The 56,035-nt window shown below is 62.5% G+C and carries 54 protein-coding genes (2 of these 54 cut by a window edge); 28 read left to right on the top strand and 26 right to left on the bottom strand.

The features are described from left to right. On the bottom strand, positions 1–361 hold the 5' portion of the coding sequence (locus NKJ64_RS05840) for a L,D-transpeptidase (RefSeq protein ID WP_023682764.1). 299 nt of this gene lie to the left of the window's left edge; 361 of the gene's 660 nt are visible here — the first part of the coding sequence; it begins with the start codon at positions 359–361; the stop codon falls past the left edge of the window. 1,010 nt (positions 362–1,371) lie between these two features. Between NKJ64_RS05840 and NKJ64_RS05835 the strand changes: the two genes are divergently transcribed. After that, positions 1,372–1,536 (top strand): hypothetical protein, encoded by a 165-nt coding sequence (locus tag NKJ64_RS05835; RefSeq protein ID WP_023667766.1) that lies wholly within the window; start codon positions 1,372–1,374, stop codon positions 1,534–1,536. A gap of 199 nt (positions 1,537–1,735) precedes the next feature. Here the strand turns inward: NKJ64_RS05835 and NKJ64_RS05830 are convergent, their stop codons facing one another. Beyond that, entirely contained in the window at positions 1,736–2,335 is a 600-nt protein-coding gene (locus tag NKJ64_RS05830) for an EF-hand domain-containing protein (RefSeq protein WP_031196712.1), read from the bottom strand. A 412-nt stretch (positions 2,336–2,747) separates the two neighbouring features. Between NKJ64_RS05830 and NKJ64_RS05825 the strand changes: the two genes are divergently transcribed. Next, the gene (locus NKJ64_RS05825; protein WP_023667769.1) at positions 2,748–3,215 is read left to right on the top strand and encodes a hypothetical protein; all 468 of its coding nucleotides are present in this window, start codon (positions 2,748–2,750) and stop codon (positions 3,213–3,215) included. A gap of 282 nt (positions 3,216–3,497) precedes the next feature. Here NKJ64_RS05825 and NKJ64_RS05820 read toward each other — a convergent pair whose 3' ends face one another. Continuing rightward, complete coding sequence (locus NKJ64_RS05820; protein WP_245260390.1) at positions 3,498–3,755, bottom strand: hypothetical protein; 258 nt, start codon at positions 3,753–3,755, stop codon at positions 3,498–3,500. Positions 3,756–4,879: 1,124 nt separating this feature from the next. Here NKJ64_RS05820 and NKJ64_RS05815 point away from each other — a divergent pair. Further along, on the top strand, positions 4,880–5,104 hold the full coding sequence (locus tag NKJ64_RS05815; protein ID WP_155922421.1) for a hypothetical protein: 225 nt from the start codon (positions 4,880–4,882) through the stop codon (positions 5,102–5,104). Positions 5,105–5,360: 256 nt separating this feature from the next. Here NKJ64_RS05815 and NKJ64_RS05810 read toward each other — a convergent pair whose 3' ends face one another. From NKJ64_RS05810 to NKJ64_RS05800, 3 genes are all read right to left on the bottom strand, one after another. After that, positions 5,361–5,909, bottom strand: coding sequence for a hypothetical protein (locus NKJ64_RS05810; RefSeq protein ID WP_023667774.1), 549 nt, complete (start codon positions 5,907–5,909; stop codon positions 5,361–5,363). Positions 5,910–5,919: 10 nt separating this feature from the next. After that, positions 5,920–7,095 carry a zinc-dependent alcohol dehydrogenase gene (locus tag NKJ64_RS05805; protein ID WP_023667775.1) on the bottom strand — a complete coding sequence of 392 codons (1,176 nt, stop codon included), beginning with the start codon at positions 7,093–7,095 and terminating at the stop codon, positions 5,920–5,922. A gap of 527 nt (positions 7,096–7,622) precedes the next feature. Next, on the bottom strand, positions 7,623–8,252 hold the full coding sequence (locus NKJ64_RS05800) for a TetR/AcrR family transcriptional regulator (protein ID WP_352462133.1): 630 nt from the start codon (positions 8,250–8,252) through the stop codon (positions 7,623–7,625). A gap of 129 nt (positions 8,253–8,381) precedes the next feature. Between NKJ64_RS05800 and NKJ64_RS05795 the strand changes: the two genes are divergently transcribed. Continuing rightward, positions 8,382–9,278 (top strand): NAD(P)/FAD-dependent oxidoreductase, encoded by an 897-nt coding sequence (locus tag NKJ64_RS05795; protein WP_352462132.1) that lies wholly within the window; start codon positions 8,382–8,384, stop codon positions 9,276–9,278. A 333-nt stretch (positions 9,279–9,611) separates the two neighbouring features. Here NKJ64_RS05795 and NKJ64_RS05790 read toward each other — a convergent pair whose 3' ends face one another. From NKJ64_RS05790 to NKJ64_RS05780, 3 genes are read right to left on the bottom strand one after another with little or no spacing between them, the layout of a single operon-like run. After that, positions 9,612–10,439, bottom strand: coding sequence for an alpha/beta hydrolase (locus NKJ64_RS05790; protein ID WP_023753941.1), 828 nt, complete (start codon positions 10,437–10,439; stop codon positions 9,612–9,614). Continuing rightward, positions 10,436–11,884, bottom strand: coding sequence for an NAD-dependent succinate-semialdehyde dehydrogenase (locus tag NKJ64_RS05785; protein WP_245261330.1), 1,449 nt, complete (start codon positions 11,882–11,884; stop codon positions 10,436–10,438). Before NKJ64_RS05785 ends, NKJ64_RS05790 begins: the two co-directional genes overlap by 4 nt. Before the next feature lie 58 nt (positions 11,885–11,942). After that, the gene (locus tag NKJ64_RS05780) at positions 11,943–13,169 is read right to left on the bottom strand and encodes an iron-containing alcohol dehydrogenase (protein ID WP_023745680.1); all 1,227 of its coding nucleotides are present in this window, start codon (positions 13,167–13,169) and stop codon (positions 11,943–11,945) included. Positions 13,170–13,343: 174 nt separating this feature from the next. Here NKJ64_RS05780 and NKJ64_RS05775 point away from each other — a divergent pair, with 174 nt between their 5' ends. Further along, complete coding sequence (locus NKJ64_RS05775; RefSeq protein ID WP_023753943.1) at positions 13,344–14,042, top strand: GntR family transcriptional regulator; 699 nt, start codon at positions 13,344–13,346, stop codon at positions 14,040–14,042. A gap of 159 nt (positions 14,043–14,201) precedes the next feature. After that, entirely contained in the window at positions 14,202–14,795 is a 594-nt protein-coding gene (locus tag NKJ64_RS05770) for a DJ-1/PfpI family protein (protein ID WP_023686902.1), read from the top strand. A 269-nt stretch (positions 14,796–15,064) separates the two neighbouring features. On the opposite strand, the gene NKJ64_RS05765 is transcribed toward NKJ64_RS05770, so the two are convergent. From NKJ64_RS05765 to NKJ64_RS05750, 4 genes are all read right to left on the bottom strand, one after another. Beyond that, the gene (locus NKJ64_RS05765) at positions 15,065–15,697 is read right to left on the bottom strand and encodes a class I SAM-dependent methyltransferase (protein ID WP_023753944.1); all 633 of its coding nucleotides are present in this window, start codon (positions 15,695–15,697) and stop codon (positions 15,065–15,067) included. A 136-nt stretch (positions 15,698–15,833) separates the two neighbouring features. Beyond that, entirely contained in the window at positions 15,834–16,433 is a 600-nt protein-coding gene (locus tag NKJ64_RS05760) for an NADPH-dependent F420 reductase (protein ID WP_023753945.1), read from the bottom strand. 32 nt (positions 16,434–16,465) lie between these two features. Then, complete coding sequence (locus NKJ64_RS05755; protein WP_023753946.1) at positions 16,466–17,218, bottom strand: SDR family NAD(P)-dependent oxidoreductase; 753 nt, start codon at positions 17,216–17,218, stop codon at positions 16,466–16,468. Between the two features lie 50 nt (positions 17,219–17,268). Next, the gene (locus NKJ64_RS05750) at positions 17,269–18,003 is read right to left on the bottom strand and encodes an SDR family NAD(P)-dependent oxidoreductase (RefSeq protein WP_023667787.1); all 735 of its coding nucleotides are present in this window, start codon (positions 18,001–18,003) and stop codon (positions 17,269–17,271) included. A gap of 228 nt (positions 18,004–18,231) precedes the next feature. Here NKJ64_RS05750 and NKJ64_RS05745 point away from each other — a divergent pair, with 228 nt between their 5' ends. Further along, positions 18,232–19,128 (top strand): LysR family transcriptional regulator, encoded by an 897-nt coding sequence (locus tag NKJ64_RS05745; RefSeq protein WP_023667788.1) that lies wholly within the window; start codon positions 18,232–18,234, stop codon positions 19,126–19,128. Positions 19,129–19,288: 160 nt separating this feature from the next. Here the strand turns inward: NKJ64_RS05745 and NKJ64_RS05740 are convergent, their stop codons facing one another. Genes NKJ64_RS05740 through NKJ64_RS05720 form a run of 5 tightly spaced genes read right to left on the bottom strand, consistent with a single transcriptional unit; the run spans position 19,289 to position 25,903 of the window. Further along, positions 19,289–20,851, bottom strand: coding sequence for an indolepyruvate oxidoreductase subunit beta family protein (locus tag NKJ64_RS05740; RefSeq protein ID WP_023704701.1), 1,563 nt, complete (start codon positions 20,849–20,851; stop codon positions 19,289–19,291). Then, positions 20,844–22,997, bottom strand: coding sequence for a thiamine pyrophosphate-dependent enzyme (locus NKJ64_RS05735; RefSeq protein WP_023667790.1), 2,154 nt, complete (start codon positions 22,995–22,997; stop codon positions 20,844–20,846). The genes NKJ64_RS05740 and NKJ64_RS05735 overlap by 8 nt, the downstream gene beginning before the upstream one ends. 44 nt (positions 22,998–23,041) lie before the next feature. After that, on the bottom strand, positions 23,042–23,524 hold the full coding sequence (locus NKJ64_RS05730) for a MarR family winged helix-turn-helix transcriptional regulator (protein ID WP_023825918.1): 483 nt from the start codon (positions 23,522–23,524) through the stop codon (positions 23,042–23,044). Continuing rightward, a complete protein-coding gene (locus NKJ64_RS05725; protein WP_023825919.1) occupies positions 23,524–25,095 on the bottom strand; it encodes a phytoene desaturase family protein in 1,572 nt (523 codons plus the stop codon). Before NKJ64_RS05725 ends, NKJ64_RS05730 begins: the two co-directional genes overlap by 1 nt. Before the next feature lie 16 nt (positions 25,096–25,111). Beyond that, a complete protein-coding gene (locus tag NKJ64_RS05720; RefSeq protein ID WP_023708108.1) occupies positions 25,112–25,903 on the bottom strand; it encodes a cyclase family protein in 792 nt (263 codons plus the stop codon). A 119-nt stretch (positions 25,904–26,022) separates the two neighbouring features. Between NKJ64_RS05720 and NKJ64_RS05715 the strand changes: the two genes are divergently transcribed. The 13 genes from NKJ64_RS05715 to NKJ64_RS05655 all read left to right on the top strand — a co-directional run bounded on the left by NKJ64_RS05715 (position 26,023) and on the right by NKJ64_RS05655 (position 39,727). Next, positions 26,023–27,597 carry a phytoene desaturase family protein gene (locus tag NKJ64_RS05715; protein ID WP_023825920.1) on the top strand — a complete coding sequence of 525 codons (1,575 nt, stop codon included), beginning with the start codon at positions 26,023–26,025 and terminating at the stop codon, positions 27,595–27,597. A gap of 112 nt (positions 27,598–27,709) precedes the next feature. After that, the gene (locus NKJ64_RS05710) at positions 27,710–29,239 is read left to right on the top strand and encodes an ABC transporter substrate-binding protein (RefSeq protein ID WP_023825921.1); all 1,530 of its coding nucleotides are present in this window, start codon (positions 27,710–27,712) and stop codon (positions 29,237–29,239) included. Between the two features lie 187 nt (positions 29,240–29,426). Beyond that, on the top strand, positions 29,427–30,434 hold the full coding sequence (locus tag NKJ64_RS05705) for an ABC transporter permease (RefSeq protein ID WP_023825922.1): 1,008 nt from the start codon (positions 29,427–29,429) through the stop codon (positions 30,432–30,434). Continuing rightward, positions 30,427–31,275, top strand: a complete 849-nt coding sequence (locus NKJ64_RS05700; RefSeq protein WP_023825923.1) for an ABC transporter permease — start codon at positions 30,427–30,429, stop codon at positions 31,273–31,275. The genes NKJ64_RS05705 and NKJ64_RS05700 overlap by 8 nt, the downstream gene beginning before the upstream one ends. Continuing rightward, a complete protein-coding gene (locus tag NKJ64_RS05695; RefSeq protein ID WP_023686914.1) occupies positions 31,272–32,150 on the top strand; it encodes an ABC transporter ATP-binding protein in 879 nt (292 codons plus the stop codon). The genes NKJ64_RS05700 and NKJ64_RS05695 overlap by 4 nt, the downstream gene beginning before the upstream one ends. Next, the gene (locus NKJ64_RS05690; RefSeq protein ID WP_352462129.1) at positions 32,143–32,973 is read left to right on the top strand and encodes an ATP-binding cassette domain-containing protein; all 831 of its coding nucleotides are present in this window, start codon (positions 32,143–32,145) and stop codon (positions 32,971–32,973) included. Before NKJ64_RS05695 ends, NKJ64_RS05690 begins: the two co-directional genes overlap by 8 nt. A gap of 77 nt (positions 32,974–33,050) precedes the next feature. Then, positions 33,051–33,650 carry a VOC family protein gene (locus NKJ64_RS05685; RefSeq protein WP_023699864.1) on the top strand — a complete coding sequence of 200 codons (600 nt, stop codon included), beginning with the start codon at positions 33,051–33,053 and terminating at the stop codon, positions 33,648–33,650. Between the two features lie 141 nt (positions 33,651–33,791). Continuing rightward, the gene (locus tag NKJ64_RS05680) at positions 33,792–36,086 is read left to right on the top strand and encodes a bifunctional salicylyl-CoA 5-hydroxylase/oxidoreductase (protein ID WP_023753957.1); all 2,295 of its coding nucleotides are present in this window, start codon (positions 33,792–33,794) and stop codon (positions 36,084–36,086) included. Next, positions 36,083–36,856 carry an SDR family NAD(P)-dependent oxidoreductase gene (locus NKJ64_RS05675; RefSeq protein WP_023753958.1) on the top strand — a complete coding sequence of 258 codons (774 nt, stop codon included), beginning with the start codon at positions 36,083–36,085 and terminating at the stop codon, positions 36,854–36,856. Before NKJ64_RS05680 ends, NKJ64_RS05675 begins: the two co-directional genes overlap by 4 nt. Continuing rightward, positions 36,850–37,320, top strand: coding sequence for a MarR family winged helix-turn-helix transcriptional regulator (locus NKJ64_RS05670; protein WP_023667803.1), 471 nt, complete (start codon positions 36,850–36,852; stop codon positions 37,318–37,320). The genes NKJ64_RS05675 and NKJ64_RS05670 overlap by 7 nt, the downstream gene beginning before the upstream one ends. Next, positions 37,317–38,129: an enoyl-CoA hydratase family protein gene (locus tag NKJ64_RS05665; protein ID WP_023753959.1), complete on the top strand. Its 813-nt coding sequence runs from the start codon at positions 37,317–37,319 to the stop codon at positions 38,127–38,129. Before NKJ64_RS05670 ends, NKJ64_RS05665 begins: the two co-directional genes overlap by 4 nt. Next, positions 38,129–39,277: an acyl-CoA dehydrogenase family protein gene (locus NKJ64_RS05660; protein WP_023753960.1), complete on the top strand. Its 1,149-nt coding sequence runs from the start codon at positions 38,129–38,131 to the stop codon at positions 39,275–39,277. The genes NKJ64_RS05665 and NKJ64_RS05660 overlap by 1 nt, the downstream gene beginning before the upstream one ends. A 54-nt stretch (positions 39,278–39,331) precedes the next feature. Next, on the top strand, positions 39,332–39,727 hold the full coding sequence (locus tag NKJ64_RS05655) for a RidA family protein (protein WP_023753961.1): 396 nt from the start codon (positions 39,332–39,334) through the stop codon (positions 39,725–39,727). Positions 39,728–39,750: 23 nt separating this feature from the next. Here NKJ64_RS05655 and NKJ64_RS05650 read toward each other — a convergent pair whose 3' ends face one another. Then, the gene (locus tag NKJ64_RS05650) at positions 39,751–40,842 is read right to left on the bottom strand and encodes an LLM class flavin-dependent oxidoreductase (protein WP_286489270.1); all 1,092 of its coding nucleotides are present in this window, start codon (positions 40,840–40,842) and stop codon (positions 39,751–39,753) included. Positions 40,843–40,963: 121 nt separating this feature from the next. Here NKJ64_RS05650 and NKJ64_RS05645 point away from each other — a divergent pair, with 121 nt between their 5' ends. The 5 genes from NKJ64_RS05645 (at position 40,964) to NKJ64_RS05625 (ending at position 46,097) form a co-directional block, all read left to right on the top strand. Beyond that, complete coding sequence (locus tag NKJ64_RS05645) at positions 40,964–41,725, top strand: HpcH/HpaI aldolase family protein (protein ID WP_352462127.1); 762 nt, start codon at positions 40,964–40,966, stop codon at positions 41,723–41,725. A 156-nt stretch (positions 41,726–41,881) separates the two neighbouring features. Then, positions 41,882–43,081, top strand: a complete 1,200-nt coding sequence (locus NKJ64_RS05640) for a pyridoxal phosphate-dependent aminotransferase (protein ID WP_023667810.1) — start codon at positions 41,882–41,884, stop codon at positions 43,079–43,081. 76 nt (positions 43,082–43,157) lie between these two features. Beyond that, entirely contained in the window at positions 43,158–43,955 is a 798-nt protein-coding gene (locus NKJ64_RS05635; protein WP_023682726.1) for an ABC transporter substrate-binding protein, read from the top strand. Between the two features lie 150 nt (positions 43,956–44,105). Continuing rightward, entirely contained in the window at positions 44,106–44,780 is a 675-nt protein-coding gene (locus tag NKJ64_RS05630; RefSeq protein WP_023667812.1) for an amino acid ABC transporter permease, read from the top strand. Positions 44,781–44,825: 45 nt separating this feature from the next. Beyond that, positions 44,826–46,097, top strand: a complete 1,272-nt coding sequence (locus tag NKJ64_RS05625) for a cysteine desulfurase-like protein (protein ID WP_023825926.1) — start codon at positions 44,826–44,828, stop codon at positions 46,095–46,097. A gap of 7 nt (positions 46,098–46,104) precedes the next feature. Here the strand turns inward: NKJ64_RS05625 and NKJ64_RS05620 are convergent, their stop codons facing one another. From NKJ64_RS05620 to NKJ64_RS05610, 3 genes are all read right to left on the bottom strand, one after another. Next, positions 46,105–48,066 carry a 3-hydroxyacyl-CoA dehydrogenase NAD-binding domain-containing protein gene (locus NKJ64_RS05620; RefSeq protein WP_023699851.1) on the bottom strand — a complete coding sequence of 654 codons (1,962 nt, stop codon included), beginning with the start codon at positions 48,064–48,066 and terminating at the stop codon, positions 46,105–46,107. 224 nt (positions 48,067–48,290) lie between these two features. Beyond that, positions 48,291–49,268: a UDP-glucuronic acid decarboxylase family protein gene (locus NKJ64_RS05615; RefSeq protein ID WP_023667815.1), complete on the bottom strand. Its 978-nt coding sequence runs from the start codon at positions 49,266–49,268 to the stop codon at positions 48,291–48,293. Between the two features lie 179 nt (positions 49,269–49,447). Further along, a complete protein-coding gene (locus tag NKJ64_RS05610; protein ID WP_023827963.1) occupies positions 49,448–49,630 on the bottom strand; it encodes a hypothetical protein in 183 nt (60 codons plus the stop codon). Between the two features lie 102 nt (positions 49,631–49,732). Between NKJ64_RS05610 and NKJ64_RS05605 the strand changes: the two genes are divergently transcribed. Together NKJ64_RS05605 and NKJ64_RS05600 are read left to right on the top strand one after the other, a co-directional pair. Further along, on the top strand, positions 49,733–51,013 hold the full coding sequence (locus NKJ64_RS05605; protein ID WP_023686926.1) for a nucleotide sugar dehydrogenase: 1,281 nt from the start codon (positions 49,733–49,735) through the stop codon (positions 51,011–51,013). A gap of 34 nt (positions 51,014–51,047) precedes the next feature. Further along, positions 51,048–52,064, top strand: a complete 1,017-nt coding sequence (locus NKJ64_RS05600) for an NAD-dependent epimerase (RefSeq protein ID WP_032899966.1) — start codon at positions 51,048–51,050, stop codon at positions 52,062–52,064. 70 nt (positions 52,065–52,134) lie between these two features. On the opposite strand, the gene NKJ64_RS05595 is transcribed toward NKJ64_RS05600, so the two are convergent. Continuing rightward, the gene (locus NKJ64_RS05595) at positions 52,135–53,031 is read right to left on the bottom strand and encodes an AraC family transcriptional regulator (protein ID WP_023827964.1); all 897 of its coding nucleotides are present in this window, start codon (positions 53,029–53,031) and stop codon (positions 52,135–52,137) included. A 147-nt stretch (positions 53,032–53,178) separates the two neighbouring features. On the opposite strand from NKJ64_RS05595, the gene NKJ64_RS05590 reads away from it, so the two are divergent. Further along, complete coding sequence (locus NKJ64_RS05590; protein ID WP_352462126.1) at positions 53,179–53,904, top strand: SDR family oxidoreductase; 726 nt, start codon at positions 53,179–53,181, stop codon at positions 53,902–53,904. A gap of 84 nt (positions 53,905–53,988) precedes the next feature. Here NKJ64_RS05590 and NKJ64_RS05585 read toward each other — a convergent pair whose 3' ends face one another. The 3 genes from NKJ64_RS05585 to NKJ64_RS05575 all read right to left on the bottom strand — a co-directional run. After that, positions 53,989–54,219: a helix-turn-helix domain-containing protein gene (locus NKJ64_RS05585; RefSeq protein WP_352462124.1), complete on the bottom strand. Its 231-nt coding sequence runs from the start codon at positions 54,217–54,219 to the stop codon at positions 53,989–53,991. 22 nt (positions 54,220–54,241) lie between these two features. Further along, positions 54,242–54,988, bottom strand: coding sequence for an IclR family transcriptional regulator (locus NKJ64_RS05580; RefSeq protein ID WP_352462122.1), 747 nt, complete (start codon positions 54,986–54,988; stop codon positions 54,242–54,244). A 268-nt stretch (positions 54,989–55,256) separates the two neighbouring features. After that, a protein-coding gene (locus NKJ64_RS05575) for a helix-turn-helix domain-containing protein (protein ID WP_352462121.1) crosses the window boundary here: on the bottom strand, positions 55,257–56,035 show its 3' portion. Its footprint extends 91 nt past the window's final position; only the last 779 of its 870 coding nucleotides appear in the window; the start codon falls outside the window, past its right edge; its stop codon occupies positions 55,257–55,259.

The raw sequence follows: 56,035 nt of genomic DNA, 5'->3' as shown, positions 1-56,035 counted from the left end.
CCCATTGCGGCCACAGCGCGCGGCGATCGATCGTCGCGCGGCCGTACCATTTGAAGCCTTCCTTGCCGACGCCGACGCCGTAGCGGATGGCAGTCTTGTTTTCCATGATGAGGTAGAGGAAGTGGTGGCGGGTATCGACCACGACGGTGCCGACCGGCTCGCTGCTGAAATACTTGACGATCTGGCGATGCCATCTCTTGTCGATCTTGGCGAAGTTGGTCTTGCGATAGACGAAATCGTTATCGCTGGCGGTACCGGCGAAAAAGGATTTTGCCCCCGCGGCTTGAACAATATTGCTGGTTCCACCGACCGCGACCAGCGCCAGACCGCCGAGCACGACACCCCTGCGTGATAAAACCATCGGCAATCCCCCATGCCTTAAGCCTGGCGAACCATAGTTGAGAATGATTCCGGCTCAAAGTGGAAAATGCTGCAGTGGGTGGGCCGCAAGCGGTCTGTCCGCTTGACGGCAAAATAGCGGCTGCCCGCCGGCTCACGCCGGCGGGCTTTTTTGTGCGGACGGGAACATTCTCGCTCCAAGGGTGTTTTGTCACACCCGGCTCGTTCTTCATCGGTCGTGCCGGTGACCAAGATGTCCCCTCATTCATCATGGTCGGCCCGCGCAGCCTTGACCGCACGCGCGGGCCATCCCATCACAAGGCCCGCTGGCTCACGCTGGCGGGTTTTTCCGCGTCCATGCGCCGACACTCATCTTCGCATGCCTGTCACAACGAGCCAGGCGGATTCCAGTATCCGCACGCGGCGAGGAGGACTTGCGACATGCCTCGCTGCGGGATTTTCGCGATGAGTCTACCTGGCTCCCGCTGAACGCCATGGCCTGACCACCGGGCGCGTTGGACGACCTTCAAGTCGAAAAAGCCCGCGGCAATCGCACCTTAGGCGAAGAGGCTTTGCTTTGTTGATGCAGTTGTCATCGCATCAATCGTGGGTAGCAACGCGGTTGTTGCGTGTTGTTGGAGAGATGGGGTTTCCCGAAAAGAATGAACATGCGCAGACAAAAGAAGCGAGCAGGATGGCCGTGAGTACATCTGCCAAATATCTATTACCTCATATGCGCTCGCTCCTCGGAAGGCGATCCCGCCACCCTCTCGACAGTGAAGATGGCGGGATCTCAACCGGCGACAAGGGACTTCGATCGACGGTGGGTTTCCAATTCGGCGTCCGGCTGCGTGTTCCGCCGTTCGGGCTTCTTCCAACCGCAATCAGACGCAAGTCCTATCCCATAAGACTGATGGCCAAATTCGGAACATCCGCTGAAGCATTGCGTTCGGCAGCGTGAAACCCCAAGGCAAAGGATGACTAATCATGTCGAATTGCGAGACTGCAAAATCACATTCGTTAGGAAATCGCGTGGCTGATCTCACAGCCAAGATGCGTGAAGCGCAGATTGACGCGGGTGAAATGATGGCCTTCCACAAGGTTGCAACTATGTTGGAGGACAGCCAAGGACGTATCAATGGCGACGACTTGATCGCCGCATCCTTCGTTCTGCTGGAAGACCGAGCGCCCGAGTGACCTTGCGTTGGTCGGCTTCGATCGTTCCTCGATCAGCAATGCGAAGCCTTTTTTGTCACGGCTGGCGTCTCGCGGGACTGCGGGAATAGCTCAAGCCTAAAGGGTGCTGGCCGGGCGCCTAACAGCCAAGAGACACCGCTTCGGAATCGGCCGCCACGCGCCCGCTTTGTCCGAGGGAGGGCATTCCCTTTGAAGACAGCTACGGCGTGTCCTCGCTATCAGTGCCATGCATGCTGGAGCCATGCATGAAGGACTGGATCTCGTTCACATCGATCTTGCCATCACCATTCTCGTCAACGCTACTGAACATCCTGCCCACCGCGCGTTGAACCTCGTCCTCGGACACCGATCCGTCGCCATCGGTGTCCAACAGCCCGAACATCAGTCGCATGCCGGCACCGCGCATCATCTGATGATGCCAGCGTCCAGCCATTCTGTGTCCACGATCGCGGTCACCGTGGTTCTGCCAACGGTCGCCATCTTCATCGTGGCGGTCAGCATCCTCGTTGCGATCGCCTTGATAGTTGCGACTATCTTCCTCGCGGAAACCCTCTTCGGAACCGCGATCCTGCTGCAGTCGGTCACGGACAGCTTGCTCAACCATCTGGCGGATCATTTCGCGTGTTGGTCCATCCGCTTGTCCGGTCGCATCCGGCAACTGTCCGGCGGTCGGCGGTTCGGTTGCCGGAGCGGGTGCAGGTGTCGAGGGTGATGGTGTTCCGCTTGTCTGGGCGAGTGCGGGGGAGGTCAGGGCAATGAAAACGGCGGCCGCGGCCGTCGTGCTGTGTGGAAATCTCATGGCATGCTCCATCAGTGCTTTCGCTTGAAGGCCAAACTGGAGCTCGATGTGATTGTTCCCCGAAGGGATCAGGTCACGGCGAAGTTACTGAGGCATGCCCCCGTCTGAGGTAGATCAGGGTCTTCGCCAGGGAATAATTCGGCTCCTCTTCCCTAGGCACAAGAGGAACCGGCGCCCATTTTTGCGGGCAATGAACGTTGGACATTCGGCCTCGCCAATTTTCTGCCAGTCGATCATACCGACGCACCAATTCCCTCTGCGTCCTCTCCTTTCGTGGGACGGAAGCCGTTTCGACCGCACGCCGTCAATCGCGAATCCCGCGTCCATATGCTGCGCGGCCATGATGCATATTTTTTATGTCACGGACCTCTGTCCGTCTCGACACCATGTTAGCCAGCGCTAAATCAGAGCAATGCGACGCCTCCTGCTGGGACTTACAGTTTTTCTCTTTTGGACCACGTTGCTTCAGGCCGAGGCGTGGCAGCCCTTCGGCGTCCGACAGCTTGGCTTTAGTTTCGATATTCCTCCGAATTTCGTCCTGACCCAGAATTCGGAGCAGGGCGCGGCTTTTCAGGGCCCAAGAGACGCGTTTCTGGTCGTTTGGGGCGCGCGACTGGGCAAAGCAAGTTTTCGCGCCGAGATCGAACATCGCATGATCGAGGACGAAAAGGCCGGTTGGCGACTGACCTATCGGCGCCTAGCCCCGAAATGGGCCAGCTACTCCGGGGTCAAGAATGGCGAGATTCGCTACGTCCGTGCAATTATGGTCTGCAACCAGCGTGCCGCGCTTTTCACAATGAATTATCGGAAATCCGAAAAGAAACCGTATGACCCTGTTGTTGTGCGCATGGTCCGGTCCCTGAGAGCGGAAGGATGTTAGCCAGCAAAGAGCGAGGTTGCCGTACTGTGCTTCCCTCGGCTAAGGGCCAGTGGTCAACCCGGCTCCCCAATAGCCTCGCCCAGTCACATGAAAGCAGGCACCGGCAGATATGCAGCCGAACGTTCTCACGCTGGCTCAGCCGCTCAAAGCCCATCACCGAAAAGCTGCTTAGTGCGGTCGCCAGCTAGAGCTACCACTGAGCCATTCCCGCTGCGGCTGGGTAGCGCCTCAGTTCCGTACGCGTTCATACCAAGAACGGGCGGGGCGAACGTTCTGATAGAGCTACGGCTGTAGAAGCGCGCCGCCAAACTGCGCCCACAAGCGCTCGCACTCTCTCGCCCTTAGGCTCGGGGTACCGGGCGCGCCATAGAAGACCATGGCGCCGCGAATGTCGTATCCAAGCACCGAGGCGTTGGCCACGAACTGGATGGCTCTTCCCAAGCTGGTGATGCCGATGTCGACCTCAGCTTTGTTGGTGAGGTCGACCACGCCTACTATTTCCGCATTGGCGCTCCTGCCCGCCAAAACGGCCGTCGACATCGCATCATGCACGGCAAGAAGCATTTCGGTGAGTTGCCCGGTGGAAGGGCTCTACAAACGCTTAAACGTCAGGTTTGTTCCCAACTGGCCCTGGCGGCTTTCCGACGACCAAGAATGCGACTGCGATTACGCGTATCAATAGAATCACTGCGAACAGGATTGCCATGATTTCCGCACTGTGTCGGATCACTCCGCGGCGAAGAAAACCCCGCAACATATCTCAGATAGCGGCGGGTGTTCGGCTGTAAGAACCAAACTGGGTCCCGCGGCCTCTCATGTGCGCGTAGGTGACATCGTCTGCTGGACCGAACGGTCAAGCCGAAGAGCCCAGTTCCTCTCGGCATCGAGCAGTTCATTCTGCTCAATCAAGCCGTTCATAAACAGCCTGAGTATATGCGCAGCTATGCGCTCTCCGTTCTGCGAAGCAAGAGGTAGGGCGCGCTCTTTGCAGACCGTGTGACAAACCTGGGCGAGCATCTCAATCTCGCTTGGCCCCAAAAACCGACCCGGATACAACATACCGTTTTCCTGTTGGAGAGTTGGAATGGCTATCCATTACGCAGGGTCACCGGCAGCCACAATCAACTATGATAGTGAGATGTCGAGTCCCGGTGGAAAAAACAGTGAAGTCCCAAAAGTGGTCGCGCTTGTCTCCGATTGACAGATGCCTCGACGCTACACCGACCAGCGCTACCGCACCCGCTTCATCGACGCGGCTTTGCAAAGGCCTATGACCAGTTCGCTACCAGCTGCCGGACCGCCCAGGCGAGCATGCCGCCGGCCCTCCCGAAGCGCGATGTGGATGAGGCAGCCTTTTCCGTATACATCCAGTTGTTACGTTGCGCATCTGCTTCGGTTCGAAAACTCGCCGCGGGCCTGGCGTGCTCGCGTGTCCGGGCCGAAACAGCCCACATGTTGATAACGACATCGATGAGGCTGCCGCCGACCTCGTTGGCATAGGATGCTTCCCGGCATGGGCATCGACCAATGCCCCGGGCCGACCAGCACGAACCTGCGGGGGCTTTCCCGGAACAAAGCGTCGACGATCCGGTTCGGCAGGAAGCGGCCAAAATTCATGCCATCGGAGATGCCGAGGCAGATGACAGATGAAAGGGAAGCTGAAGATGACGAAGTCTCGCGACCGCACCGTTCCCGGCGACGGCAAGATCGAAACCGGCCCGAACACATCTCCGCAACAGGATCCGGCAGAGGGGTCGCGCGAGACAATCGATCGCGAACTCGAGCGGACAGACGACGATAATAATTCCGACGAAGCGGAACGCTTGCGCCGAGACCTGCGGAAAGGGGTGGCGGAAGAGACCGAGCTTCCCGAACGCGGCTCGGCCTGAGGATCGCCGGAACCTTGCCAAGGCAAGAGACATGGAAGGCTCGACGCCGGTCGGATCGCTGCTTGCTTCGTGCCTTTAACGCACCGGCCACACAACCCATGCGCGGCGGTGACCCAGGAGACGGCGAGAACGGCCGCGCGACGGTCCACTCTGTTCCAGCAAACTCGGCTCGCCGAGAGCTACCACCTCTGGCGTTAGGGCCTGACGAGATGCCACCTGTCCAGGTCGCATGGCGCCAGGGGTTCGGCAATCTCTATCAGGCTGCGCCGGCCTCCTGGCTGCGCTGCGAGCGGGCACGGTCGCGGGCTGCGGCAGTGCCTCCGGGAAAGCCGCTTCGATCGCTGTAGTCGCGTGGCTTGGTCCCGCTCCGAGAGTGGCGCGCGGTCACGCTTTTCGCAGCGATGATGTCGAGCAATGTGATGCCGGCGACCATGGCAAGCGCAAGGCCTACATTATCGCGCTTTGGGTTGCCAGGCCGATACGCTGTCAGCAATGTCGCGATATCCAGGCCGTCGCCGGCCACCCGGCTCCACAGCCCAGCTTGCTTGTCCACTGAAAGCGAGAGTATGCCGCTGCTTATTTCCCGCGCCCCATAAGCGCGGATCAGATCTTCCTTGCCGCGCATGCCGAGCGCGCCGGCAATCCGCTCGGCGCCAACCAGCTCGGCGACGCCAAGCGCGATGCTGAACCAGCCGAGCTTGCGGGCAAGGCCATCGGATGCCCCGACCGCACTCTGCCCAGTCTTCAGCACTTTGGGATCGCCAGGCGATCGGGTGATGTTGGTAAGTTTGGCAATCACGTTCATGACGATTTCCCTACGGTTTCAATACAACCTTGATGCAGCTGTCCTGCTTGTCGCGAAACACCTTGTACATCTCGGGTCCCTGCTCGAGCCCCACGGTATGGGTGATGACGAAGGATGGGTCGATCTGGCCATCTTCGATGCGGCGCAACAGATCCTCGGTCCAACGGTTGACATGGGTCTGCCCCATTCGGAAGGTGAGCCCCTTGTTCATTGCCTGTCCCATCGGAATCTTGTCGACCAGCCCGCTGTAGACGCCGGGGATCGAGATCACGCCGGCCGGCCGGCAGACATAGATCATCTCACGCAGAACGTGCGGTCGATCATTTTCCATCAGCATCAACTGCTTTGCGCGATCGTAGACGGTATCGGGCTGGGCCAGCGAGACGTGGCTTTCCATGCCGACGCAATCGATGCACTTCTCCGGGCCCTTTCCGCCGGTGAGTTCCCGCAGTCGTTCGACGACACTTTCCTCGGCGAAATTGATGGCGATGGCGCCGCCGGCCGCGGCCATGGAAAGCCGTTCCGGCAGGCAATCGATCGCCACCACCTGTTTCGCGCCGAGCAGCAGGGCGCTGCGTATGGCCATCTGCCCGACTGGGCCGCAGCCCCACACCGCAACCGTATCGTTGGGCTCAATGTCGCACTGTGCCGCCGCCTGCCATCCGGTAGGAAAAATATCGCCGAGGAAGAGAACCTGCTCGTCGGTAAGGCTGTCAGGCACCTTTACGTGCGTGGCATCGGCGAACGGCACACGCATGTATTCCGCCTGTCCCCCGGGATAGCCGCCGGTCAAATGAGTGTAGCCGAACAGACCCGCGGTGGTGTGCCCGAACACCTTGTCACCGAGATTCTTCTTGCGGTTTGTGCGTTCGCAAACCGAAAAGTTCTGTCGCTTGCACTGGTCGCACTCACCGCAGATTATGGTGAACGGCACGACGATGCGGTCTCCCTCCTTCAGAGCGCCGTTGACGCCCTTGCCGACCTCGACGACCTCTCCCATCATCTCGTGGCCCATGATGTCGCCGGGCAGCATGGCTGGCACATAGTTGTGGTAGAGGTGAAGGTCGGAGCCGCATATCGCACAACTCGTCACCTTGATGATCGCGTCACGTTCATCCTCAATTCCCGGGTCCGAAACCTGATCGCAGCGTATGTCTTCCTTGCCGTGCCAGACCAACGCTCGCATAGCTTGCTCCTATTTTCGCAAGATCTGTGGGTAGGGACCTCGCGCCTGTCCTAAGCGGGCCGATGCCTGGTTGGATCGACTGTGCCGCTGCTTGTCGAACCACAGGGGCGGACCGATGTTCCGGGAGCTCGAGAGAATTTTTGGGCCATTCCAGACCTGCACCTTGGAAGGATCTGTCGCGGGCACCAGCGGCCTTCCCAGGCGCGTCGGGGCACGAACCGCTGGAGCCCGAGCCACGAATGGACGTACTCAAGTGTACCAAAGAAGGTTCCGTCCGCAGGTGTCCTTCGCGGCGGCTGATACCCCATCTGCTCGATTCTCGCGGGCCATAACCGGCATTCTCTTCCTCGCCCGCACAGGGTCGGCCGAAGCAGCGCTGTGACCGGAGCAGGTAGGAGATGCCGCTCACCGGCGGGCGCGCAGTCCGACCCCGACGCGATCGACATGAGGTGGATGGGCGCCATCGCGACGGCGGCTCTAGCGGAGTATTTCGCAGAAATACAATGATTAGCGGGCAGGGCAGAGTGCTAGCCGTGCGCAGCGATGAACATGGCGACGGCCGACCGGCAATAGGATTCGATTTCGTTGTCGTCCGCCGCTCTCGCCTGATCGAAGCGTGCGATAATCAAAAGATCGGATCCTTTGAAAAGCGCGGCAAACAAGCGGGCGGACCGGAGAGGATCGGGCACGTTCAGAACCGCCTTCGCGTGCAACTGACGCAACAGGACCTCGATTTGGGCGATGACATGGGCGGGGCCGGCTTCGAAATGGAGCTTGCTTAACGACCTTGGATTCGTCTGGTCGGCCATGACCATGGCTTCGAAACTGCGGACGTCTGATCTCAACAGCGTGCGAAGCAGGGACGATCCCACCGCCATGAGCTGATCTTCGACCGAACCGCCGACGCCTTCAAGAAGGGCCTGTGGCGCAAACAACTGATGGCAGCCGGCCGCCATCGCCGCGCTGAACAGCGCCTCCTTGTTCTCGAAGTGCCGATAGATGCTGAGTTTGGATATCTTCGCCCGCTGGGCGACCTTGTCCAATGTGGTCGCTTGAAAACCCAATTCCACAAAGAGTTCGGACGCAGCGTCGAGTATCCTTTGGCCAAGCGCCTCGTTGGCGGGCCGGCCGCGCCGGCCCTGGCTATTTTCGGTCACGACAATTCCAGTCCTTGACAGTATCCTAATTCTTGGATTACGATACCATGTAGTTTCTGAAATGCGCAAGCCGATGGGTAGGTTTCAACCAGGTCCAACCAGCCCCTCATCCACAACACGGAGCCCATTATGGATGACGTCATCATCATCGGCGGCAGCTTTGCCGGTCTCGCCGGTGCCCTGCAACTCGGCCGTGCCCGCCGTAAGGTCACCGTTCTCGATACCGGCCTGCCGCGCAACCGCTTCGCCGGCCACTCGCATGGCCTGCTCGGCTACGATCACAAGCCACCGCTGGACATCCTGGCCGAGGCGCGGCGGCAGCTGGCGCGCTATCCCACGATCAAGCTGGTCAATGCCCGGGCCGACAGCCTGTCCGGCGCCATCGACGATTTCTCCGTCCTCACTGGCGATGGCGGAAGCCTCGGCGCGCGCCGCCTGATCCTGAGCTATGGCGTCGCCGACCAGATGCCTGATGTTCCGGGCTTTGCCGAAGGTTGGGGCACGTCCATCGTGCCCTGCCCCTATTGCGACGGCTTTGAAGTCGCCGGCCAGCATTGGGGCCTCGTCTGGTCCGGCCCACAGTCGATGAATCAGGTCAGGCTGTTCCACGATTGGACCGACAGGTTGACGGTCTTTGCCGATGGTCACGACATTCCGCCCGATATCCGGGCCGGTCTGGCGCGCCGCAACATACCTGTCGTCGACGGCCGGATCAGCGAGATCGCCCATCACGGGGGGCATAACGCCACCGTCAAGCTCGATACCGGCCCCAAGGTCGCGGTCGACATCCTGTTCGCGCATCCGCGCAACAAGCCGTCCGCAAGCCTGCATGAATCACTGGGCCTCGCCACGGTCGATACGCCCCTTGGCGTAATCCTCAAGGTCGACGAGCGCCGCGAAACCAGCATGCCCGGCATCTACGCCGCGGGCGACCTCGCCAACCCCCTCACGCCGCCATCGGTCACCCTGGCAATATCGCACGGCGCGATGGCGGGCATCTTCGCCCAGCAGTCGATGCTGGTGTGAGAGCGCAGATTCCCTTCTCCGGGGTGCCGCGGGCTATCGTATTCTGAAGGTTGCGGGCCGGTGTTGCGGAACGTCGGCCCGCTCTCCCCTGAGGGGCGTCTTTGGCCGGCCAGCCTTGAGAACTCAACTGGGCTGCCTGCATGACGGCGATCGCCGACATCGGTTATCAAGCTCAATCACGCTGGAAAGCATGAACCACGTCGACGTCGACATCGCCGGCGGGCTTACGGTATGGGGACCGGTGGCGGAAGATTCGCCACCGCGGTCGGCACCTCGATGCTGCGACGCTACTGCGAAGAACGGTCGCGCCCAGCAGCGCTTCTGGCGGAAGTCTCAGGCGGCCACGACGCGGGCCAGCAGTGACGCGGCCTCGGTACCAGCCAAGCCAAGGTCACGGACGCTGCTCATGTGATTGGCCCCACCAAGGGTGATGCGCGAAACAGTCAGTCCCTGTGTGTCAAGGTGGTCCGTGAAGAGTGCGGCCTGGCTGTGGAACGGCGACGTTTCATCGGCGCCGACCGAGATATCTACGCCCACGGATGGATCGAAACTGTGGTCGATCGGCGAGAATCGGCGGGCCTCCTCGTCGGTGATCGCGATCTCGGCGCCAAGGAACGACATCTGCAATGGCTTCAGGTCGTAAAGGCCGCCAAGCAGCAGCGCAGCTTTGATGCCGGAAGGCCGCTCGTCACCGTCGAAAAGCATTGTTGCCAGATGGGCACCGGCGGAATGACCGCTAACGGTCAGCAGGCCGGGATTGCCGCCATGGTGTGCGATATTGTCAAATACCCATCGCTTGGCGCGGCGCACCTGGTCGACGATCCTGGCCATCCGGACGGTAGGCATCAGCGCGTAGTCGACAATGACCGCGATCGCACCTGCGTTCGTAACGGTCTCGGCGACGTAGGAATAGTCGCGCTTGGAGAACATGCGCCAATAGCCCCCGTGGATGAACATGTGCACCGGCAGGCGGTCCCGTTTGCCCTCGGGAAAGAACAGATCCATGGTTTCGGTGGCGTCAGCCCCGTAGGCGACATCGGCGACCATGGGAACGTTCGCCCTGGTCTCCTCGCTTCTGCGAACGATCTCGGCGACGATGTCGTCGAACTCGACCACATGATCGCGAATGCGAAACGGATCTTTGGCGGGATGTCCGCTCACAGGGTCACGGCGATGTACTTCGCCTCCATGAACTCGGCAACGCCATGCTTCTGGCCACCTTCGCGGCCCAGCCCGCTCTGCTTGACACCTCCGAAAGGCGCCGCCGGATCCGACATCAGGCCGCGGTTGAGCGCGATCATGCCGGACTCAATCTTCGATGCCACGCGCATCCCCCAGGCCAGGTCGCGCGTATAGATGTAGGCAGCGAGACCGTATTCGGTGTCATTGGCTTTGGCGATGACATCCGCCTCGCTGTCGAAGCGCATGATCGGCGCCACCGGACCGAATATCTCCTCGTGGAGCATGGCGGCGTCGGCCGGCACGTCCTTGAGCACCGTTGGCGGATAGAAAAAGCCTCTGCCTTCAGATACGCCGCCGCCACACAGGATTTTGGCGCCGCGGGCAACGGCGTCCTGCACAAGCCGGTCGATCTTGTGCACAGCCTTCCTGGTGATCATCGGCCCGCATTCTGTGTCTGAGTCTGTGCCCGGGCCCAGGTTGAGTGCCGCCATGCGTTTGGTCAAGCCTTCCGCGAAAGCATCATGGATGCCGGCCTGGACGTAAAGCCGGTTGGCGGCCGTGCAGGCTTCGCCGGCGTTGCGCATCTTGGCAACCATCGCACCGTCGAGGGCTGCTTCCAGGTCGGCGTCGTCGAAGACGATGAAGGGTGCGTTGCCGCCAAGCTCCATGGAACAGGAAATGACGTGCTTTGCGGCTTCGGCCAGCAGCACGCGCCCGACGCCGGTCGAGCCGGTGAAGGACAGCTTTCGCACGCGCGGATCGGCCAGCATGGCCGCCGTCACCGGTCCGGGGGTCGAGGTCGTCAGGACGTTGACGACGCCGGGCGGCACGCCGGCTTCCTCGTAGAGCGCCGCAAGCGCATAGGCCGTCAGCGGTGTCTCGCTGGCGGGCTTCAGGACCACCGTACAGCCGGCCGCCAGCGCCGGAGCGATTTTACGTGTCGCCATGGCGGCTGGGAAATTCCATGGTGTGATGAGCACGCAAATGCCGATGGGCTGGTAGTCGACAATGATCCGGTTCGCGCCCGAGGGCGCAAGGCCGAACTCGCCGTTGATGCGGACCGCTTCCTCGGCGTTCCAGCGAAAGAACTCCGCCGCATAGGCGACTTCGCCGCGCGCATCGCGCAGCGCCTTGCCGTTCTCCAGCGAGATCAGCGCGGCCAACGTCTCCGCCCGTTCCGTCATCAGTTCGAAGCAGCGTCGCAGGATTTCCGATCGCCTGCGTGGCGGGGTCTCGCGCCAGCCGGCCGCCGCCTTCGCGGCCGCGTCGACGGCGGAGGTGGCGTCGGCGAGCGTGGCGTCGGGAACCGCAGCGATCACGGCTTCGGTCGAGGGATCGACCACTTCGATCACGCGACCCTCCGATGAAGGCCGCCAGCGTCCGCCAATGTAGAGACCGTGCGAGACCGTGGCGTAGTCGAACATATCTTGATCCTCGTCGGATATGCCTGCGGCAATGTTCATTGGATGAACTCCTGGTCGGTCACATCATGGTGGCGGACATGTCGCCGTCATAGGCAGCCCTGACCAGCTGTCGCATCGCGGCAAGGTCGAACGGGCGGGGATTGTTCTTGATCAACCGGTCGATGCCCAGCGCCTGCTCAGCCGTCCAGTCGATCTTGTCTTCGGGAAGACCCAGTTCGGCCAATGTCGGTGTGATGCCGATGGCGCCAAACAGCCGGCTCACCTCACGGATGGTGGCGTGCGCCAAGGCATCGGCGCCGCCGCCCTGAAGGGAAAGGCCAAGAGCAGTGCCGACTTCCGCAATCTCCGCGGCTGCTGCGGCCAGATTGTAGGTCATCACATAGGGCAGCATGGTGGCCACTCCCAGGCCATGCGGGGTGTGGGTAAGCGCGCCGACGGGATACTGCACCGCATGGGCGGCGGCCGTTCCCGCCGTACCGAAGGCGCAACCGGCGGCCAGCGCTCCCATCATGACGTCGGCTCGCGCATCCTCGTCCGATCCGTCGCGATATGCCTTTTCGAGACTGCGGCCGAGCAGCCTGATGGCCAGAAGCGCGAAATGGTCGGTCAGAGCGCTCTTGCCGATGAACACGTGCTGTTGCGGCAAATGAGGGTCCGCGCCGCGTTTGGCCGCTGTGAAGGCCTCGATTGCGTGCGTCAGCGCGTCGGCGCCGGCGATCGCCGTCAAGGACGGTGGACAGGTCACCGTCAGATCCGGATCGCAAAGCGCCACTGCTGCGATGAGATGCGGACTGGCGATACCCACTTTCAGCGTCCGATCCGGGTCGGAGATCACGGCGACGGGGGTCACCTCGGAGCCTGTTCCAGCCGTCGTCGGCACTGCGATCACCGGAAGGGTAGGGCCGGGTACCTTGAACTCGCCATAGTAGTCCTCGAGCTTGCCGCCATGGCTGAGCAGAAGTGCAGCGCATTTGGCCATATCGAGGCAGCTGCCGCCCCCGATGCCGATCACCATGTCCGGCTTGAAATCTTTCGCTTGCGCAATGCAGGCGGCGACGCTGTCGCGCGGCACATCCGGCAGCGTTCGGTCGAAGACCAACGTCTCGATCGCCGCGTTGTGCAAGCCAGCGAGAATCTCGGCGAACTGCGACGTCGCCGCGAAGCGCTCATCGGTACAGACGAACGCGCGGCGCCCATATTTGGCGGCGATGGCAGGCAGGACATGGCGCTGGCCTTTGCCGAACAGAATCTCGCTCGGCAGGCGCGCCGCTGCAAACAAGCTCATGCACAAGATCCTGCGAAGACGGGTTGGAAGCCGACAGGCTTGGCTTCGTGCCAGAGGCCGACCTCGGCGCTGCAGGTCATGATCATGCGATGCCCTCTAATAAAATCGTATAGGATATAGGATTGAGTTTCGCGGAGCATCGTGTTAGTGGGTGGTTCTGTCAAGAGGCAAACGATGCAGAACACGGACCTGACGGTTGACAATGAAGCCCGTGCCAGGGGTCGTATCCAGCGCGCCAACAGTCTGGCCGGCGACGTTTACGAAGCAATCTTCGCGCAGCTCATGTCCTTGAGGATTGCTCCGGGATCGCGCATCACCGTCGACAATCTCGTCAAGGAATTCAACGTCTCACATACCCCCATTCGTGAAGCGCTTGGCAGGCTGGAGGGGGAAGGGCTGGTTCTGAAAACCCACCTGATCGGCTATCGCGCCGCCCCACAAATCACCCGCCGGCGCTTCGACGAACTTTACGAGCTGCGTCTATTGCTTGAACCTGCCGCCGCGGCCAAAGCCACCGCAACAATGGACGGCGAGCGCCTTGCCGCGCTGCAGGAGGCGGCTGGCGTCATGGCCCGACGGGTGGGGAAAGACGAACGCCTGCGCTATTCGAACTTCGCCCGTCAGGATGCGATCTTCCACGACAAGATCGTCGAGTTCGCCCAAAACGAACTCATTCGCGAGACACTGAATCACCAGCATACCCACTTCCATATCTTCCGGCTGATGTATCACTCCAGGGTGACCGAAGAGGCGCTCGACGAGCACGAGGCTATTCTCGCTGCCTTTGCCGCGGGCGATCCGGACGCCGCCGAAAAAGGCATGCGTGCGCACATCGAAAATTCGCGGGACAGGCTCCTGCCTGCGTTCGAGTAGCCTGGCGATGCTGCTTGCCCGAGGCACCCTCAAGCGCGGCGCGCCGCTGTTCGCCCAGCCTGCCGCCTACGAATTCTACTCCCCGTTCTGAGCCGATTTCGATACCGGGAAGGAGGCGCGCAGTGCACCTCCCCCTGAAACAAGCCGAGAGGAAAAGACATGCCAGCCAAAAAAATCCTGATGCTGACCGGTGATTTCACCGAGGAGTATGAAATCTTCGTCTATCAGCAGGCGATGGAAGCGGTGGGACACACCGTTCATGTCGTGTGCCCCGACAAAAGCGCCGGAGACATGATCAAGACGTCGCTGCACGATTTCGAGGGCGATCAGACCTACACCGAAAAGCCCGGCCACAATGCGCTGATCAACAAGACCTTCGCCGACGCCGAGAGGCAGCTGAGCCAGTACGACGCTGTCTATTGCGCCGGCGGTCGTGGCCCCGAATACATCCGCACCGACAAGCGGATACAAGCGATGGTGCGCCATTTCCACGAGGCAAAAAAGCCGATCTTCACGATCTGCCATGGCGTCCAGATTCTGATCGCGGTGGACGGCGTCGTGCGCGGCAAGAAGGTGGCGGCGCTCGCCGCTTGCGAGCCGGAGGTGACGCTTGCCGGCGGCACTTATATCGATTTGTCTCCCACCGACGCCTATGTCGATGGGACCATGGTTTCAGCCAAAGGCTGGACCGCGCTTGCGGCATTCATCCGTGAATGCCTGAAGGTGCTGGGAACGGAAATCCACCATTCTTGAACCGTTTGTCCCGGCGCATCCTGAGGGGATGCGCCGGCTCCCTAAACGGCGCGGCGACTTCCGTCATTTCATCAGGTTCAGATCAGGAACCTGCGGCAGGTGTGCTCCAGAACCTGTGGCCATCATCACCTCGGACGCCTTCAAGGCGCTGCCGCATCGCGTGCGTGCACAGCGCGCCATCCTCGTTGACCTTTCCCAGCTTGACGGGTCCGAACCCGAGTTGGTGGACTCAATGGGGCGGTCGACATGAAGTCGGCGCCCGGGAGCTGTCAGGGCTTCACGAACCGGAACGCGAAGCGATCGGTCTCGCCCTTGATCGATGGATCGAACACCTTGATCGAGTGCGGGTCATCCCTATTCAAGAGCACGGTGCCTTCCGCGTCCAGTACGAAGCCGGCCGCCTCCACCTCCTCGCGGACGAATGCAGGGTCGATCCGATGCAGCGACTGGGTGTCGCTCGTGCCCGACCCAGCTGCGGCGGCGTGATCGACGATGACGTAGGACCCACCGGGTTTCAGCCGCTTGTAGACAGCTCGATTGAAGTCGGCCGCCGTCGCACCCTTCTTCTGGATCAAGGCGGTGTGAAGATCGTGGTAGAACAGGTGCAACCACACGACATCGGCTGGCTGCGTAATCTCCGGCATCGCCACGAGGTCCGCCGAGACGGCTTCGACGTTCTCTCGGCCCGGCTCCTTCGCGAGCGTCCGCATGAGGCCGACCGGATCGTTCTTGAGGTGGGCGACTTCGGCCGGCACAAAGCTGTAGACCCGCCCCTCTGATCCGACGATGTCGGAGAAGAGGCGCGTCCAGTCTCCGTCGCCAGGGTAGACTTCGATCACGGTGGAGCCCGCCTCGATTCGTGCGAACCGGATTAACTCGGATACCTTGGATTGGTCGTACATCGAAATCTCCTTAGGAGTGGATATTCTTCTCGGTGCACATAGTGATTTCTCCATTTGCTCGGATCGGATCGCGCTTGATCCGATCCGAGCTCCGATCGCCTGCGTCGTCTCTTTGCGGGTGTGGACGTCGTGCTCGTCAGTCGAACTTGACCAAGTCCTTAAAGATCAGATGACCCCAGCTGTCTCCGCGCGCCTGGACCAGCAGGCCACCTTCCGACACCCCGCCAAGCTTGATCGGCGCGAAACCGAGATTTTCCGCAAGCTCCCCAATCTGTGTTGCGGCAGCGTCATCGTCGCTTGCCAGGAACACGACCCTCCGGCCACCATGTACGGCCGGATCCTGATCAAGCACCGGGGCGACCAGATGGTTGAAGCCCTTGACCAGTTTTGCGCCAGAGAAGGCCTGCGCGATGAACTTGGAAGAAGGTTGTCCTCCCAGTTCCTCAGGGGGCACGCCATAGGCATTGGTCACATCGATGATCGTCTTCCCCTGCCATGTGGGAAGCGCCTTCGCGACATTCGGGTGCGCCTCGAAGCGGACAGCCAAAAAGATGATGTCCGCCTTGATGGCTTCCGCCAGTTTTTTGGGGATGATCGTGGGTCCGATCGCGGCCGCATCGGCGGCAAAGCTTTCCGGGTCGCGTGTGGTTGCAACGGAAACTTCGATGCCGTTTCGGGCAAACGCCTTGGCAAGGGCTTGTCCGATATTGCCGAATCCTACGATTGCATAGTTCATAGTACTTCTCCGATCTGGTGCTAATGCCGGGGTCAGACTTGCGCCATGCCTCCGTCGACGGCGAGATCCACGCCGGTGACGAAAGAACTTTCATCGGAGGCGAGGAACGTTACGGCAGCCGCGATTTCCTCTGGTTTGCCCCTGCGACCCATTGGGATCTGTGACGCAAACTGGGCGGCCGCTTGCTCGGCTTGCTCAGGGGTAAGGCCAGTCGTTGTCTCCAAGGCCGGCGTCTCGATTGGTCCCGGACTCATTGCATTGACGCGGATTTTGCGGTCTTTGAATTCCAGTGTCCAAGCGCGCGCGAAGTTGCGTACAGCCGCCTTCCTCGCGGCGTAGGTACTAAACCCTGGAAGCCCCAACACGTTCGACACTGAAGAATTCAGGATTATCGAACCGCCGTCTTTGAACAGGGGAAGGGCCTTCTGCACCGTAAAGAACAGACCCTTCACGTTCACATCGAAGGTCTGATCAAAATGTGCCTCGGTAGCGACGGCGAGCGGTGCGATCGTCCCCGCGCCGGCGTTGGCGAAGAGAATGTCGATATGACCATGTTTCACCTTCACGACGGCATAGAGGCGATCCAGATCTTCCAGGAGCGACACGTCACCCACGACCGTCGTAACGTTTTTCATGATGAAGGCTGCGGCCTCCTTCAACTCCTTCTCTCTTCGCCCGGTAATCACGACGTGCGCTCCTTCTTCTACGAAGCGCTTGGCTGTGGCCAATCCGATCCCGCTGCTTCCGCCCGTGATGACTGCGATCTTGCCTTCGAGTTTTTTCATAATTCTTTGTCTTTCGTTGCGCGCGGCCCAGGTACGGACCGCGCTGGGGGTCAGAGTTGAGCCAGGCCGCCGTCGACGGCGACTTCGCTGGCGGTCATGAAGCTGCTGTCCGGCGACGCGAGAAAGGCGGCCACGGCCCCGATCTCCGCCGGATTGGCCATGCGCTGGAGCGGAGTCATCGCGCCGTAGGCCTTCTGGCCTTCCTCGCCCAACGCCTCCTTCGCGAGTTCGGTCGCCGTCGCCCCGGGCGACAACACGTTTACCCGGATGCCGGTGCCCTTCAGGTCCTCCGCCCAGGTCCGCGCCAGGTTGCGCACTGCCGCCTTGCTCGCGCTATAGGCAGTGAACCCCGGAGCGCCCGTGGTGCCGGCGCTCGAGCCGGTCAGGATGATCGAACCGCCCTGGCTCATCAGCGGCAGCGCCTTCTGGACCGTGAAGATCGTACCCTTCACATTAGTGTCGAAGGTTTCGTCAATGTGCCTGGCGGTGATCTGCCCGAGCGGAAGCGGACTTCCCGCCCCGGCATTGGCGAAGACGATATCCAGGCTTCCGCGCTCGGCCTTCACCGCAGCGTAGAGTCGGTCGAGGTCGGCCTCATCCGAGACCGAGCCCTTAACCGCGCGGGCACTAGGCCCAAGGTCAGCCACGGCGGCGTTGAGCGCTTCCTGCCGGCGGCCGAAGATGAAGACGAAGGCGCCCTCCTCGATAAAGCGCTTGGCTGCGGCGCGACCGATGCCCGTAGCGCCGCCAGTTATTACAGCGGTCTTTCCATTCAGTCTGTTCATGTCATGCATCCTTCGTTTCGCCGTCTCGTATCTTTGGCTGTACGGGAAAGTCCCGCGAGAGCCTCAAGATGGGTTCGCCGAAGTCGGGCGGTGAGTGCGCAATCGCGCACATCGCTGGTGCGAAAACGATCCAGCTAGATGATTGAACGCCGCGGCGACCGCACGAACTACGGCTGATCGTGTTAGTATGGGCTTTGCAAGCCGCACTTCGCTGCGCAGGAATGCACCATGATCGACTGGGATGACGTTCGCTACTTTCTTGCCGCCGCGCGCGTAGGCTCGGTGCGTGCTGCCGCCGCACACCTCGGTGTGAACCACTCGACCGTGCTGCGGCGCATCGCTCAGCTCGAGGAACGCCTCGGGGCGCAGATGTTCGAAAAGCTGCCTTCCGGCTACCGCTTGACGGCTGCGGGCGAGGAGGTCCTCGATCTCGCGACCCAGATGGAAGCGTCGTCGCACCAACTGGAGACGCGAGTCTTCGGTCGTGACCAGAGCGCGCGCGGGCTTTTGCGGGTGACGCTTCCACCGTTCCTCGCCACACACCTGCTCATGCCGGATCTCGCCGACTTCGCGCGTTTGCATCGCGACATCGAGATGGAAATCTTGTCGTCCGGTGAGCTGGCAAATCTGACCAACCGAGAGGCCGACGTCGCGATCCGCATTGTCGCCGACCGCAAGACCCTGCCGCTCAATCTTCACGGCCTGAAGGGACCGGAGCTGTTCAGCGGCGTCTACATGTCTCGCGATCGACTAGCCGCGTGGCGTGCGGGCACGCCTGATCCCATCCGGTGGATAGGCATAGACAATCATGGAATTCCGGACTGGGCGCGCGAGGGAGAAGTTCACGTCACGGGAGTACCGTTCAGGACACCTGACGCCGAGACGCAGATCATCGCGGCGCACCAAGGGATTGGGATAACGAAACTGCCGTGCTTCGTCGGAGATGCCGACCCCCTGCTGGTGAGGGTGCCGGGGATCGACGTGCCCATGCATGGGACACTGTGGCTTCTCACGCAAGGCGAGACACGCAAGACGAAGCGGGTGCGGCTCTTCACCGAGTTCGTATCCCGCAGGCTCGCCGCGTACGCTCCGCTTCTCTCGGGGCTGTCCATATCGCGCGACTGACGCCCGCAGGTCGGCCGGCAACGCTTCCCGCAATCCGGGTGGAAGCCGAGCTGCGATCGCTTGAAGCGGCGTGTTCAATCCGCGAATCCAGTGGGAGTAGGGAAACGGCGGCAGTAGCGTAGAGGTACCAGCCTAAGCTCGACCTCCTCCGACACCATGATCACAACGATGCCACCGTCTTCAGCGCGCCATCGAGCATGTCCCCTTTCTCGTCTTTCAGCGCAGCTTCGCGCAACCGCCTGATCCAGTCGGCAGCGTCATCGCGGCCCTTGACCAGATCGAGCGCCGACAGCACGCGATCGAATTTGGACTGGGCGCGGAGGTGGGTGTCGCTGTAGCCCTTGATCAGCCGGCGGCAGTTCAGGATTTCGACGGCGAGCGCGTAGTCCTGAGGCGCGTGGCTGAGCGCCAGCGCATACCAGCGCTCCAGATGCGCCGTCTCGACCTTGTGGCGCAACAGGCGCCGCCGCCAGCGGCGCAGGCCTCCGATGAACCAGAGGACCGCAAAGCCGGCAAAGCTGTCGGTGCGAATGCGCCGGCCATGGTTGATGCGACGATCAAGGAAAGCAGCGAGTTTCGGCCGGTTCTCAATGTAGCTGCCCAACCCCGCCGGCAAAGTGCCGCAGAACTCCTCGATGCGCGGATGGAAATACTCGGTTACCTGCAGGATCGAGCCGTTCTTGACGCCGACCTCGCGGCGCACGCGCTGGTCGCGGGTCGAGCGAGTCTTGAGATCGGCGACGCGGATCATGTCGTCATAGCACAGCGCGTTGGCCAGATGCTTGGCGGCGGCGATGGACAATGCATGGGCGTGGCCGGGATCATCAAGCGCAACGGCCTTGTCCAACCGGTCGAGATACTCGCCGCCATAGGAGATGTCCTGATAGTCGACGACCTTTCTCAGCGCCCGGAGCGCCATGTCGCGCACCGCCGCGGGCATCAGGTCGATGCGGGCGGCCAGTGCCTGCCAACCCTGCAGCAGGTTCTGCGGACCGCTCACGCGCCCTGCACCCGGAGCGGGGTCGACCGTGGCCGGTTCTGCCGGCTCTGGCGCGGGGACGGTCGTACCGCGCGCGCGGTCGTAGGCAACGGCGAAGGCAGCGAGGCTGGCTTTCGCGCCCCGGCCGCCGGCGCCGATCGCTTGCTCATAGCTTTCACGCCTGAACGGCAATGCGTCGGAGCCTGCCAGCGCGCCAAGGAGGCTGGCGGAAATCATCGAGCCATTATCGGCGGCGATCTTTTCCATGTCGAAGGCGATGAAGCGTTTCGATGCAGCTTCCGCCGTCGCGTGTACCTTCGAAGACGAGGCCCGGCCGTCACCCGGCTCGATCTTTTCCGACACCGCGGCAATGCGATGCGAAGAAGCAATGAGCGTGGTGCGATCGGGCGTGACGAAGCCCCTGATGATGGCGCGGCCGGCTTCCATCAGCTCGGCGGCGATCAGTATGTCGACGTCGCCCTGCGAAGGCGACAGGGCAAAGACCGGCAGCCGGCCGGTGTCGCGGGCCATCTCGACGTAATAGATCGTAGCGCCGGTGCGCTGGGCGACGCCGGCGACGGAGGTCGATTGCGCGACGTAACCATTGCGCTCGGCGACATCGGTGATCCAGTCGGCGAGCACACCGCCGCCCTGGCCACCGACCGCGAGCAAAGCGAGTTTGATCACCGGCTCGGTATCGGCGGCACCGGATTTCGGACGCAAGGGCGAAGCCTGGTCAAGCATCGGCGAACGTCAACCTGCGGCTCTCGCGGCGGCGCTGCATCAGGCCGATCACGGCGCGGCGAGCGCTTTCCAGGAAACGGTCCCAGCGGCCCGGATTGTGCACGACATCGGCGCGGTAGAAGGATGGGCACAGCACGGCGGCGTCCGCCACCTCGCCGCAATTGCCGCAGCCGACGCAGCTCTGGTCGATCGATGCCACCGGATCGTCACGCAACGGATCGTCGAGCGATTTCACCGACAGCGACGGGCAGCCGGACAGCCGCATGCAGGCGTGGTCGCCGGTGCAGATGTCCTCGTCGACCCCGAATTTCGGCTTGACGACACGGGTCCCTCCCTTGATCGCCTTGTCGACCAGCGGCTTTTCGCGACGCTGGCGGTTGAGCATGCATTCGGAAGAGGCGACGATGACCTTTGGTCCCTTTTCCTCCGTCGTCAGCGCCTCGCGCAGCGTGTCCTGCATCTTGCCGACATCGTAGGTGCGGTCGATGTGGCGCAGCCATTTGACGCCCATGCCCTTCACCGCTTCGGTGATCGGATGCTTGGTCGACTTGGTCTTGTTGCCCGCGCGCGACGACAGGATGTCCTGCCCACCGGTGGCGGCGGAGTAAAAATTGTCGACGATGACGATGACGCCGTCGTTCTTGTTGAAGACCGCGTTGCCGATCGAGGAGGTCAGGCCATTGTGCCAGAAGCCGCCATCGCCGACGAAAGAGATCGACCGCCGTTTGGCGTCGGGCGAATTGAACGCCGATGCCGATGCCGGCCCCAGCCCGTAGCCCATGGTGGTGGCGCCGAGCTCGAAAGGCGGCATGATCGAGAACAAATGGCAGCCGATGTCGGATGCGATGTGATGGTTCCCGAGTTCCTGCTCGACCAGCTTTGTCGCGGCAAAGATCGGCCGCTCCGGGCAACCGATGCAGAAGCCCGGCGGACGGCCCGGCACGACGTTTATCAGGTCGGCGGTGTCGACGCCGTCGCCGACCTTGTTGGGCGCGCGCACCTCGCCCGGCAAGAGATGCGGGGATTCGGCGCGCAGGAAGGCGCCAATGCCGTCGAGCATGACCTGGCCGGTATATTCGCCGGCCATCGGCAGATACTCCTTGCCGACCAGCCTGGTACCGCGCCCGGCCTTGTGCAGCATGGCGGCAAAGGCTTGCTCGATGTAGTTGGGCTGGCCCTCCTCGACCACGAGCACCGCCTGCTTGCCTTCGCAGAAGGTGAGGAACTCGTCGTCAATCAGCGGATAGACGGCGTTGAGAACGTAGAGCGGCACATCCGTCTCGCCATAGGTGTCGGCAAGGCCGAGCCGCTGCAAGGCGCGGATGACCGAATTGTACATGCCGCCCTGCATGACGATGCCGACCGAGCCATGGTCCGAACCGAAGAACTCGTTGATCTTGTTCCTCGCGATGAAATCGACCGCCGCCGGCCAGCGTTTTTGCACCTTCTCCTTCTCGTGCAGGAAGGAGGCGGGCGGCAGCACGATGCGGCCGGTGTCGCGGCGCGGCGCGTCGAGCGCATCGGCCACCGTCATCGGCGGGCGCTTGTTGTCCTTGGCTATGAAGTGCCCGTGGACGTGGCAGCAGCGGATGCGCACCTGCAGCATCACCGGCGTATTGGACGCTTCGGACAGCTCGAAACCATCCTCCACCGCCTTGACGATCGAAGGCAGGTTCGGGCGCGGGTCGAGCAGCCAGACCTGGCTTTTCATGGCGAAGGCATGGCTGCGCTCCTGCATGATCGAGGAACCCTCGCCATAATCCTCGCCGACGATGATCAGCGCGCCGCCGGTGACGCCGCCGGAGGCGAGGTTGGCCAGTGCGTCGGACGCGACATTGGTGCCGACGGTCGACTTGAAGGTCGCCGCACCGCGAATGGGGTAATGCACCGAGGCCGCCAGCATGGCGGTGGCGGTGGCTTCCGAGGCGCTCGCCTCGAAATGCACCCCGAGTTCGCCCAGAATCTCCTGTGCGTCGGCCAGCACGTCCATCAGATGGCTGATCGGCGCGCCCTGGTATCCGCCGACATAGCCGACGCCGCATTGCAGCAGCGCCTTGGTGATGGCGAGAATGCCTTCGCCCGCAAATTCCTCGCCGGCGCCGAGCCTGAGTTTTTCGACTTCCTTGGCAAAAGAGCGTTCGGCCATTTTTCCAACCTTCCGTTGCCGGCGGTGCGGCCGGCGCCTAACGTCTAGATGTCGTGCTTGCGAATGTTCTTCAGCATCTTCTGCAATGTGGCGATCAGCGCCGCGTATTCGGCGTCGTCGACATCGTCGAACATCGCCTCGAACGCGTCATGCATTGCCGGCCAGGCGCGCGCGAACTCGGCGCGGCCGTCATCGGTCAGGAAGACATGGCGGATGCGGCTGTCTGTGACGCCTTGCTCGCGCCGCACGAAGCCTTGCCCTTCCAGCGTGTCGAGCGTGCGGCTCAAGGTCGACTGCTCGATGACGGTGTAGACCGAGAGGTCGTTGACGGTGACACCGTCGGTGACCGACAGCACGGCGAGCGTGCGGACCTGCGGAATGGTCAGGCCCTGCTTGCGGAAATCGTCGCGCAAGGTGGCGTTGTAGCGCCCCATGATGCGGTTCATCAGATAGGGCGCGAATTGCTGCAGGCCGATCTGGCCGAGGGTCGAGATGCGCTGGCGCTTTTCCAGAACCTTCTGCTCCATCACAGCCTCCCCGCCAGGAGAAAGCCGGAACCGCCACCGAGGCCCGCGCCTGGATGGGTCGAGGCGCCGATATGGTAGAGGTTCTTGATGCCGGTCTGATGATTGCGGCTGGTCTTGAACGGCCGCCAGAGGAACGACTGGTCGATAGTCGACGAGCCGCCATAGGGGTCGCCGCCGACCAGGTTGATGTTCATCGCTTCGAGATCGGCCGGCGAATAGGCGCGGCGCGCAATGACGCTATCCTTGAAGCCATCGATATGGCTGGCCAGGATGGCTTCGGCACGATACGCATAGGCTTCGCGCAACGCCTCGGTCCATTGTCCGTCGGCGGGCGCCTGCAGCGTGCCGGCAGCATCGCCCTTGATGTGACGTGGCGCTTCGGGCAATTGCAGCCACAGTATTGCTTTGCCAGGCGGGCAGCGCGATGGGTCGAGCGCATGCGGCTGGCCGACACAGATGGTCGGCACGTCCGGCAGCATGCCGCGCGCCGCTTCGTTGCAGGCTTTCGAGACGCCGTCGAGCCCCGGCGTCAGGTGCAGCAGCGCGACTTTGTCGAGGCCTTCGCCGCGCCATGCCGGCGGCTTGTTCAGCGCATAGTGGATCTGGAAATTGCCTTTGCCGTAGCGGTATTTCTGTGTCGCCTCGACATCGGCTTCGGGAGCTTCGCTGCCGACCAGCCGGCCGTAAAGCTGCGTCGGCGTGACCGAACAGATGACGCTCTTGTTGGCAGTGATCGTTTCGCCCGACGCCAGCCGCACGCCGGTCGCGCGGCCACCGCTCTGGACGATCGAGGCGACATCGGCGCCGGTGCGGATGTCGCCACCACGTTCCCTTATCAGAGCTTCGAAGGCGGTGAGCAGGGTCTTCGCTCCACCCTTGACGATCGGCGCCCCGGCCGCTTCCAGCGCGAAGGCAATGACCTTGGCGATCTGCCCTGAGAAGGCGTCTTCCGGTCCGAGCCCGGCGTGCAGCACCCAGGGCGCCCACAGCGCGCGGATTGTCTCGGACCGATAGGTGCTTTCCAGCCAGCTGCGCGCCGGCACCAGTGCTTCGCCGAGAAAGGCGGCAAGGCCGCGTGGGCTGCGCCGCCAGGCATCGCCGGCCAGCAGTTTCGCCGTCGGATAGGACCACAGGCTGCCGCCGAGCAGGCCGAACAACAGGCCGGCATTGCGCTCGATGCCGCTGACATCGTCCGCATACCGGTCGCCATCGTCGGCGGCAATCGCATTGATTGCCGCGACATTGGCGGCGCGGTTGGTGGTGAGCACTGCATGACTGCCGTCCGGCCGCAGCACGCCGGTTGGCGTGCCGGTGTGGCAGAATTCCAGCCCGTGCCTGGCGAGATCGCCGCCCAACGCCGCAAAAGCCGGCGAGGTGATGAACAGCACGAAGGTGGTTGCCATCACGTCATGGATAAAGCCGGGAGCGGTGATCTCCTCGGTACGCACGCAGCCGCCGATGCGGTCATTGCGCTCGAGGACGAGCACACGCGCCCCTTTGCCGCCGAGCATCGCCGCGCAGACCAGCGCGTTGATGCCGCTGCCAACGATGATGTGATCCGGCTGGCTCACCTTGGCGTGCTTTCACCTAGCCGTTGGATACAAGCGCCAGCGCGCGGATAGGGCTGCCGGTGCCATGCTCGATCTTGAGCGGTGCGGCGATCAGGATGGCGCCCTTTGGAGGCAACTGGTCGAGGTTGCAGAGGCTGGCGAGGCCATAGCGGTTCGCCTTGTGCATCAGCGTGTGGGCTGGAAATGGCGGCTCCATCCCGCCTGCCTTGCCGGCATCGGTGCCGATCGTCTCTGAGCCCCAGCCCTTGATATCCTTGCTGATCAGGAACTGGATGGCTTCGGCTGTCGGACCTGGCGTATGTGGGCCGGTTTCGTTGGCGTTGAGGAATTCGGCTTCCGAGCCATTGCGCTTATACCAGTCGGTGCGCATCACCACCCACTCCCCGGCGTTGATGGCGCCATGCTTGGCTTCCCACGCCTTGATGTGGTCGACGGTGAGCAGGAAGTCGTGGTCAGCGGCGGCTTCCTTCGAGCAGTCGATGACATTGACCGGACCAATGAAATTCTGCGCCGGAATGGTGTCGGTGGCGCCGTCCGGATAGTCCTTGCCGCTGATCCAATGCTGCGGCGCATCGAAATGCGTGCCCGAATGCTCCCCAAGCTTCAGCCAGTTCCATGCCCACCACGGGCCGTTCTTGTCATAACGGGAGATGTTATGGATCTCGACCTTTGGCGTGTCGACGGCAAGCTCCGGCGGCAGCTTGATAAGAGGCGTGTCGGGTCCGAGTTGCGCAGAGAGGTCGACCACCCTGATGGCGCCTGAAAGCAGCTGGCCGGCGACTTCGCCGAGGAGTTTTTGCGTGTCCATGGTCTGAAGTTCCCTCTTTCTGGTGAAGATCAAGGCTCGTCTCGGCCCTTAATATCCTACTAGACGAAAACATATGCATCTGCAATTATCTTTAAGCATAAAGGAAATGGGAACGGGGCGTGAGCGAGTTCGACGCCATCTTTGTCGGGGCGGGCCACAACAGTCTGGCATGCGCCGCGCATCTGGCGCTGAAAGGCTGGAAAACCGGGATTTTCGAGCGCAGCGCAGCAATCGGCGGTGCCGTCCAGACCCACGAATACACCCTCCCAGGGTTCCGGCACGATTTCGGTGCAATGAATCTGAGCCTGTTTGCCGGCTCCGCCTTCCACCGGAAATATGCAAATGAATTGAAAGCGCAGGGTCTTGAGTTCGCGCCGGTCGCCGACTGTTTCGCCAGCGCCTTTCCGGACGGACGCTGGTTCGGCGTCAGCAATGACTTGGAAAGGACTGCCACGCGGCTGGCCGCGTTCTCCGCCGCCGATGCCGCGACGTGGCGCAAGCTCGTTGCCGCCTTTCCTGCTGAGGCCGAGCATCTGTTCCGGCTGCTGGGATCGCCGATGAGTGCCCGCGCGCTTGCCGGCACCGCCTGGAACCTGTGGCGCAAGAAGGGCATGTCAGGCGCGCTCGATACCGGCCGGCTTTTGCTGTCGTCACCTCGCGCCTGGCTGGAGGAGACCTTCGAGTCGCCTTATGTGCGGGCAACGCTTGCCACCTGGGGCATGCATCTCGATTTCGCACCCGACACCGCCGGCGGCGCCGTGTTCCCCTATCTGGAATCGATCGCCAACCAGAGCTTTGGCATGGTGCTAGGCAAGGGCGGCGCCGACACGATCATCCGGGCGCTGGCAGGTATGGTCACCTCGGCGGGCGGCACGATCGTCACCGGGGCGGAAGTTGCCGAGATCACCGTTGCCGGCGGCAAGGCATCGGGCGTGCGACTCGCTTCAGGTGAGACACATACGGCCACCAAGGCAGTGATTGCCGGCGTCGCGCCCAGGGCGCTGACCGGCAAGTTGCTGCCCAACGGTTCCGGCGACGCCGGCTTCGACACGGCGATGCAGAAATTCCGGCACGCGCCGGGCACGATGATGATCCATCTGGCGCTCGACGACCTGCCCGATTGGCGCGCCGGCGCGGAGCTTCGGCAGTTCGCTTATGTGCATCTGTCGCCGTCGCTCGACGCGATGTCGCGCACCTATCAGCAGGCGATGGCGGGCATGCTGCCGGACGAACCGGTGCTGGTCGTCGGCCAGCCGACCGCGATCGATCCGTCGCGCGCGCCTCAGGGCAAACATGTGCTGTGGGTGCAGGTGCGCATGCTGCCTGCCGAAATCCTGGGCGATGCGGCAGGCAGGATCGCGCCCGCGCATTGGGATCAGGTCAAGGATGCCTACGCCGAGCGCGTGCTCGACATCATCGAAATATACGCACCCGGACTGCGCCCGAAAATCCTCGGCCGTGCAGTGTTCTCGCCAATCGACCTCGAGCGTGAGAACCCCAATCTCGTCGGTGGCGACCAGGTCTGCGGCAGCCACCATCTGGCACAGAATTTCCTGTTCCGCCCGGCGCGCGGTTATGCCGGCTGGAACACGCCGGTCGGCAATCTGCATCTCACAGGCGCCGCGACATGGCCCGGCGCCGGCACCGGCGCGGCCTCTGGCTTCATGCTCGCACAACAGCTTGGCGGGAGGTAGCTCGCAAGATTTCATGAAGGCGACGAGAGGCAAGGCGCTGCTGCCCACGAAGCCCGGATCGATAAACTGATAGTGCCGCGCAAAGACAACAAAACCAACAAGGGGAACGACCATGACAATCAACAGACGAGAATTGCTGGGATACAGTGCCGCGGCACTTGGGGTGGCGGCGATCGGCCTGCCTGAGATCGCCAAGGCGGCAGCGGGCGAGCTGACCATCGCCTATAACGTCAACCTGCCGTCCTGGGATCCGACCACCGGACCCTCGGCCGTCAACCCGACGATCCAGGGCCTCTACCAGTCAGTGTTCGACCAGTTCATTCCGCAAAAGCCGGACCTGTCCTTTGCGCCTGGCCTGCTCACCGAATGGGGCTGGAACGAGGATCGCACCAAGGTGACGATGACGGTGCGCGAAGGCGTGACCTGGCATGACGGCTCGCCCTTCACGCCCGAGGACGTGGTCTGGTCGCTGCAGCGGGCGGGCGACGAAAAGACCGGCAATCCGATCCAGTTCGTCTGGAAGAACGTCAACAATTTCAAGATCGACGGCAACAAGATCACCGGCGACGTCGTGCAGTTCGATCCGGTCTACTTTAAATGGATGTCGTTCCTGACCGGCTACATCCTGCCGAAGGCCTATTATGAGAAGGTCGGCGCCGAAGGTTTCGAGAAGGCGCCGATCGGCACCGGCCCTTACATGGTGGAAAAATTCGAGCGAAATGCTTTCCTCCGACTGAAGGCCAACCCGCACTATTGGGGCGACAAGCCGGCCTTCGAGAATGTGACGATCAAGTTCGTCACTGATGCGGCGAGCCGCGTTGCCGAAATCGAATCCGGTTCCTCGCAGGTGACGCTGGAGGTCCCCTATGAAGAGTATGACCGGCTGATCGCCAAGGACGGGCTTGCCGGCTCGTGCAAGCCCGTTTCCGACATCGGCATGATCTTCTTCAACGACATCGAAGCGATGCTGGACAAGAACGTCCGCCAGGCCGCCGTCATGGCTGTGGACAAGGAGCTTTTGGTCAAGCGGCTGCTGCGCGGCTATGGCCAACCGATCGCTGCGCTGGAGACCCCGGAGTACACGGCCTTCGACGCCTCGATCAAGGTCGAGCACAATCCGGAAAAGGCCAAGGAGCTGCTCGCGGCTTCCGGCTATTCGCCGGAAAAACCGGTCAAGTTCACCATCCAGACGACCAAGGGCTTCAAGCCCAAGGATTATGAGATGATCCAGGCGATCGTCGGCATGTGGCGTAAGGTCGGCATCGAGGCGACGATCGAGGTCTACGAGATCGCCAAGCACTATGAACTGCGCGCCGCCGACAAGCTGGCGCCGGCCGCCTTCTACAATTGGGGCAACGCCATCGGCGACCCGACGACGTCGACTGGTTTTGCCATGTATGGGCCGAGCCCGCACTCGGTGTGGGACAGCCAGGACCTGATCGACATGATCAATCCGCTCTGGGGCGAGAAGGACGAGGCCAAGCGCATCGCCGGCTGGAAGGCTGTCGACAAGTATATCGCCGAGCAGGCCTATGTGCTGCCGCTGATTCAGTATGCGCAACCTATCGTGCATGCCAAGGGCGTCAACGTGGTGCAGCATGTGTCCGGCGCGCTGCTGCCGGCGCTGATGACCCCGGCCTGATATCGGCTTGTGGGCGCCATTCTTCGCTGGGTGGCCCCCTCATCCGGCCCTTCGGGCCACCTTCTCCCCCTGGGGAGAAGAGACCAGCTCAGCCGTCCGTGACCTCTTCTCCCCTCGGGGAGAAGGTGGCCGCGAAGCGGACGGATGAGGGGGCTCTTCGTTAGAAACGCACTGGGCCTACACCAGAATGCTCCTGCAACGATTCCTGATCCGTCTGCTGACGATGCTGATTACGCTGTTCGGCGTGGCCGTCGTCGTCTTCGTCGTGATCCGCGTTGCGCCCGGTGACCCGATCGCCATGATGCTGCCGCCCGGTGCGACGAATGCCGACATCGACCGGCTGCGTGCACTTTACGGGCTCGACAAGACCATCGTGCAGCAATTCTTCATCTGGCTGTCCGGTGTTGTCAGGGGCGATTTCGGTACCTCGATTTCGCTCCGGCAAGATGTGCTCAGCCTCGTCTTCAACCGCTTGCCGGCAACGCTGGAACTCGCCATCGTTGCGCTGATCATGGCGATGGCGCTAGGCGGCACGACGGCGGTCCTCGGCGCGCGCGAGCGCGTCACGGCGGTCGAAGCCGGCATCGATATCGCCAGCGGCGCCGCCCTTTCCATTCCCGATTTCCTGTGGGGCCTCGTGCTGATCCTTTTGTTTGGCGTGCTGGTGCCGATCTTCGACATTTCCGGCCGCGTGTCGCCGCAGCTCGACCTGCCCTTCGTCACCCAGTTCTATTTCTTCGAGAGCTTGCTTCGGCTGCGCTTCGACCTGACCTGGGATCTGCTGAAACACATGCTGATGCCGGCAGTAGCCTTGGCATTGCCGCTGGCGGCAATCATCGCGCAGTTGCTGAAACAGTCGCTGAAGGAAGTGCTGGACCTCGACTATGTCGTGCTGGCGCGGGTGAAGGGGTTTTCGGAAACGCAGGTTATCCTGCGCGAGGCGCTGAAGAACGCTGCCTTGCCGACACTGACTCTCGTCGGCGTCCAGTTCACCTTCCTTGTCGGCGGCACGGTCATCGTCGAGCGGCTGTTTTCCTACGAAGGGCTCGGCAACATGGCGATCGATGCCGTCATCAACCGCGACCTGCCGCTGATCCAGGGCATTGTTTTGGTGTTCGCGCTGCTGTTCGTGCTGATCAATCTAGGCGTCGACATGATGTATGCGCTGCTCAATCCGAGGCTGCGCCATGGATGAGGCACGCATCGCCCGGCGCGGACTGGGCCCGAGGCTGTGGCTGGCCGGCGGCTGGCTGCTGCTGGCGCTGCTGGCCGCGATCTTCGCGCCGCTGGTCGCACCGCAGGACCCGCTGGCGCAAGACCTGATGCTGGAACGGCTGCCGCCATTCTGGATGAGTGGTGCGGAATCCGGCTATTGGCTGGGCACCGACAGCCTCGGCCGCGATCTCCTCTCCCGGCTGATCTTCGGCGGCCGTATCGCCTTCATCGTCGCTTTCGCGGCGGCGATCGCCGCCTGCCTTGTCGGCTCGACGCTCGGACTGGTCGCCGGCTATTTCGGCGGCTGGGCCGACCGCATCATTTCACGCATCGTCGACGTCTGGATGGCATTCCCGCCGGTGCTGTTCGCCATCCTGCTGGTCGCGGTGCTCGGCACCGGCCTCAGTTCCGTCATCCTCGCCATCGTCACAATCGACTGGACGCGCTTTTGCCGGGTGATCCGCGCCGAAGCGATGGGCCAGTCGCGCATGGACTATGTCGAGAACGCCCGCATCGCCGGCTATGGCCGCATCGGCATCATGCTGCGCGAGGTGCTGCCCAATGTGGTGCCGTCGATCGTGGCACTGCTGTCGCTGGAGATGGGCATCGCCGTCATCGTGGAGGCCATCCTGTCCTTCGTCAATCTGTCGATCTCGACCGACGATCCGACCTGGGGCGGCATCATCGCCGAGGGCCGGCTGTCGATCCATCAGGCCTGGTGGGTGCTGGTGTTTCCGCTTGTCACGCTGATCCTCACCGTGCTGTCGTTCAGCCAGTTCGGTGAGGCGCTGAAGACACGCTTCGATCCGGTGCTGCGATGAGCGCTTGCCTGGATATTGCCAATCTGAGCGCCGTGCTGCCGAACGGCCAGCGCGTGCTGCGCTCGGTGTCGCTCTCCGTGCAGCCGGGTGAGGTGCGTGCTCTTGTTGGCGAGAGCGGCGCCGGCAAGACGATGATCGGCAAGGCGGTGCTCGGTGTGCTGCCGTCAAGCGTGCGCATCGTCGAAGGCGCCATGCAGCTCGAAGGCGAAGACCTCGGCAGGCTGCAGCCCAAGGCAAGGCGCACGCTGATCGGCGCTCGCACGGCGCTGATCCCGCAAGATCCGTTGACTGCGCTCAACCCGTCGCGCCGCATCGGTCCGCAGATGACTGACCGGCTGGTGCGCATTCTCGGCTGGAACGGTGACAAGGCGGACAAGCGTATCCGGCAATTGTTGGATGAGGTGCAGATCCGCGATCCCGACCGGGTGCTGAAATGCTATCCGCACGAGCTGTCCGGCGGCATGCGCCAGCGTGTGCTGATCGCCGCCGCCTTCGCCGCCGAGCCACGGCTGATCGTGGCCGACGAGCCGACAACCGCGCTCGACGTTACCGTGCAAAAGCAGATCCTGCGACTGATCGCCGAGCTGCAGCGCGAGCATGGCACCGCGATCCTGTTCGTCACCCACGATCTCGGCGTCGTTGCAAAGATCAGCCAGCAAGTGTCTGTGCTCTACGCCGGCAAGGTGGTGGAAGAGGCTGACACAGCCGCTCTCTTCGCCGCGCCTGAGCATCCCTATACGCGGGCATTGATGGCCGCTACGCCGCGCTACACGGATCCCTTTGCCTCGCTGAAGCCGGTGGATGAGACGGTGCTGGCAGGACTCGCTGCGGAGATCGCCGCCTCCGACCAGGCGTGGAGAGGGCCGCATGGTTGAGCCGCTGTTTTCCGTGCGCGGGCTGAAGGTGGCGCTGCCCGACATGACCCGCAAGCCGCTGATCGGGCGCGCGCCGCTGGCCGAGATTTTGAGAGGCCTGGATTTCGATTTGCCGAGGGGCTTGGTGACCGGCATCGTCGGTGAATCCGGGTCCGGAAAATCGACGCTCGGCCGCACGCTTGTCAGACTTCTGGAGCCGAGCGTCGGCAGCATCCATTTCGAGGGCCGCGATATCGCCCATCTGCCGGATGCGGAGCTGCGACCTCTGCGCCGCGACCTGCAGATGATCTTCCAGGACCCGATGTCGTCGCTCAACCCGCGTCGCACCATCGCCGGCATCATTGCCGCGCCGCTCAAGCAGAATGGGCTTGGCGACAGGCTTAGGGAACGCGTCGCCGAGGCATTGCATCGCGTCGGCCTGCCGCAAAGCTTCGCTAGTCGCTATCGTCATGAACTGTCGGGCGGGCAGCGCCAGCGCGTCGGAATTGCGCGCGCGTTGGCGCTTTCGCCGAAATTCGTGCTGGCCGACGAGATCGTCTCCGGCCTCGACGTATCGACGCAGGCGCAGATCCTCACCCTTTTGGAGAGACTGGCCGCGGAGATGGGGCTGACGGTCGCCTTCATCAGCCACGACCTGTCGGTCATCCGGCGGCTCTGCCAACAGGTGATCGTCATGCGCGAGGGCAGGATCGTCGAGGCGAGCGCCACCGATGCGCTGTTCGACAATCCCAGGGAGACCTACACGCGCGACCTGCTTGCCGCCATCCCACTGCCTGAGATCGACGCGGACTGGTTGCGGCCAGCAACGAAAGCGCCGGCATAGGACTGTTCACCCACCACGCCGAACAGCGGGCTTCGGACGTGCATGAGGGCAAAATCAGCCCGCGAACGGAGGGTAATATGAATTACGCAGCCCGCGGCACGATGCTTGCCGCGATCCTGTTCTGCTCGATGGGAACGGCTTCGGCCGATGCGATCCCCGGCATGCGCGGCCACGACCACACCGGCATCACGGTGCCCGACATGAAGCAGGCAGTCGACTTCTTCACCGAAGTCGTCGGCTGCAAGAAGGCGATGTCGTTCGGTCCGTTCGCCGATGACAAGGGCACCTTCATGCAGGATCTTCTGGGCGTCGATCCGAAGGCTGTCATCGAGCAGGTCACCATGGTGCGTTGCGGTTATGGATCGAACATCGAGCTGTTCAAGTACACCGCGCCTGACCAGAAGGATTTGACTCCGAAGAACAGCGATATCGGCGGCTTCCACATTGCCATGTATGTCGATGATGTCGCCGCGGCGAAAGCCTATCTCGACGGCAAGGGGGTGAAGACGCGGATGGGTCCGCTGCCGGTCAAGGAAGGTCCGGCGGCCGGCCAGACCATTCTCTATTTCCAGGCGCCATGGGGATTGCAACTGGAGGCGATCAGCTATCCCGATGGGATGGCCTATGAGAAGGGTGCCGAGACTGTGCTGTGGAGCCCGAAGAACCCGGACAAGTGATTTCCAGAGCGCGCTTGCGGGGCCAGCCCGCAGGCGCGCCACCCGTGTCCAGCAATCGTTCCAACATGAAACTTTAAGCTTGAAATATTTTATCTCCGGCGCGATACTTGATATGCAGCAAGCGAAGAGGAGATCGCACGGATGAAGGTTGCGGTTCTCGGTGGCGGACCAGCCGGCCTCTACTTTGCCATTTCAATGAAGCTGCGGGACGCCGCCCACGAGATCACGGTGTTCGAGCGCAATCGCGCCGACGATACGTTCGGCTGGGGCGTCGTGCTGTCGGCCGAAACACTCGACAACCTTGCCAAAAACGACCCGGTCAGCGCTGTCTGGATCAAGAAGCATTTCGCCTATTGGGACGACATCGCCGTCATCCATGACGGCGTGCGCACGGTCTCGTCGGGCCACGGTTTCTGTGGCATCGGCCGCAAGCGGCTTCTGGTCCTGCTGCAGCGACGCGCGCGCGAACTTGGCGTGAGGCTAATGTTCGAGAGCGATATCGCCGACCCTCAGCCCTATATGGAGACGCATGATCTGGTCGTCGCCGCCGATGGGCTGAACTCAAGGGCGCGCAACACCTTCGTCGAAGTCTTCAAGCCCGACATCGACACCCGCAAATGCAAATTCGTCTGGCTCGGCACCAACCAGAAATTCGACGACGCCTTCACCTTCATCTTCGAGAAGACCGAGCATGGCTGGGTGTGGGCGCACGCCTATCAATTCGACAGCGAGACAGCGACCTTCATTGTCGAGTGCAGCGAACAGACCTGGGCTGCCTTCGGCTTCGGCGCCATGTCGCAGCAGGAATCCATCGCCGTCTGCGAGCGCATCTTTGAGAAACATCTCGGCGCCCACGCGCTGATGACCAATGCCAATCACATCAGAGGTTCGGCCTGGATCAATTTCCCGCGCGTGCTGTGCGAACGCTGGTCCTACAAGAACCTGGCTCTGATGGGCGACGCGGCGGCCTCGGCACATTTCTCGATCGGCTCCGGGACCAAGCTCGCATTGGAAAGCGCGGTGGCGCTGGCCGAATATGTCAAAACCGAACCGGACCTCGACGCCGCCTTCCGCAAGTATGAGGATGCGCGCCGCACCGAGGTGCTGAAGCTGCAGTCGGCGGCGCGCAATTCGCTGGAGTGGTTCGAGGAGGTCGAGCGCTATCTCGGCCTCGATCCGGTGCAGTTCAATTATTCGCTGCTGACCCGCTCGCAGCGCATCAGCCACGAGAATTTGCGGCTGCGCGATGCCAAATGGCTTGAGAGCGCCGAGGAATGGTTCCAGCACCAGGCAGGGGCAGGCGGCAACAGGCAGCGCCGGGCGCCGATGTTCGCGCCGTTCAAGCTGCGCGACATGCAGCTCAACAACCGCATCGTCGTTTCGCCGATGGCGCAGTACAAGGCCGTCGACGGCTGCCCGACCGACTGGCATTTCGCCCACTATGCCGAGCGTGCGAAGGGCGGCGCCGGGCTTGTCTATATCGAGATGACCTGCGTCAGCCCGGAAGGACGCATCACGCCCGGCTGTCCCGGTTTCTATGCGCCGGAACATGAGGTGGCGTGGAAGCGGCTTGTCGATTTCGTCCACGCCGAGACCGAGGCGAAAATCTGCGCGCAGATTGGCCATTCCGGGGCCAAGGGCTCGACCCGTGTCGGCTGGGAGGGCACCGACGTGCCGCTCGCCTCGGGCAATTGGCCGGTCATGGCGGCCTCGGCGATTGCATGGTCGCCTGAGAATCAGGTGCCGAAAGCCATGGACCGCGCCGACATGGACGAGGTGCGTGACCAGTTCGTCGCGTCCACCGAGATGGCAGATCGCTGCGGTTTCGACATGCTCGAGATCCATGCCGCGCATGGCTATTTGCTGTCGTCCTTCATCACGCCGGTCACCAACCAGCGCACGGATGAGTATGGCGGTTCGCGGGAAAATCGCATGCGCTATCCCCTGGAAATCTTCCATGCGGTGCGCGCCGCCTGGCCGACGCGAAAGCCGATCTCGGTGCGCATTTCGGCCAATGATTGGGTCGGCATCGAAGGTGTGACGCCGGCCGATGCGGTGGAGATCGCGCGGATGCTGCACGAAGCCGGCGTCGACATATGCGACGTCTCGGCAGGCCAGACCTCGATTGCCGCCAAGCCTGTCTATGGCCGAATGTTCCAGACGCCGTTCTCGGACCGCATCCGCAACGAGGTCGGCATGGCGACGATGGCGGTCGGCAACATCTACGAGCCGGATCATGTCAATTCGATCCTGATGGCCGGCCGCGCCGACCTGGTGGCCCTGGCACGGCCGCATCTCGCCGATCCCTACTGGACGCTGCATGCGGCCGTGACGCTCGGTGATCGTGGTGTCAAATGGCCGGATCCCTATCTGCCCGGACGCGACCAGATCTACCGGCTGGCCGAGCGCGATGCGGCGGCGGGGCTGAAAGTATGACGACGGCCTGGGCGATTTCAGGCAAACATGCGCTGGTCACTGGCGGCGGCTCCGGCGTCGGCCGGGCCATCGCGCTCGTGCTGGCCGAGGTCGGCATAGAGGTGACCATATGCGGGAGGCGCGACGCCGAGCTTGCCAAGTTGGCCGGCGAGAACGACCGCATCCACGCCATGTCAGCCGATGTCACCGACGAGGCGGCGATGATTTCGCTCTACGCGCAAGCGGAAGCCGTGCGCGGCCCGTTCGACATCGTCGTCGCCAATGCCGGCATGGCCGGCAGCACGCCGACGCACAGGACCTCGCTTGCCGACTGGCAGCGGACGCTCGACGTCAATCTGACCGGCGCCTTCCTGACGGTGAAGCCGGCGCTGGCCGGCATGGCCGCGCGCAAGGCGGGCCGGATCGTCTTCGTCGCCTCGACCGCAGGGCTGAAAGGCTACGCCTATGTCGCGCCCTACGTGGCGGCCAAGCATGGGGTGGTCGGGCTGATGCGGGCACTGGCGGCCGAGACGGCGAAATCCGGCGTGACCGTCAACGCCGTTTGCCCGGGCTTCGTAGAGACCGACATGCTGGCGGAATCCATTCAGCGCGTCGTCGAAAAGACCGGCCGCTCAGTCGAGCAGGCGCGGGCGAGCCTTGCCTCGACCAACCCGCAAGGCCGTTTCATCCAGCCGCAGGAAGTTGCCGCGACGGTGCTCTGGCTGTGCGGCGATGCGGCTGCGTCGATTACCGGACAAGCGATTTCGATCTCAGGAGGCGAAACATGGTAGCCGGCCCATTGCCCGCGCCGTCGGGACCCGGCAAGGACCGGCTGCGTCTCTGGATCAGGCTGCTGCGCGCCTCGCGCACGATCGAGGCCGAGCTGCGCGAGCGCCTGAAGAAGGAATTCGATACGACACTGCCGCGTTTCGACGTCATGGCCGCCCTCTACCGCGCGCCGGAAGGCATGCTGATGAGCGATCTGTCGCGCTTCCTGCTGGTATCCAACGGCAATGTCACCGGCATTGTCGACCGGCTGGTTTCGGAAGGGGTGGTCGCGCGCGCGCGCCGCAATGGCGATCGCCGCACATCCATGGTGCGACTGACCGACGAGGGTTCCAAATCTTTTGCCGCAATGGCCGCGGCGCATGAGGGTTGGATCGGAGAATTGCTGGCCAAGGTCAGCGAGGAGGATGCGCGCCGGCTGACCGGCATGCTGACCTCGTTCCGCAGCAACTGGGAGGGACGCGAATGAGTTCGATGGCCGGCCTCAAGCCGAAGCACTTCCTTTGGGAAGTCGAAGACAGGATCGCCAAGGTGCGGCTCGACCGGCCGGAGCGCAAGAATCCGCTGACCTTCGACAGCTATGCGGAACTGCGCGACACGTTCCGCGATCTCGTCTATGCCGACGACGTCGACGCCGTGGTGTTCCTGCCCAATGGCGGCAATTTCTCCTCGGGCGGCGATGTCCACGACATTATCGGCCCCTTGGTCAAGATGGACATGAAGGAATTGCTCGCCTTCACCCGCATGACCGGCGATTTCGTCAAGGCGATGCTCAATTGCGGCAAGCCGATCATCGCGGCGGTCGACGGGGTCGCGGTCGGCGCCGGCGCCATCATCGCCATGAGCGCCGACATCCGCATCGCCACGCCGGAGGCCAAGACCGCTTTCCTGTTCACCCGCGTCGGGCTTGCCGGCTGCGATATGGGCGCGTGCGCGATCCTGCCGCGCATCATCGGCCAGGGCCGTGCCGCCGAATTGCTCTACACCGGCCGCACGATGACGGCGGCGGAAGGCGAGCGCTGGGGCTTCTACAACAGGCTTGTCGATGCCGCAGTGCTCGAGGCCGACGGGCTCGAGATGGCGGCGCGCATCGTCTCGGGTCCGACCTTCGCGCACGGCATCACCAAGACACAGCTCAACCAGGAATGGTCGATGGGCCTCGACCAGGCGATCGAAGCAGAAGCGCAGGCGCAGGCGATCTGCATGCAGACGCGTGACTTCGAGCGCGCCTACAGGGCCTTCGTGGCCAAGGAAAAACCGGTGTTCGAGGGCAATTGATGGCAGACAGGAGTTTCCTCCGCTGGCCGTTTTTCGAAGACCGGCATCGCGAACTCGCCGAACGCCTTGATGCCTGGTGCGCCAGGAACCTGCCCGTCGATCACCATGACGTCGATGCCGCCTGCCGCGAACTGGTGGCCAAACTTGGCCGCGACGGCTGGCTGAAGCCGACGGCGCTCGATACCGACAATCCGGGACCGCTCGATGTCCGCACCTTGTGCATCACGCGCGAGACGTTGGCGCGCCATGACGGGCTGGCCGACTTTGCCTTCGCCATGCAGGGGCTCGGCACCGGCGCGCTTAGCCTGTTCGGCACGACCGACCAGCAGCAATGGCTGGCAAAGACCAGGGCCGGCAAGACAATCTCGGCTTTCGCGCTGTCGGAGCCACGCTCGGGGTCGGATGTCGCCAACACCGAAATGACGGCGAGCCGCGATGGCGACTTCTATATCCTCAGCGGAGAGAAAACCTGGATTTCCAATGGCGGCATCGCCGATCTCTACGTCGTCTTTGCCCGCACCGGCGAGGCGCCGGGCGCCAAGGGACTTTCCGCCTTTCTCGTGCCCGCCGACGCCAAGGGGCTTGGCATCGCCGAGCGCCTTGAGGTGATCGCGCCGCATCCGCTGGCGCGGCTTTCCTTCGATCAGGTCCGGGTGCCGGCTTCGGCGCTGATCGGCAAGCCAGGCGACGGCTTCCGCATCGCCATGTCGGTGCTGGACGTGTTCCGCTCGACGGTCGGCGCGGCGGCACTCGGCTTTGCCCGCCGGGCGCTGGATGAAAGCATCAGCAGGGTGGCCGAGCGCAAACTTTTCGGCGCTCCGATGGCAGAGCTGCAGATGGTGCAAGGCCATATCGCCGACATGGCGCTGGACGTCGATGCGGCGGCGCTGCTGGTCTACCGCGCTGCCTGGACCAAGGACATGGGCGCCGGGCGGGTCACCCGCGAGGCGGCGATGGCCAAGCTGTTCGCCACCGACAAGGCGCAAGAGGTGATCGACAAGGCTGTGCAGCTGCATGGCGGCGATGGTGTCCGCAAAGGCCACATCGTCGAGAGCCTGTATCGCGAAATCCGCGCGCTGCGCATTTATGAGGGCGCTTCCGACGTGCAGAAGGTGGTGATCGCACGGCAGGTGATGGGCGCGGCCTGACGGCGATGTATTTGATTTGAGATTGATCTTTAAGAATACCGGGGAGGCTTGAAAATGCACCAGATCCTGCAGCCGGAGGGCTGGGCGAAACCGGTCGGCTACGCCAACGGCATTGCTGCGCGCGGCAGGCTCGTCTTCGTGGGCGGACAGGTCGGCTGGAACGGGCAGTGCCAGTTCGAGACCGACGATTTCGCCGGCCAGGTGCGGCAGACGCTGCAAAACATCGTCGCCGTGCTGGCGGAAGCCGGCGCGGAGCCACGGCACATCACCGCGATGACCTGGTATTTCACCGACAAGGCCGAATATCTCGGCAATCTCAAGGGTATAGGCGAAGCCTATCGCGAGGTGATCGGCCGGCATTTTCCGGCGATGGCCGCCATGCAGGTGGTGGCGCTGGTGGAAGATCGCGCCAAAATCGAGATTCAGGCCACCGCCGTTATTCCGGATTAACGAATTCGTTATTCTCTGATTGATCAGCAGCGCAGCCCCACCCGCTTCAGCAGCGGCAACACATGGTCGCAGAAATAGGGCAATTCCTGGGTGTAGTTGACGAACGACAGCGCGATGCCCTGGTAGCCATGCCCGGCTATTGCCGCCATCTCGGCGGCAATCGTCTCTGGCGTTCCAACCAGCGGGTAGGTGCCGGCGCCGCCGGCGAAACGCTGCCGGTAGCGGTCATAGGCATGCGAGTCATGCGACTGCGAGAACTCCTTCTTGCCTGCCATATGAGCATCGACCGCATCGTGGTCGGCCAGATCGACGGCATAGCGCGTGTAGTAGGCCTGCGCCTCTTCCACGGTTGGACGGCAGACGACATGCGCCGCCGTGTAGACGCCGACGTTGCGGCCAACCTTGTCGGCCCGTTCGCTGATGTCTGCGACATGCTTGCCGGCGTCGCTCATTTCCGCAAAGGTCGTGAACAGATAATCGCATCGGGCGGCGGCGAAATCGCGGCCGGGGCCACCGAAAGCCGCGTTCATCGTCACCGGTCGCGGCTGCTGCACGCTGGCCGGCCGGCTCACCGCCTCTTTGAGGCGATAGTAGGTGCCCTCGTAGTCCAGAGGCTGGTCCGAGGCGTAAAGCTTTTCCAGGATTTCGATCCATTCGGCGGCCTGGTCGTAGCCCTTTTCGACCAGCGGCGTGCCGAACATGCCGAATTCCTTCGGGTTCCAACCGCAGACGATGTTGAGACCGGCGCGGCCATAGCTGATATGGTCGACAGTTGCCAGCGCCTTGGCGGCATAGAGCGGATGCACCAGCGGCACATGCACGGTCATGAACAGGCCGATCTGCTCGGTGGCCACCGCCAGCGCTGCCGCCCAGGTGAAGGTCTCAAACGACCATTCGCGCACCTTGTTGCGGCCGCCAAAGCCACGCCAGCGCGCGATCGGCAGCATAAATTCCAGCCCGGCGCGGTCGGCGATCTGGGCCGCCGTCAGATTGTCCTGCCAGCTTGCCGTCCAGCGTTCCGGCACATCGGTGATGGCCAGACCGCCATCGGCATTGGTCGAAAAGACGCCGAGCTTCAGTTTGTTCGAGCCGTGCAGGGGATGCGTTTTGATCATCATGGGAACTCGTGGCGGGAGACCGACACGCTAGGCCCGCGCAAAGATATTTCAAGCCTGAAATAGCTTCGCCTCGCCGCCGATTGCGGATATGAATTTGGAGGGGAAAAAGGGGATGAATATGAGCGCGTTCCGTCAGAAGTGCATCGGCAAGACCAATCTCGTCGGCTCCTTCGCCGCTATTCCCCATCCCGTCGCCGTCGAAGTGATGGCGCTCGCCGGCCTCGACTTCCTCTGCATCGACTGGGAACATGCCCAGATCGCGCGCGACACGATCGAAACCATGGTGCGCGCGGCCGACGTGCATCGCGTGCCGGCCATGGTGCGTGTTCCCGGTCATGCGCCGGAAGCTATCCAGGCGGCGCTCGACAGCGGCGCACAAGGCGTGCTCGTGCCGCGCGTCTCGACCGCTGCTCAGGCCGAGGCGGCGGTGAAAGCCTCGCGCTATCCGCCGCTGGGCGAGCGCGGCGTCGGGCCTGGCCGCGCGGCCGGCTATGGCTATCGCATCCCCGAATATCTGGCCGCGGCCAATGACAGGATCGTCGTCGCGGTCCAGGTCGAGACATCGGAGGGGCTGGCCAACATCGAGGCGATCGCTGCCGTCGACGGTGTCGATGTGGTCTTCGTCGGCCCCGGCGATCTCTCCGTGTTGATCGATGCGATCGGGCCGAAAGGCGTGGACAAGCTCAATAAGGCGATCACAAGGATCATCCGCGCGACTGTCGCGCACGGCAGGACGTCGGGCATATTTTGCGCCAGCCCACAGACGATCAGCCAGTGGGCCGCTATCGGCGCGAGCTTCTTCGTCCTGGCCAGCGATACGATGTTTCTTGGCGCCGGCGCTGCGGCCAACTGCACCGCTGCGCGCGCCGTGCTGGGGTGAGACGGGCCGGATCGGGCAAAAACTTTTTAAGCTTAAAACTTTTTCCTTGAAAAGCGCAGCACATTGGATAGCATCCAAACTCGATGGCGACTGTCGTGCCGGTGGGGCTTGCCGGGCAGTCCGTCGCGGTGCTCCGGGTGGGAGGGGTTTCAGTCCTTGTCGTTCATACTGCCCCAGTCATCGTCCAGCGCGCGTTATGCTTTCGACGGCGTACGTGCCCAGATCCGTGACCTGCACACCGAAAACATTGCCAACCTTGCCGTGCGCGCCCGAGAACTGGGCGACGTGATCGCGCTCTGGTACGGCGAAGGCGACATGGTGACGCCCGCTTTCATCCGCGACGCGGCGAAGGCCGCCTTCGATGAAGGCCAGACGTTCTACGTCCCTAACATGCGTGGGCACCCCCTACTGAACGAGGCGCTGTCGGAATACCAAACGCGCATTCACGGCCGGACGATCCCGATTGCGCGCACCACGGTCACGCCCGGCGGCATGCAGGCGCTGTACCTGGCGCTGGAACTGCTGGTCGATACCGGCAGCAACGTCGTCTATGTCGCGCCGCAATGGCCCAACATCCACAACGCCATCCATCTGATCGGCGGCGAGCCAAGGCCGTTTTCGCTCGACTTCAAGGGCGACTGGCATCTCGATCTCGACCGGCTGTTCGCCACTTGCGATGCGCGCACACGCGCGATCTTCCTGTCGACGCCGTCCAACCCGACCGGCTGGACCGCGTCGCGCGAGGAGATGCAGGCGCTGCTCGACTTCAGCCGGCGCACCGGCATCTGGATCATCTCCGACGAGGTCTATGGCCGGCTCTATTTCGACGGCAATGTTGCTCCTTCCATCCTGCAGATCGCCGAGGATGGCGACCGGGTGCTGTCGGTCAACAGTTTTTCGAAGGCGTGGGCGATGACCGGCTGGCGCATCGGCTGGCTGACGCATCCGTCGGGGGTGGCCGACCAGCTTGGCGCCATGACGCAGTACATCAACAGCGGCACCGCCGCGCCTATCCAGGCAGGCGCTGTCGCCGCCATCCGCCAAGGCGAGCCGCTGGTCGAGGAGATCAGGCAGCGGATCAAAACCGGCCTCGACCTTGCCTATGACAGGCTGGCCCAGATTCCCGGCATCATCCTGCCGACGAAACCGCGCGGAGGCATGTATGCCTTCTTTGCCATGGACGGCGAAAGCGACGCCCGGCAGGCCTGCGCCAGGATACTGGAGACGGCGCGCGTCGGGCTGGCTCCCGGCCACCTCTTTGGAAATTCGGCAGCGGCCTTCCTGCGGATGTGCGTGTGCCGTGAACGCGACCAGATAGCGACCGCGCTCGAGCGCATGGTCGCCGCCATGAATTGACGCCCCGCTGGGAGGTGGGACGGCAACAAACCGTGCGGGAGCAAACCCGCCCGATCACAACCAGAGGGAACACAAAATGAGCTTCACTCGTCGCAACCTGCTTCTTCTCGCCGCCACGATCGGCATCGCTGCCGGCCCGGCCACCGCCTTTGCCGCCGATGTGCTCAATGTCGGCGCCTACCCGACCAATCCGCCCTTCGAATACAAGAACGAGAGCGGCACGTTCGAGGGCTTTGAAGTCGACATCGTCAACGAAGCGGCCAAGCGTGCCGGCATGACCACCGACATTGCCGACCTCGGCTTCCAGGCGCTGTTCGCGGCTGTCAGTTCCAACCGCATCGATGTCGCGATCTCCTCGATCACCATCACGCCGGAGCGACTGAAAACGCTGTCCTTCACCCAGCCCTATTATGACTCCGACATGGGCATTGCGACGAAGACCGATAGCGCTGTTAACACCGAGGCCGACCTCAAGGGCAAGATCGTCGGCGTGCTTTCAGGCTCGACCGGCGAGACCTGGGTCAAGGCGCATCAGGAGGCTGACGGCTACAGCGACGTGAAGGGCTATGACACGCAGCAGAACCTGCTGCTCGACCTCAGCGCGGGCCGCGTGGACGCCGCCGTCAGCGATATTCCGGGCATGGAATACTCCTTCACCAAGATGAAGGACCTCAAGGTCAAGCAGCGCATCAAGACCGGCGAACAGTACGGCCTGATGATGAGCAAGGACCATCCGCTGCTCGGCAAGCTGAACGACGCGCTGACCGCGATGAAGAAGGACGGAACGCTGGCCGCGATCCACAAGAAGTGGTTCGGCAGCGACGCGCCAGCCGATTCCTCGACGGTCAAGGAAATGCCGCTGCCCAAGGCCTGACCGGCAATGCACTTAAATCGTGCCGGCTCCCAGGCCGGCACGATTCATTTCACGCTCCGGCGCCTGCTGCCACACGGATAGCCTCATCGGAGGCAAGGTCGATTGGTTTTAGCTTGAGCATCCTTTGCTCTGGGGTTCGGGAACGCTCCCATGTCGCTGATCGACACCTTCTTCAATCCTGACGTGATCATGTCCAGCCTGCCGGCGCTGTTGCGTGGCTTCCTGAACACGCTGCTGCTCGGCATTTTGAGTATCGGCATCGGCATTCCCATTGGCCTGGGGATCAGCCTGTTGCGGCTCTATGCGCCGAAGCCGCTGCGCTGGCTGGCGGTCGGCTACACCGACATCTTCCGTGCCCTGCCGGTGCTGGTGGTGCTGATCCTGATCTATTATGCGCTGCCCTTCCTCGGCATCCGTCTGTCGTCCTGGGCCTCCGCCGTGACGGCGTTCGCCATCATCATGTCGGCCTATTCAGCAGAAGTGTTCCGCTCCGGCATCGAGAGCATTCCGAAAGGCCAATTCGAGGCAGCACAGGCGCTCGGCCTGCCTTTCCTTTTGACCTTGCGCAAGGTGGTGCTGCCGCAGGCGATCCGCGTCGTCATCCCGCCGATGACCAGCAATTGCGTCTCGATGTTCAAGGACACGTCGCTCGCTTCCACCGTTGCGCTGCCTGAACTGTTGAAGGAAGCGACCAACGCGCAATCGCTCTATGCCAATCCCTCGCCGCTGATCGGCGCCGCTTTGGTCTATCTCATCTTCCTCTGGCCCATGGTCCGCCTCGTCAGCCTGCTCGAAGACCGCTTCAAGACCGAGAAGACGCGCTGACCTCATCAACCGTCCCGCTTCCCAAGCCATTCGCAGGAGATACAGTTGAGCAATTCCCAAGCCGCCGGCGGCTTTCCGGTCGACACCATCCGCGCCATGTTTCCGGCCTTGCAGCGCGCTGGTGATTTCATCTTCATGGACAACGCCGCCGGCGCGCAGATCCCGCAGAGCGTGCTCGACGCGGTGACCAATCACCTGGTCTCGCACAATGTGCAGCGTGGTGGTCGCTATGGGCGCTCGGTCACGGTCGACCAATCGGTTGCGGATGCTCGGACGAGCGTGTCCTTGCTGATCAACGCCTACAGTCCGTCGGAAATCTGCTTCGGCATGAACGCCACCTCATTCATTCGCCTGGTCAGCCTCGGCATCGGCCAGATGCTGGCCAGGGACACAGAGCGCGACGAGATCGTCATCACCGACATGGACCACGACGCCAACATCGCCACGTGGCTGGCGCTGGAGTCCGCCGGAGCCAAGTTCAAATGGTGGCGCATGCGCGAGGACGGCAACCTGCATGTCGACGACCTCAAGCCGCTGGTTTCCGATCGCACCCGTCTCGTCGCCTGCACGGTGACCGCGCATTCGATCGGTTCGATCGTTGATGTCGCCTCGGTGGCCGCGATCGCGCATGCGGCCGGCGCCGAAGTGTTCCTTGACTGCGTGCATTACGGACCGCACGGGCTGATCGACGTGCAGGCCTGGGACTGTGATTATCTCGTCTGCTCCGGCTACAAGAATTTCTCGCCGCATATGGGCTTTCTGTGGGGCCGCTTCGAAACGCTGAAGCGGCTGCCGACCTTCCGCGAGGATTTCATCCCCGACGAGCCGCCTTACAAGGTCGAGGCCGGCACCTTCATCTACGAGAACGTCTCAGGCATGGATGCCGCGGTGCAGTACCTGGAACTGATCGGCCGCAATCTGGCGCCCTCCAACAACCGCTCGCGGCGCGACAACATCGTTGCCGGCATGGGCGTCATCCGCGACTATGAAATGCTCCTGGCGCGCGAGATGCTCGCCGTGCTCAAGGGATGCAATGCCACGATCTACGGCGTCGCCGAGGAAGCCCGCATCAACGAGCGCGTGCCGACCTTCTGCTTCAACATCGGCAAGCTGTCGCCGCAGCGGATCGTCGAGGAAATGGCCGAGATGCAGATCGGCATCCGCGACGGCCATATGTACGCGCCACGGCTGATGAAGCGTCTCAACCTGTCGATGGACAGCGGCGCCATCCGCGCCTCGCTGGTCCATTACAACACGGTCGACGAGGTCAGGCGTTTCGGCGAGGCACTGCGCGCCGTCATCGCAAGGCTGTCGTAGCTGGTCCTTAAACCTCTCCGGCGCGGAACATCGGCCCGCCCTTGTGGGCCGGGAAGCCATAGCCGTTGATCATCACCAGATCGATGTCGGAGGCACGCGCCGCGATGCCTTCGGCGAGTAATGCCTTGCCCTCGTCGGCCATTGCCGCCAGCAAGCGCGTGACGATCTCATCGGGCGAAAAGCGGCGCGGCACGATGTCCTTGGCCGCCCGAACGGCCTCGATCAGCGCGGCCACTTGCGGGTCGCTCCTGCGCTCGCCGTCGGAATAATCGTACCAGCCGCGCCCGGTCTTGCGGCCGAAGCGGCCGGCCTCGCACAGCCGGTCGGCGATCTCGACATAACGTGCTTGCGGATCGCGCATCGCCGCCTGTCGCTTGCGCCGCGCCCAGGCTATCTCCAGCCCAGCCATGTCGTTGACCGCGAAGATCCCCATCGGGAAGCCCCAGGCCTCCAGCGCGGCATCCACCTCTTCCGGTGCTGCGCCATCCTCCACCATGAACTCCGCCTCGCGGCGGTAGGCCGAATAGAGGCGGTTGCCGATGAAACCCTCGGTAACGCCGCACACGACAGGCAGCTTGCCGAGCTTCCTGACGAACGCGATAGCCGAGGCGAGCACATCGGGCGCCGTCGCCGCGCAATCCACCACTTCGGTGAGCCGCATGACGTTGGCCGGGGAGAAAAAATGCAGGCCGGCGATCCGTTCGGGCCGGGCGGTTGCCGAGGCGATCTCGTCGGGGTTGAGGTAGCTGGTGTTGGTCGCCAGTATGGCGTCGGGGCGGACGATACGATCAAGCTTCCGGAAGAGTTCGGTTTTTACCGCGAGATCGTCGAACACTGCCTCGATGACCAGATCGGCCTGCACCAGCCTGCCGGCGTCACTGGCCGCTTCAAACCGGCTCAGCGCCTCCCTGCGGGCATGATCGGTGAGTCGGCCGGATTGGACCGACTTGTCGAGAAGGCCGGCGATCCGCTCGTATCCTTTTGCCGCGGCGTCGTCGTTCTGCTCGATGCCGATTACGCGATAGCCGGCATTCAAGGCCGAGACCGCGATGCCTGCACCCATCAGGCCGGTTCCGACGATACCGACGGTCTCGACCTTGCGAGGCGTGATACCCTCCAGCCTGTCGACTTTGCTGGCTTGCCTCTCGGCAAAGAAGACGTGGCGCAACGCTGCCGCCTCGCGAGAATCCCGGAGGCGCAGGAAGGTCGCGCGTTCGTGCACAAGACCGTCCTCAAGTCTGGCCGTGGACGCGGCCCGGACCAGTCTCACGGCCTCTGCAGGCGCGATCTGTCCACGGCTGCGGGAAAGCACCTTTCTTGCGGCTGCCGCGTCGGCCTCAGGTTGCGAGCGCGGGACGGAAAGCGCACCCGTGCGCCGCAGCGGTTGGCCAACGAGACGGCGGGCGACATCGAGCGCGCCTTCGGGAAGATCGTCCGCAATGGTATCGATCAGACCGAGAGCGAGAGCTTCGTCGGCATTTGCGGGCCGACCCGTGCCGATCAGGTCAATTGCGGCGACCGTGCCGATGAGGCGGGGCAGGCGTTGGGTTCCGCCGGCCCCGGGCACTAACCCGAGCTTGACCTCGGGCAGGCCGAAGCTGGCCGCCTTGCTGGCCACCCGGTAGTGGCAGGCCAGCGCAATCTCGCAGCCGCCGCCGAGCGCCGCGCCGCCTACTGCCGCGACGATCGGTTTGGCGAAGCTCTCCATCGCTTCGATCACGTCAGGCAGTGTGGGCCCGATAGCGGGCTTGCCGAATTCCTTGATATCGGCGCCACCGATGAAGGTGCGCCCAATGGCGGTCAGCACCACGGCAGACACTTCATCCGACGCCGCACGCCCAAGCGCAGCCATCAGTCCGGCCCTGACATGGAGGGACAGCGCGTTGACCGGCGGATTTTCGATCGTGACGATGAGAACGCCATCGACGATCTTGCCTGTGACACTCTCGGAAAATCGTGCTGTGTTCATGGAGTTTTATTCCGGAACAACGGCAAATCTTCCTCCTCCTTCTGCTCTCCGCCAAATGCCGGTGTCCCGGCTCGGACGGATGAAGCGCCATGGATCTTCAAAATAATTTCAAGCTTAAAATAATTAGAATTCGAAAAACTTCAAGCCTGCCGGAGTCGACTGCAAAAGGCGTCGCTACCACGACGGTGATCGGTCAGACTTGACGGTTGCACTGCGGTGCCGGGTCAAGGCGAGTTTGTGGAAACCTTCGGCAGCAGGGCTTTGAAATAGTCGATCGTCTGTTGCAGCCCGGCTTCTAAAGTCACCGTCGGCTCCCAGCCGACAAGCCTTTTGGCAAGGGTGATATCGGGCTGGCGGTGCCGCGGATCGTCTTGCGGAAGATCGCGGTAAATTATATCCGAACCTGATCCGGTCATCTGCGTCGTCAGTTCGGCCAAGCGCCTGATCGTTACTTCCCTTGGATTGCCGATGTTTACTGGACCGGTCACCTCCGGCCCCGTATCCATGAGGCGCAGCATGCCGCTCACCAGGTCGTCGACGTAGCAAAACGACCTTGTCTGTGAGCCGTCGCCGAAAATGGTTATCGGTTCACCACGAAGCGCCTGCACGATGAAATTTGAGACAACCCTGCCGTCTGCCGGGTGCATGCGCGGCCCGAACGTATTGAAAATCCGCGCGACCTTGACCCACAAGCCATGTTGTCGGTGATAGTCGAAGAACAGCGTTTCGGCGCAGCGTTTGCCTTCATCGTAGCATGAGCGCGGCCCGATCGGGTTTACATTGCCCCAGTAACTCTCGGGCTGCGGATGCACAGACGCGTCACCATAGACCTCACTGGTGGAGGCCTGAAAGACTTTGCATTTCAGCCGCTTTGCCAATCCAAGAACATTGATGGCGCCGTGCACGGCGGTCTTGATCGTCTGAACCGGGTCGTACTGGTAGTGAACAGGCGAGGCCGGACACGCCAGGTTGTAAATCTCATCGACTTCGACGTAGAGCGGAAAGGTCACGTCATGGCGCATGAATTCGAAGCGGGGATGCTTGGCCAAATGGTCGATATTGCGCTTTGATCCGGTGAAAAGGTTGTCGACACACAAGATTTCGTCGCCTCGTTCCAACAGGCGGTCAATAAGATGCGAGCCGATAAACCCTGCGCCCCCGGTAACGAGAATGCGTCTGCGGCTGTCATAGAGTCTGGCCAATTTCTGCTCCCAGGCAAATGCTGATCGACCACATATCGGTCGCCACACGCAGGATACGACGTGTCCGCAGCCAATGCACAAGGACCAAACTGAAATTTCGCAGATCCGCTCGGTGCCGATGCGAATTCCGATCCCGGCATTTGGTTTGATCAGAAGGCACGATTGAGGCCGATAGTGGCCTATGGATTGGCAGCAGAGAATATCAGCCCTGTCGTCAGGGCCGCCGCTGCGTAGATGGCCGGCAGAACCTGACGGTTCACCCCAATCCGCAGCAGAGAGTGGCTCGAAACCCGGTCCTGCTGGATTTTATCCACAACATCGATGGCATTGGCGGATGGCAACATGAAAATGGCAACGACCATTTTTCGTGAGACATTCCTCTTCGCGATAGAGCATCGTTGAATTGGCCAACAGCCTGCCATACAAGCACGTCGGCTCAACAGGTGGCTCGAGGAACCCCACGGATGTCCGAACGCATTGCAGTTATCGGCCTGGGTTATGTCGGCCTGCCGGTAGCCATTGCCTTTGGGAAGGTTTTCCCCGGCACCATAGCTTTTGACATCAGCGAGCGTCGGATCGGGGAATTGCGTGGCGGCGTCGATCGTACGGGGGAAGTTGACGCAACGGCGCTCAAGGAGACCTCGATAGGGCTGACCACCGACCGGGAGATGTTGAAAGGCGCTACTTTCTTCATCGTCGCCGTGCCAACCCCTATCGACGCAAATCGCGCTCCCGATCTAGCTTCTTTGAAACTGGCGTCCGAACTCGTCGGCGAGGCGGTGAGCAAAGGCGCCGTCGTCGTTTTTGAGTCGACAGTCTATCCAGGTGTGACCGAAGATTTCTGTGGGCCGATCATCGAGCAGGTTTCCGGCCTGCGACATCCCCGCGACTTTGCCCTCGGCTATTCGCCCGAACGCGCCAACCCCGGCGATCGGGAACACTCGCTGCAAAAGATCGTCAAAGTCGTCTCCGGCGAGAATAACGAGACGCTGGAGCGCGTCGCGAACGTTTATGGCCGTATCATCGATGCCGGCGTCTACCGCGCCCCGTCGATCAAGGTGGCCGAGGCAGCGAAGGTTATCGAGAACACCCAGCGCGATCTGAACATCGCGCTGATGAACGAACTGGCAATGATCTTCGAGCGGCTCGATATCCGGACGCAGGATGTTCTTGATGCTGCGTCGACGAAATGGAACTTCCTTCCCTTCAAACCGGGGTTCGTCGGCGGCCACTGCATCAGCGTCGATCCATATTATTTGACCGCCAAGGCCGAGGCCGAAGGTTACCATCCGCAGATCATCCTCGCCGGACGTCGCATCAATGACGGCATGGGGGCCTTCGTCGCCCAGCAGGTTGTCAAACGGCTGATTGGTTCTGACACGCCCGTCAAAGGGGCTTCTGTCGGCATTCTCGGGCTGACATTCAAGGAGGACGTGCCGGATTTGCGCAACAGCCGCGTGTTCGACATGGTCAAGGAACTAAGGCAGTTCGGAATTGTCCCCAAAGTCCATGATCCCCTTGCCGATGTCGAAACCGCTCGGCGTGATCACGGCGAAACAATCCTGCCGCTCGATGAGATAAACGATTTGCAGGCGCTTGTTCTGGCGGTGCCTCACAGGCAATATCTCACCAACGAAAGAGCGCGTCTTTTTCAAATGATCAGGCCGGGGGGGACACTGTTCGATGTCAAGTCGGCCATCAAGCCCAATGAAGTTCCCGACAACATAAAATACTGGAGCTTGTAAAGCTCGCCTGAAATTAACGCTAGGATATGCAGTGATATCAAGCAGGCCAATACTGATCACCGGCGCAGCCGGGTTCATAGGGTTTCATCTTTGCCTGAGGCTGCTTGCCGAAGGACGCCAGGTTATCGGCCTCGACTCCATGAACGAGTATTATGACGTCAGCCTGAAGCAGGCTCGTCTCGAGCGGCTGAAAGCGTTTTCGAATTTTTGTTTCGAGCATGCCGATCTCACGGAGCGGGACCGTATTTCGGAGCTCTTCCTTTCGGCCGCGCCGGAGGTTGTCGTCAATCTCGCGGCGCAAGCCGGCGTACGCTATTCGATCAGCAATCCGCACGCCTATGTGGAAAGCAACCTCAGCGGCTTTGTCAACATCCTGGAAGGATGCCGGCAGGCGTCGGTCGGCCATCTGGTCTATGCATCGTCGAGTTCGATTTATGGCGGCAGCACCCGCATGCCGTTTTCCGTGCACGATCCGGCGGACCATCCGCTCAGCCTTTACGCCGCAAGCAAGAAGGCGAACGAGCTGATGGCGCACACATACAGCCATCTGTTTCGACTGCCGACCACCGGGCTGCGTTTTTTCACCGTCTATGGTCCGTGGGGGCGGCCGGACATGGCGCTGTTCATCTTCGCCAAGGCTATCCTCGCCGGAGAGCCGATCGAGGTCTTCAACTATGGCAACATGCAGCGGGATTTCACCTATATCGACGACATTGTCGAAGGTATTATCCGCGTCATGCAGCAACCCGCGACACCCAATCCTGAGTGGAAAAGTGTCGCGCCAGACCCAGCGACCAGCAACGCCCCGTTCAGGATTCACAACATCGGCGGCAATTCGCCCGTTCAACTGAACCGATTGATCGAGGTGCTCGAAGACGCGCTGGGACGCAAGGCAAACCGCAACCTCATGCCACTTCAGCCAGGCGACGTTCCGGCAACTTTCGCCAATGTCAGCTCGCTCGAGGAGGCGACTGGCTTCAAGCCCAAAATCCCGATCGAAATAGGGGTTCCGCGCTTTGTCGAATGGTACCGGGAGTTCTACCGAGCATGATCGGACGCTTCGCCACCTGGAGGCGGCTGGCTTCTGACCAGCCATGGCTGGCGCATGCCGCTCGGAAAACTCAATAAGCCGCAGCCGAACTGGGTGTCGCCTGAAGGCGGTCAATATCTTTCCGGGGCGGCGCACCGAACAGGCGACGATATTCTCGGCTGAACTGCGAAGGGCTGTCATAGCCCACCGCGAACCCGGCCGTGCCTGCGTTTGCGCCGCCGGCAAGCATAATCCTTCGCGCCTCCTGCAGGCGCAGCTGCTTCTGGTATTCGAGCGGGGTCATGCGCGTAATCGCCTTGAAATGGGCATGAAGGGACGACGCGCTCATGCCCGATGCCGCCGCAATCTCTTCGATGCGCAGTTGTGCCTGGAAATGATTGCGGATCGTGGCGATGGCGCGGCTGACCTGGTTCAAGTGGCTGTCCACCGACGCCATCTGGCGAAGCGTGTCACCGTGCGGTCCGGTGAGGAGCCGGTAAAGGATTTCGCGTTCGATCAGCGGCGCCAGCACGGTGATGCTCTCGGGGCGATCGAGCAGCCTGACAAGCCGACAGGCGGCATCAATCAGGTCGGGGTCACTTGGATAGGCAGCTAACACCGGCAGATCCCTGCTGGGGGATGCACGTCCTTCTTTCACAAGCAGTTCGGCCAGCGCGGTGGAATCAAAATCTATCTTGCAACAGAGGTAGGGCGCCGCCGGGCTCGCCTCCAACACATGCCCGACCAGCGGCAGGTCGACCGAGACGAGCAGGTAGCTCGATGCGTCATAGACCACGCTCTGGTCGGCCAGCGAGACGCGCTTCGATCCTTGGGCGATTATGCAAAGCGACGCCTCGTAGACCGCAGGCACGGGTGCACTGGGCTGGTTGGCGCGAATGAGCGACAGCCGCGGCACCGCAGTGCCGGCCATGCCAGATTTCGGCGCAAAGCGGGTGATCAGCTCGGCGAGTTCATTGATTTTCCCCATGCCGCATAATCTTCATGGCGCGAAATGTTGCAAGGCATTTCGAGTTCATTTGGAGGATCGTGCAAACTCTTTGGACGATCACGCTACCGCCCTTTGCCGGTTCGCCGCCATCTATCTCCCCGTCACCGCAGCGAAAAAGGAACGATCATGACGGGACTTAAAGACAAGGTTGTACTCATCACCGGCGCCTCCAGCGGCATCGGCGAAGCGACGGTTCGGGAACTTGCCGGTGCCGGCGCCAGACTGTTCATCGGGGCCCGCCGCACCGAGCGGCTCAAGGCGCTGGCCGCAGAAATAGGCAAAGGCGTCGCGTGGCGCGAACTCGACGTGACTGACGCGGCGAATTTCCACGCCTTTGCCGATGCCGCTCATGCCGAATTCGGGCAGATCGATGTGCTGGTCAACAATGCCGGCGTCATGCCGCTGTCGCCGCTTGCCGCGCTGAAGCGCGATGAGTGGTCTCGCATGATCAATGTCAACATCGGCGGCGTGCTGAACGGGATCGCCGCGGTGCTGCCGCGCTTCGTCGCCCAGAAGAATGGGCATATCGTCAATGTCGCCTCGGTCGGTGCGCATATCGTGCTGCCCACCGCGGCGGTCTATTGCGGCACGAAATATGCCGTCTGGGCAATCACCGAGGGGCTGCGGCAGGAGCATGACGACATCCGCGCCACGATCATCTCCCCCGGAGTGACCGCAACCGAACTGGGCGACGATATCAGCGATCCTCAGGTCGCCACGGCTCTGAAAGAATGGCGGCAGAAGTCGCTCACACCGGATGCCAGTGCACGGGCGATCCGTTTTGCGCTTGATCAACCCGATGGCGTCGACGTCAACGAAGTGATCGTGCGGCCAACCGCTGCCAATATGTAGAACTTGCTGCAGGATGCCGGCTTTCGGCGAGCTAGGGCGCTCTCCGAGATCCGGCAAACGGCCCACCCCTTAATGCACCCGCCCTCAGCCTCTGGCGCAACTCCCGCGGGCCACATCGTACCGGCTCTCGAACGCGCGCGAAAAATGCGCACTCGAATTGAACCCGCAGGCAAAGGCGATTTCCGAGATCGTGGGCGACACTCGGGCGGGCGACAACAATTCTTCCTTGCTGCGCTCCAGCCGCCTGTCCCAGACGAAGCGTTCCGGTCTCGCGGCAAGGCCGGTGCGCCGCTGGGAACTTAACCCGCTAATCATCTCCCCTGCGACGGTAGAGATGTCAGGCTTCGCCGGCCAGGCGCGCTGAAATCAGCCGCGCCGCCTTGATCACCGCTTCGCCCTGGCTGGCCGCCATGCTGTCATCGGCGCGTGACACAGGCGAGGCCACCGCCAGAGTGCCTAAAGGACGGCCATCGGAGCCGAGGATTGCCGCGGCTATGCTGTGGACGCCTTCTTCATAGCCTTGGGAGCTCGAGGAATAGCCGCGCTTGGCGGCAAGCCGGATCGCCTTCATCAGCCTGTCGGGCTGCGTCACCGTGTGTGGCGTGAAGGTCGGCAACGGCTTGTCGACATAGGCCTCGGCCGCTTCCTGAGGCGAAGCGGCGAGAAAGGCGATGCCGGAGGCGGTGCCGTGCAAGGGCAGCACCTGGCCGACATCGACATTGACCCGGTTGGCCTTTGCCGAGAGTTCGACGTGGACGGTCAGCAGTGCGCCGGCGCTGAATTCCGACAGATGCACCGTTTCGCCTGTTTCCAGCGCCAGCTCGCGAACCACAGGTGCTGCCACGCGCACGAAGGGAAAATGCGCGTCGCGAAAGCGGGCCAGCCGCGACAGGCCGGCGCCGAGCCGGTAGCGGCGGCTTGCCGGCTCTTGTTCGATCAGGCGGTGGTCGGCCAGCGCCATCAGCAGGCGCCGCGCCGTCGCCTTGTCGAGGCCGATTTTGCGGGCGAGCTCGGACAGGCCGATCTCCGGTTCGCCGAGCGTGAACTGCTCCAGCAGCGATATCGCTTTGCCGACTGTGCTCATCGTGCATCCTCAAGATACTTCGCATGGGACGAAAGCCAATCCACCTTGCAGTCCGCTCATAGCACATCAAACGGTGGTTCAAATAACGAACCGTTTGGAAGCGACAAAAAACACCAGCAAGTTTCGCGGCGACATCAATCTCGATGCGCCGCGCCGTGCGCGGGGTAATGCTGCGCGGCAACACCTATCAACAGGTGGATCAACTCGGCGGCGCCGTGCCTGGCCGGCGTGTCGGCCCAAACGCCTGATCCTGGCCGGCGCGGAAGCTTCAACTCTGCCCGAGCTGCGCGCGGCGCCAGGCGGCGGGCGCCTGGCCAACCCGCTCCCGGAAGAAGCGTGAGAAATAGGCCGGATCTTCGAAGCCGATTTCGTAGGCGATGTCCTCGACGGTGCGCACGGTGAACAGCAGCAAGCGCTTGGCCTCCAGCAACCGTCGCTCCCCCATGAGTCGCTTGACGCCGCTGCCAAGCACCGTATGGGCGGCCTTGTCGAGAAGATGCGGTGTCGTGGCCAGCGCCCCGACGTAGCGGTCGACGGGCCAGTTGTCGCGGAAATGCGCATCGACCAGGCGGCGCAAGCCGCGCGCCAATGCAGCATCGGAAGAGCCAGTGGGATCCATTACCTCGGGACCAAGACGCGCGATGTGCGAGAGCGCGACGCCAATCAGCGCCGGCAGGGTCTTGTCACTCCCGGCCTGCGCCTCGGCATATTCCGTGGCGATCATCTCCAGCACCGCCGCAAGCCTTTTCCACGCGACGTGCTGAGGAAGGCTATCGGCAAAGACGGGCCGGTCCAATGGCAGCAGGCTGTGAGCTGCTATTGCCGCAAGCGCATCATCGGCGACCGAAACGACGATGGCGTCGGTGCCGGGCCCGATCGAGAAGCCATGCACGATAGTGCTCGGCACGAAGCTGACGGCCGGTGCCGAAAAGTCCCAGGATTGGTCTTCGATGCGATAAGTGCCGGAGCCGCTTGTCCAGTAGGTGATCTGGCCCATTTGCGGATGCTTGTGCGCGGCAACCTGGCCGAGATGAATGTTGCTGCGCG

The organism is Mesorhizobium sp. M0062 (assembly GCF_040323125.1).
In the GTDB taxonomy this organism is placed as follows: domain Bacteria; phylum Pseudomonadota; class Alphaproteobacteria; order Rhizobiales; family Rhizobiaceae; genus Mesorhizobium.
This window is presented reverse-complemented; position numbering and strand designations above follow the sequence as displayed.

Excerpts from the sequence above, each read along its gene's own strand:
- NKJ64_RS05830 (WP_031196712.1), bottom strand. The coding sequence starts at position 2,335 with ATGAGATTTCCACACAGCACGACGGCCGCGGCCGCCGTTTTCATTGCC.
- NKJ64_RS05825 (WP_023667769.1), top strand. The coding sequence starts at position 2,748 with ATGCGACGCCTCCTGCTGGGACTTACAGTTTTTCTCTTTTGGACCACG.
- NKJ64_RS05820 (WP_245260390.1), bottom strand. The coding sequence starts at position 3,755 with ATGTCGACGGCCGTTTTGGCGGGCAGGAGCGCCAATGCGGAAATAGTA.
- NKJ64_RS05815 (WP_155922421.1), top strand. The coding sequence starts at position 4,880 with ATGACGAAGTCTCGCGACCGCACCGTTCCCGGCGACGGCAAGATCGAA.
- NKJ64_RS05810 (WP_023667774.1), bottom strand. The coding sequence starts at position 5,909 with ATGAACGTGATTGCCAAACTTACCAACATCACCCGATCGCCTGGCGAT.
- NKJ64_RS05805 (WP_023667775.1), bottom strand. The coding sequence starts at position 7,095 with ATGCGAGCGTTGGTCTGGCACGGCAAGGAAGACATACGCTGCGATCAG.
- NKJ64_RS05795 (WP_352462132.1), top strand. The coding sequence starts at position 8,382 with ATGGATGACGTCATCATCATCGGCGGCAGCTTTGCCGGTCTCGCCGGT.
- NKJ64_RS05785 (WP_245261330.1), bottom strand. The coding sequence starts at position 11,884 with ATGTTCGACTACGCCACGGTCTCGCACGGTCTCTACATTGGCGGACGC.
- NKJ64_RS05780 (WP_023745680.1), bottom strand. The coding sequence starts at position 13,169 with ATGAGCTTGTTTGCAGCGGCGCGCCTGCCGAGCGAGATTCTGTTCGGC.
- NKJ64_RS05775 (WP_023753943.1), top strand. The coding sequence starts at position 13,344 with ATGCAGAACACGGACCTGACGGTTGACAATGAAGCCCGTGCCAGGGGT.
- NKJ64_RS05770 (WP_023686902.1), top strand. The coding sequence starts at position 14,202 with ATGCCAGCCAAAAAAATCCTGATGCTGACCGGTGATTTCACCGAGGAG.
- NKJ64_RS05765 (WP_023753944.1), bottom strand. The coding sequence starts at position 15,697 with ATGTACGACCAATCCAAGGTATCCGAGTTAATCCGGTTCGCACGAATC.
- NKJ64_RS05760 (WP_023753945.1), bottom strand. The coding sequence starts at position 16,433 with ATGAACTATGCAATCGTAGGATTCGGCAATATCGGACAAGCCCTTGCC.
- NKJ64_RS05755 (WP_023753946.1), bottom strand. The coding sequence starts at position 17,218 with ATGAAAAAACTCGAAGGCAAGATCGCAGTCATCACGGGCGGAAGCAGC.
- NKJ64_RS05750 (WP_023667787.1), bottom strand. The coding sequence starts at position 18,003 with ATGAACAGACTGAATGGAAAGACCGCTGTAATAACTGGCGGCGCTACG.
- NKJ64_RS05745 (WP_023667788.1), top strand. The coding sequence starts at position 18,232 with ATGATCGACTGGGATGACGTTCGCTACTTTCTTGCCGCCGCGCGCGTA.
- NKJ64_RS05740 (WP_023704701.1), bottom strand. The coding sequence starts at position 20,851 with ATGCTTGACCAGGCTTCGCCCTTGCGTCCGAAATCCGGTGCCGCCGAT.
- NKJ64_RS05735 (WP_023667790.1), bottom strand. The coding sequence starts at position 22,997 with ATGGCCGAACGCTCTTTTGCCAAGGAAGTCGAAAAACTCAGGCTCGGC.
- NKJ64_RS05730 (WP_023825918.1), bottom strand. The coding sequence starts at position 23,524 with ATGGAGCAGAAGGTTCTGGAAAAGCGCCAGCGCATCTCGACCCTCGGC.
- NKJ64_RS05720 (WP_023708108.1), bottom strand. The coding sequence starts at position 25,903 with ATGGACACGCAAAAACTCCTCGGCGAAGTCGCCGGCCAGCTGCTTTCA.
- NKJ64_RS05710 (WP_023825921.1), top strand. The coding sequence starts at position 27,710 with ATGACAATCAACAGACGAGAATTGCTGGGATACAGTGCCGCGGCACTT.
- NKJ64_RS05705 (WP_023825922.1), top strand. The coding sequence starts at position 29,427 with ATGCTCCTGCAACGATTCCTGATCCGTCTGCTGACGATGCTGATTACG.
- NKJ64_RS05700 (WP_023825923.1), top strand. The coding sequence starts at position 30,427 with ATGGATGAGGCACGCATCGCCCGGCGCGGACTGGGCCCGAGGCTGTGG.
- NKJ64_RS05695 (WP_023686914.1), top strand. The coding sequence starts at position 31,272 with ATGAGCGCTTGCCTGGATATTGCCAATCTGAGCGCCGTGCTGCCGAAC.
- NKJ64_RS05690 (WP_352462129.1), top strand. The coding sequence starts at position 32,143 with ATGGTTGAGCCGCTGTTTTCCGTGCGCGGGCTGAAGGTGGCGCTGCCC.
- NKJ64_RS05685 (WP_023699864.1), top strand. The coding sequence starts at position 33,051 with ATGAATTACGCAGCCCGCGGCACGATGCTTGCCGCGATCCTGTTCTGC.
- NKJ64_RS05680 (WP_023753957.1), top strand. The coding sequence starts at position 33,792 with ATGAAGGTTGCGGTTCTCGGTGGCGGACCAGCCGGCCTCTACTTTGCC.
- NKJ64_RS05675 (WP_023753958.1), top strand. The coding sequence starts at position 36,083 with ATGACGACGGCCTGGGCGATTTCAGGCAAACATGCGCTGGTCACTGGC.
- NKJ64_RS05670 (WP_023667803.1), top strand. The coding sequence starts at position 36,850 with ATGGTAGCCGGCCCATTGCCCGCGCCGTCGGGACCCGGCAAGGACCGG.
- NKJ64_RS05665 (WP_023753959.1), top strand. The coding sequence starts at position 37,317 with ATGAGTTCGATGGCCGGCCTCAAGCCGAAGCACTTCCTTTGGGAAGTC.
- NKJ64_RS05660 (WP_023753960.1), top strand. The coding sequence starts at position 38,129 with ATGGCAGACAGGAGTTTCCTCCGCTGGCCGTTTTTCGAAGACCGGCAT.
- NKJ64_RS05655 (WP_023753961.1), top strand. The coding sequence starts at position 39,332 with ATGCACCAGATCCTGCAGCCGGAGGGCTGGGCGAAACCGGTCGGCTAC.
- NKJ64_RS05650 (WP_286489270.1), bottom strand. The coding sequence starts at position 40,842 with ATGATCAAAACGCATCCCCTGCACGGCTCGAACAAACTGAAGCTCGGC.
- NKJ64_RS05645 (WP_352462127.1), top strand. The coding sequence starts at position 40,964 with ATGAGCGCGTTCCGTCAGAAGTGCATCGGCAAGACCAATCTCGTCGGC.
- NKJ64_RS05635 (WP_023682726.1), top strand. The coding sequence starts at position 43,158 with ATGAGCTTCACTCGTCGCAACCTGCTTCTTCTCGCCGCCACGATCGGC.
- NKJ64_RS05630 (WP_023667812.1), top strand. The coding sequence starts at position 44,106 with ATGTCGCTGATCGACACCTTCTTCAATCCTGACGTGATCATGTCCAGC.
- NKJ64_RS05620 (WP_023699851.1), bottom strand. The coding sequence starts at position 48,066 with ATGAACACAGCACGATTTTCCGAGAGTGTCACAGGCAAGATCGTCGAT.
- NKJ64_RS05610 (WP_023827963.1), bottom strand. The coding sequence starts at position 49,630 with ATGGTCGTTGCCATTTTCATGTTGCCATCCGCCAATGCCATCGATGTT.
- NKJ64_RS05605 (WP_023686926.1), top strand. The coding sequence starts at position 49,733 with ATGTCCGAACGCATTGCAGTTATCGGCCTGGGTTATGTCGGCCTGCCG.
- NKJ64_RS05595 (WP_023827964.1), bottom strand. The coding sequence starts at position 53,031 with ATGGGGAAAATCAATGAACTCGCCGAGCTGATCACCCGCTTTGCGCCG.
- NKJ64_RS05590 (WP_352462126.1), top strand. The coding sequence starts at position 53,179 with ATGACGGGACTTAAAGACAAGGTTGTACTCATCACCGGCGCCTCCAGC.
- NKJ64_RS05585 (WP_352462124.1), bottom strand. The coding sequence starts at position 54,219 with ATGATTAGCGGGTTAAGTTCCCAGCGGCGCACCGGCCTTGCCGCGAGA.
- NKJ64_RS05580 (WP_352462122.1), bottom strand. The coding sequence starts at position 54,988 with ATGAGCACAGTCGGCAAAGCGATATCGCTGCTGGAGCAGTTCACGCTC.